Genomic DNA, 50601 nt, shown 5'->3' on the forward strand with positions numbered 1-50601 from the left:
TCGCGGCTGAGGAACTTGTCGCGCAGCGGCGCGAACAGCGCGGGCTGTTTGGCCAGCACCGGCATGGCGGCCTGGGTCATCGTGGCCGGGCACAGGCTGCCCGCTTCCACCTGGCCGTGCAGGTAGCAGCCGGCCGCAAACTGCGCCCAGCGGCCCGGCGTGTCGGTGGCGAATACGTCGGCGACGAGGCCCTGCCGGCGGTACATCGCCAGCAGCCGGTGCCAGGCGGGGTGGAAGTCCACCGCGTCGAGGCGCCGGCCGCGGGCGTCCAGTTGGCGCAGCTGCGGGCCCTGGCGGTTGGCGTCGCGGGCGAGCTGGGCGGTCTCCGCGCTGCCGAGTTCGTCACCGTAGGCGCTCAGCGGTGCGACGGCCTGGGGCGCGGCCGCGTGCAGCGCGGCGAGCAATGCCGGGTCGGTCGTCAGCAGGTTGTGGCCGACCCACTCGTCGACGAGGTTGTCGGCCATGCTCACCGCGCACCCTTCGCGCTGCGCGGGGTCCCGCCAAGCGGGAGTCGAGCCCCTCCGGGCGGCCGAGCGGGGCTCATCAGTCCTGCACGCCGGGCTCGGCCATCAGCTGGCCGCGGCCGGCGCGCTGGGCTTCGTAGAGCGCCGTCTCGGCGCGGCGCTGCAGGTCGGCCACGCTGCGGTCGCCGGGGCGCAGCTTGGCCCAGCCGGCGCTGAAGGACAGCGGCAGCCCCAGCTCGGCCGGCGCGCGTTCGGCCAGCGCGGCGCGCAGCCGCCGGTCGAGAGCCTGCGGGCCTTCGGGCAGGCAGCGGGCCATCAGCACGCCGAACTGCTCGCCGCCCAGCCGGCCGGCCAGGTCGCCCAGCCGCATCTGCGCCTGCACGCAGCTGGCGAACAGCGCCAGCGCGCGGTCGGCGACGTCGGTGCCGCGTTCGTCGCGCAGCGTGGCGACGTCGTCCAGGTCCAGCACCACCAGCGCCAGCGGCTCGTCGAAGCGGCGGGCCATGGAGATCAGCTCGACCGAGCGCTTGGCGAACGCGGTGCGGTCGGCCAGGCCGGTGAGGGTGTCGGTCTGCGTCAGCCGGGCCAGCTCGGCCTCGGTCTGGCCGCGCCAGGCCAGCAGCAGCATGGGCAGCACCAGCAGCAGCGCGAGCTGCCCGGCGACGGCCAGCAGCAGGTCGGGCCAGGGGGCGGTGTCGCCCAGCAGCGTGGCGGTGGCGCGGGCCAGCATGGCGGTCAGCAGCGGCAGCACGGCGGTCAGGCCCAGCAGGCGCCAGCGGCGGCTGTTCAGGCCCTGCAGCACGTTGCCGCGTTCGGGCAGCGTCAGCGCCACGCCCAGCCAGATGAGCTGGGCGGCGAGCACGGTGTCGGCCAGCGTCTGCGCGCGGTCGGGGCGGGTCCACAGCAGCGCATGGCCCACGGCCAGCACGGCGGGCGCCGCGGTCATCGCCCAGCGGCCGGGCCGCGGCGTGAGCCACTGGCAGCAGGCCCACCACAGCGCCGACAGGCCCAGGCTCACCAACCCCACGCCGGCGCTGCGCACCGCGTGCGGCGGCGTGTCGCCCGGCTGCAGCGTGGTGCTGGCCAGCGCCAGGCCCAGCGCCAGCGCCGTCATGCCCACCTGTGCCCAGCGCCCGCCGGGGTTGGCATCGCGCCAGCCGATGAGCGTGATGAGCACCAGCGCCGCGGCCAGCGCCTGTATCGGCATCAGCGCGAACAGGGCGTCAGTGAAGCTCATCTACTTCTTCACCGGGATGGGCGTGTCGCGTGCCACCGGCACGGCCGTCACGCTGTTCTTGGGCGAGCCGTCGATGAGGCGGTCGGAGTAGGTCAGGTAGACCAGCGTGTTGCGCTGCGCGTCCACCATGCGGACGATGCGCAGCTTCTTGAACACCAGCGAGATGCGCTCGTTGAACACCTCTTCCTGGCGCGGCAGCGGCTGGCCGATGGCGATGGGGCCCACCTGCCGGCAGGCGATGGACGCCTCGGCCTTGTCTTCGGCGATGCCGATGGCGCCGCTGATGCCGCCGGTCCTGGCGCGCGACACGTAGCAGGTGACGCCGCTGACCTTGGGGTCGTCATAGGCGTCGACGACGATCTTGTGATCGGGGCCGATGAGCTTGAACGCGGTATCGACCGAGCCGATGGGCTCGGCGCGGGCCAGCGCCGTGACGGCGAGCAGCAGGAGGGCGGCGTGCTTCATGCCGGGCAGTCTACGGCGCGTTGATGCCCGTTCGGGTTCACGCCAACCAGCGCCAGACAGCGCTCCCCAGGCACACCGCCATGGCGAGCACCCAAAACCAATGCGCGCCGCGGAAGTTGCGCTCGCCGCTCTGCAGCAGCTGACGCTTGCGCTCGTTCAGTTCGGCTCTGGGGATGCCGGCGGTGTGGTCCGGTGATTCTCCGGACAGTACTTCGTAGGGCACGTCGCCCGCATCGACCGACAGCTGCCACGCGTCGTGGGCCAAATAGCCGAAGACGGCGGCGAGCGCGATCAGCAGGATGGATTCCATGGCGGGGCGGCGGACGTGGGCGATGTTGATGGCCTGCAGGACTATGCCAACAAGCAGCGTCCATGGGGCGCCCGGTGTCGAGGGACTACAGCGCGCAAGCCCCCGCGGGGCTGGGCACGCCCGTCTGCCGGCCCGTGAAGCGTGGCGACTCGGGGTGGCCGAGGTTGAAGTGGCTGAGCTGGTCGCTGCGCTGGTTGCACACGTACAGGTGCTGGCCCGCGATGCCCGCGCTGCGCGGGAAGCTGCCGTGCACCCAGTGGTGGTCCAGCAACCGCGGGCGGCGCGGCTGGGCCAGCGACAGCACGGCCAGGCTGTCGTGCAGGCGGTTCAGCGCGTACAGGTGGCGGCCGCCGGGGGCCAGCAGCAGGTCGGACGCGAAGCTGGTGCCGGCGAAGCCGGCGGGCAGCACGGAAATCTCGTCCAGCAGCCGCGGGCCGTCGGCGCGCAGCTCGACGGTGGACAACGTGGACGACTCCTCCTGCAGCACGTAGACGAGGGCGGCGTCCTGCGGGTGGCAGACGAAATGGCGCGGCCCGGAGCCGGGGCTCAGCGCCAGCTCGTGCGCCGGCGCACCGGGCGTGGCGTCGGTCAGCGGCCAGACGAGCAGTCGGTCGCGGCCCAGGTCGGTGCCCAGCAGCCAGCGGCCGTCGGCGCTGGCCTGGATCATGTGCGCGTGCGGCGCGTCGTGGCCGCTGTGGGCCTGGCTGCCGGGCGGCGCCTTGGCGGCGCGCGTGGGGCCCGGGCGGCAGTCGGGTCCGGCGCAGCTGGGCCAGCTGTCGGCGGCGCCCAGCCGGCCGTCGGCCTGCAGCGGCAGCGCGGCGAAGCGGGCGTCGCCGTAATGCGCCACCCACACGCGGCCGGCGGCCAGCGACAGCTGGCAGGGCGCCTGCCCGCCGCTGGGTTGGCGCTGCAGCAGCGCAAGCGCGCCGGTGTCGTCCTGCGTATAGACAGCCACGTGGTGGGCGCCTTCCTCGGCGGCATAGACGCGGCCGCCGTGCGCCACCAGCCAGCTGGGGCTGCCGGCGTTGGGCGTGATGGCCAGTGGCTTCAGGCCGCCGTCGGCGGCGATGGCGAAGCTGTAGATCCCCTGGCCCGCCGGCGCGTAGGTGCCGACGTGCAGGAAGCGCGGGGAGGGCGTGGCGGCGAGGGCGGGCATCAGGGGCAGGGCGGGCAGGGTGAGCAGGGTGAGCAGGTGGCGGCGGTGCATGGCGCGTTCTCAGAGTTTGAGCCGCACGCCCAGGCGCAGCAACAGCCGCAGCAGCGCGAGCACGGCCGCCAGCAGCAGCAGGCCGCGCACCACGCCGGCCGCGCCGGCGCCCAGCGCAGCGGGCCAGTGCCAGCCGGCCAGCGCCAGCAGCGCGCCGATGACGTAGGGCAGCAGGTAGGCCAGCAGCGGGTGGCGGGCGGCGTCGCCCAGCAGCGCCATCGCGGCGCGGCCGGGTCGCGCGTCGGCCAGCGGGCGCAGCAGCAGGTAGAGCAGCAGCGTGGCGCCCGCGCACACCAGGCCCCAACTGGGCGTGGCGAGGATCTTGGACAGCGGGAAGTGCGGCCGCAGGCTGAAGCCCACGGCCAGCAGCAGGAAGGCCAGCAGCAGCGCGGCGCGGGTGGCGCGGTCGGGGGCGAGGTGGTGGCTGTCGTCGTGCAGCAGCAGCGACGCGGCCAGGCCGGCCAGCACCAGCGCCGTGTGCGTGGCGTGGCCGCCGCCGCCCAGGTGCGGCGCCGCGAGCGCGAACCAGGCCACGCCAGCCGCGATGCCCGCGAGCGCCAGCGGCAGCCGCGCGGCCGGCCGGGCAGCGATGAACAGCAGCGCGGCCAGCCCGTAGGCCCAGCCGATGAGGCCCAGGATGCCCCACCAGTGAACGGCCATGCCGCCGGGGTAGTAGCCGTTGCACGCGCCCAGCAGCACGAGGCCCGCCAGCCGCCAAGGCCAGGGCAGCGGCGGCCCGCCGCGCACGCTGCCCCACATTAGAAAGATGGCGGCGAAGGCAGCCAGCAGCCAGCCGGCGGCGTTGAAGCCGGCCGGCGCCATCTCGGCGTTGACCATGAACAGCCCCGCCACGACAAGCGCTGCCGTGCGCTCAGCCACGTGCTGCAGCGCACCGCGGCGGCCGGCGGCGTCCAGCCGGGCCTGCAGCGCCAGCGGCAGCGACAGGCCGACGATGACCAGGAAGGCCGGGAACACCATGTCCACGAAGCTCATCGCGTCGGCATCCGCCGGCATGTGCTTCATCCACGCGGGCAGGCCGGCCACGCCAGCCCATTCGTTGACGAGGATCATCACGGCCACGGTGAGGCCGCGCAGCAGGTCGATGCCGGCGAGGCGGGGCGACGGAGGGGCGCTTGCAGTCATGGGGCGCGATTACAAGGCAAAAAAGGGCGACCCCGGGGAGGGCCGCCCAACGTGCGGCGGAAGCAGCCGCCACAACGAGGAACGTTGTCGATCCGCTGTCGCGGGCCGAGCGCCGTGCCCCAGGCGTGCGGCGCCGGCCGCTGCGCGGTCTGCCAGACCGGTCAGGCGCGCCTGCGACCGGCACGGCGAGACGGAGCGACGGGTCAGTAGCTGTACCGCAGCACGGCCTGGTAGCGCTTGCCGGTGCGGTAGATGCCGCGCGTCAGCAGCTCGGTGTTGGCGACGCCGGCCACGTCCGCGTAGTTGCGGTACTCGCTGTCCAGCAGGTTCATCGCGTCCAGGCCCAGGCTGAGCTGGTCCGTCAGCTTCACGTTGGCGCTGGCGGCCAGGTCCTTGCTGCCGTCGGTGACCAGGAAGTTGCCGCGGTCGGCCTGCGTGTAGTACTTGGAGCGGTAGGTGTACGTCACGCGGGCGCTGAAGCGGTCGCTCTCGTAGAACGGGCTCAGGCTGAGCTGGTGCTTGGAGTTGAACGGCAGGTGCGAGCCGGCCTGGCTGGATTTGGCGTCCGAGAAGGTGTAGGTCGTCAGCGCGCCGAAGCCCCAGCCGATGTTGGCCTGGAAGGCCAGGCTGGCGCCCTTGATGGTGGCGCTGCCGGCGTTGTTCGGGCGTGAGACGGCGTAGGTAGTGTTCTGGCGTTCGAACTGGTTGTAGTGCACCTCCGGCTTCGTCGTGACGAGCACGTAGTCGGTGACCTTCTTGTTGAAGATCGTGCCGGCCAGGATGGCGTTCTTGGCGAAGTACCACTCGGCCGAGAAGTCCAGGTTGGTGGACTTGTAGGGCTTGAGGTCGGGGTTGCCGCCGCCGCCGGTCTTGGTCTGGTCACCGATCCACAGGTAGCTGGACATGTCGCCGTAGTTCGGGCGTGACATGACCTTGGCGGCCGAGGCGCGCAGCACCAGGTTGCCGGTCAGCTCGTAGGCGACGTTCAGGTTGGGCAGGATGTTGCGGTAGTGCTTCTGCACGTTGGTCGCCACGTACTTGTCGGCCGGGCAGGCCTGGCCCGTGGACACCGTGCAGGCCCAGCCGCCGCTGTTGGACGTGGTGTCCACGATGCGCACGCCGAAGTTGCCGCGCAGCGCGTCGAGAGCGTAGTCGGCCTGCACGTAGGCGGCGTCCACGACTTCCTTCACCGACCAGGTGTTGGCGACGAAGGACGGGTCGTTGAACGTGGCGGGTTGCGGCATGGTCTGCCACGGGGCGAGCCAATTGCCGCTGGTGATGTAGCCGGCCAGCGCTTCACCGTCGATGGTGTAGCGGTTGCTCAGGTCGCCGACGTTGCCGAAGCCGCTGAGATAGTTCCCCGGCAGCGGCTGCGGCGAGAACTTGCTGGCCTTGGCGTCGCCATAGCCGGTCACCGACGCCAGCGACACGCCGCCCATCGTCTGCGTGGTGTTGTGCTCGCGGTGCTTGGCGCCGAAGCGCAGCTGGTAGATGGGGCCGTCGAACTTCAGGCCGCCGTCCACCTGCATGAACTCTTCCTTGTCCACCGTCGGCTTGAAGACGATGTTGCCGCCCCAGCCGGTGTTCCAGGTTTCCTTCTTAGTGGGGTCGGAGCCCCAGCCGCCGTCGATCTGGAAGGCGTTCGGGTCCTTCAGCGGGTTCACGCCGGTGATGCTCAGCCGGGGCGTTCCGCCGCTGATGTCGTAGCTGTAGTCGGTCCAGTTCAGGAACTCGCCGTAGACCTGCAGCTTGGTGCCGCCGGTGGCCTTGGAGGCGCCGGCGTGGAAGGACGCGAACCAGCGGTCGTCCTTGTAGTTGCCCTTGAGGTCGAAAGCGTTCGTGTCCACCGTCGCCTTGCGGTCGATGAGGTCGTACACCATCAGCGCGTTCTTGAACGTGCCCTTGGTGATGACGCCGCCGTCCACCGCCAGGTCGGTCATCTTCATGAGTCCGTTGTAGGCGTTGCCCTGGAAGGAGAACATCGAGTGGCTGCGGTTGTCGTAGCCGGCCTTCACGTCCAGGATGTTGAGCTCGAAGTCGAGCTTGTCGTTGGCGCGAGCCTGCAGCGACAGCGATAGCGTGTCGCGCTTGCGCGTCTGCTCGAAGTAGTGCGCGCTGATGGAGTTGGGGCCGACGGCGTTCGGGTTGGCCAGCAGCGTGGTGGCGCAGCTGCCGACGCAGGACGCCGGCTTCTTGGGCTGGCTGCCGTCCGGGTTCGCCGGCACGGACCAGTCGGTCGGCAGGTTGTTGATGGAGCCGCCGCCGCCGCTGCCGTTGATGTAGTCGCTGCCCTTGACGGTGCCGTACGACTCCACGCCGTCACGGCGGATGCCTTCCTCCGAACGCTGGGCCGAGAAGATGACGCCGAAGGTCCTGGCGGCGTTGCGCCAGCCTACCAGGCCGGCCACGGTGGGCTTGCCCTTGCCGATGCGGTCGTTGTAGAGGTAGCCCACCGAGCCGGCCAGCGTGAGCGCCTTCTGCTCCAGCGGCTTGCGGGTGGAGATGTTCACCGTGCCGCCGATGGAGCCTTCGTCGAGCCAGGCCTCGGGCGACTTGTAGACCTCCACCTTGTTGATCAGCTGCGGCGCCAGCAGCGAGTAGTTGAAGGTGCGGCCGGGCTGGTCGGCAATGAACCAGTCGGCCGACGCGATGGTCTGGCCGTTGATCAGCGTGCGGTTGAGCGCCGGGTCGGTGCCCAGGATGGACACCTTCTCGCCCTGGCCGAAGGCCTTGTCGATGGTGACGCCGGGGATGGTGGTCAGCGCCTCGGCGACGTTGGTGGCCGGCAGCTTGCCCACGTCTTCGGCGGTGATGACGTCGACGATGGCGTCCGCATTGCGCTTGGTCTGCAGGGACTTCTCCATGCTGGCGCGGATGCCGGTAACGACGACGGCCTCCAGCGTCTCGGTCTTCTTCGGGGCCTCCTGCGCCAGCGCGGGGAGTGCGGTCAGCAGCATGGCGGCGGCTGCGATGGCCGTCGGGCGGGGGCTTGAATGCTTCCTCATGGTTCTCTTTCTCCGGGGTTACAGGGCGAGCAGGGGCAGGGTCAGCACCCGAGCGGGTGCAGCAGGGGCACGCCCAGCAGATCGCTGGCGTGCCTGTAGAAGTCGGCGCGGCGCGCGTTCTTGCGCCGGGCATCGGGGCTGTCGGGCTTGTCGCATTCCAGCGGGCCGTTGATGGCGCGCGTCGTCGCGCCGAAGCCCGCGCCGCTGCGGATGGCGGCGTGCGAGGTCTGCGCAGACTCGCCGGCCTGCGTCATCCAGTACCAGAGCGCCGTGCGCCAGGCCACCGTCGAGTCGCGCGCCACGCGGTCGGGGTCGCGCCACAGGTCCAGCCCCAGGAAGTCGCCCGCGGCCTTGTACTGGTAGTTCCAGCTCAGCTGGATGGGGCCACGGCCGTAGTACTGCTGGCCGGCGGCGCAGCCCAGGCGGGCGTCGTCGCGGCAGTACTTGTCCCAGTTCTCGCGCCTGTACTCGCGCTGCGCGCGCAGCTGGTCGGACTCGTGCGAGATCTGCCCCAGAAAGGCCGCCATCTCCTGGCGCCGCTGCACGTCGTCGCCCCAGTCGGCGAAGCCCGGCGTCTGGCGCACGGCCTCGACGAAACCCTCGTAGCTGTAGAACGCGATGCGCTCCGGGAACAGCGCGTCGAACTGCGCGCGGCTGGGCACGAAGGGGGACGCGGCCGTGGCGGTCAGCGGCAGCAGCAGGAGTGACAGTCGGGCGAGTACACGAAGCATGTGACGGGACGTTTCAGCGTTGGCCGCGACTGTCTGCCGGGGTGCCTATGCGCTGCTTCAATGGCTTGTTAAGGCCGCCTTAACGCACCCGCGGCTAGAGTTCCGGCCATGCGCATCTGCCTCCTCGAAGACGATCTGGAACTGGGCCGCTCCCTGCAGGCCCTGCTGCAGAACGCCGACCACGAGGTCATGTGGCTGCGCCGCATCGCCGATGCGCGGCTGTGGATCGCCGAGGGCGGGTTCGACGCCGTCGTCATGGACCTGGGCCTGCCCGACGGCGACGGCATGGAGCTGCTGCGCACGCTGCGCCGCAACCACCGCAAGCTGCCGCTGCTGGTCATCACCGCGCGCGATGCCATCGAGGACCGGCTGGACGGCCTGGACGGCGGCGCCGACGACTACCTCGTCAAGCCCTTCGCCGGCTCCGAGCTGCTGGCGCGGCTGCGCGCCGTCGCGCGGCGCAGCCAGGCCGAGGGCGCCGAGCCTCAGCAGGCCGAGTGGCAGCTGCGCGACCTCATCCTCGACGAGCCGCGCATGGAGGTGCGTCGCGGCACCGAGCGCGTGCCGCTGTCGCGCACCGAGTTCAGCCTGCTGCTGACGCTGATCAAGCTGCCCGACCGCGTCGTCACGCGGCGCCAGCTGGAAAGCCGCTCGCCCAGCCAGATGGACGGGCGCAGCCTGGACGTGCACATCTCCAACCTGCGCCGCAAGATCGGCGAAGGCTACATCCGCACCGTGCGCGGCGTGGGCTATCTCGTTGAACGGGAAGGATGAGCCCCTCGTCCAAGGCGTACCTTGGCCGGTCCCCCGAGGGGACGGCGATGCTTGCGACATTGAGTCGCAAGCACATCGCCCTCGCGGGCCGGCTTGGGGCGGCCCGGCGCTCGGCCCGCAATGCACCAACGTCATGACTGCTGACCCCAGCGCCGCGCCGCGCTCGCTGTTCCGCCGCAGCCTGGGCGCCGTGTTCGCGGTGCTGTTCCTGTGCTGGCTGTTCCTCGTCGCGCGCGAGCTCATCGACATCCGCGTGCTGCAGGTGAAGAACGGCCAGGCCGAGAACATGCTGTGGGCCGAGCTGGCGCTGGAGCGCGCGCGCGACACCCACGCCGACGCCGCTGCGCTGGCCCAGGCGCTGCAGACGCTGGAGGGCATGCGCGAGCGCGAGTGGCTGCTCAAGGGCCACCGCACGCCGTTCCGGCTGCTGCAGGTGCTGCGGCGCGACGTCGTGCTGGCCGAGCTCAAGCCCGACCTCAGCGGTCGCGACCGCGTGCTGCCGCAGGAGAGCGTGCCGGGGCAGGACGAGCGCTGGCTCTACACCGAGGTCAGCGACGCGCCGCGCGAGCTGGTCGTGCGGCGCTGGCAGGAGCGCCCCGGCGACTGGCACTTCAGCCTCGCCGGCCTGAGCTACTACGCGCGGCCGCTGCTGTACGGCCTGCCGCTGCTGGCGCTGCCGCTGTGGCTGCTGTTCCGCCTGGGCTTCGCGCCGCTGCAGCGCATCGGCGCGCAGATCTCGGCGCGCTCGGCGCAAGACCTCACGCCGCTGCCCGCCACGCGCTACGTGGAGCTGGCGCCGCTGGTCAACGCCGTCAACTCGCTGATGGCGCGGCTGCAGCAGCGGCTGGACCGCGAGCACGAGTTCCTGGCCGACGCGGCCCACGAGCTGAAGACGCCGCTGGCCGTCATCCAGCTCGGCGCCGAGGGGCTGGACCAGGCCGACCCGCGCGCCCGTGACGAGTCGCGCGAGCGGCTGCGCCTGGGCGTGCAGCGCGCCACGCACACGGTGCACCAGCTGCTGGCGCTGGCGCGCTCGGGCGCCGACACGCTGGACCTCAGCAAGGCCCGGCACGACCTCGTGGACCTCGTGCGCGAGCGCATCGCGCTGGCCGGCGGCCTGGCCGTGCGGCGCGGCGTGGAGCTGGCGCTGGAGGCGCCCGAGGAGATCACGATGTGGCTGAACCGCGAGTCGCTGTGCAGCCTCATCGACAACCTCGTCGACAACGCCATCAAGTACTCCCCGGCCGGCGGCCACGTGACCGTCACGCTGATGGAGGACGGCGAGCGGGTCCAGCTGACCTGCAGCGACGAAGGCCCCGGCATCCCGCCCGAACTGCGCGAGCGCGTGTTCGAACGCTTCGTGCGCCTGGCCGCAGACCAGCAATGCCACGGCAGCGGCCTGGGGCTGACCATCGTCGAGCGCGCCGCCGCGCAGCATGGCGCCGGCGTCGAGCTGCTGGACGGCCCGGGCGGGCGGGGGCTGACGGTGAGCGTCAGCTTTCCAGCGGCGCGGGGCTGAGGCCGCCGTCAGTCGGCGGCCGCGGGCTCGCTCTCCGTGTGCCGGTCAGGCTCCGTCGTGCGCAGGATCTCGTTCAGCACCGACGTCGCGTAGTTGCCGGCGGGCAGCGAGAACGTGAGCTCCAGCTGATCGGCCTGCGGCCAGGCCCAGGACATGCCCGCCGGGCTCGCCACCAGCGCGCGGCGCTCCTGGTCCAGCCCGGCGTGCTCCATGCCGTCGCACAAGGTGGCGTGGCGCTCGGCCACGCCCATCTCCAGCGCCTGCGCCGCATCGCCGGTGCTCACGCGGCCGCGGCCCCACAGCGGCCCGGTGGGCCGGCCGGCCTCGTCCATCACGTCGCCGGGCAGCGTCTGGCCCCACAGCCCCTGCTGGATGCGCAGCGCCAGCACCTCGTTGAAGACGAAGGAGCGCACCGCCGACAGGTAGATGCCCTTCTTCTTCGGGTTGCGCACGCGGATCTCGCGCGCCAGCATGGCGCGGCCCAGCTCGACGTTGCCGCCGTCGAAGCCGAAACGCTGGGCGCCGAAGTAGTTGGGCACGCCCTGCGACGCCACTGCCCGCAGGTTGGCCTCGATGGCGTCGCGGTCGCCCGCCACGTCGCGCAGCACGATGCGGAAGGCGTTGCCCTGCAGATCGCCGGGGCGCAGCTTCTTCACGTGGCGGCTCTGGCTCAGCACCTTGAATTCCGGGTGCTGCAGCTGGGTCAGGTCGGGCGTCTCGCCCTTGTCCTTGCCAAGCGGCAGGTAGATGCTGAACCACTGCCGCGTGATGGCGTAGCGGTCCTTCAGGCCCGCATAGCCCACGTCGAAGTCCTGCACGCCGGCGGCCGCGGCCAGCTGCTGCGCGACGAAGGCGGTGTTGGCGCCGTTCTTCTCGACATCCAGCCAGACGTGTTCGCCCGCCCCCGAGGGCAGCTGCAGCGGCAGCTCGGTCACGACGAAATCCTCGTTGAGGCTTTTCAGCGTGGCAGCGGCGCCGCTGGCCGGATAAGCGTTGGGCCAGAGTGGCAGGGTCGTGTAATGGGCGTTGGTCATGAGGGGGCTTGCGGTACCCGCCGTGCCGAGGGAGAGGATCTCCGGCCGGTCGGCGGGGTCGCGGGGCAGCCCGTGATTCTCCCCTGGGTGCGGGCCGGAGAGGTCGTCCGCGCAAGCGACGGTCCGCGCCGCCGGGGGCAGGCCTGACCGTCCATCGCAGCCGAGCCCTGCGGTCATCGGCTGCGCAGGGGGACCGCTGCGCGTCAGGGCGGGTGCGTGTCTCGCGGGCTAGTGGCGGCAGCCCGCTTTCGGCCAGGCGCGGGTACGCGCAGACGGCTGGCACGGGGAGGTCAGTCGCGCTGCCCTCTAGCGCACTGTTTGCCGTGTCCCGAAAGGGCAGCTTCCTCGATTGCGCGTGGTCCGAGCGGCGCGCAACGGCGCGTTTGCCTCGCTGCTTTTCACATCGGGTTGATGGCCGTTTACACCTCACGTACCGGACAAATCTTCCATGGCCGGCAACGTCGTATGGCGAATCATGCGAGTTCGGTTAAGCAGGATGCGGCAGAGTTCTGCAGCAAAGAGTCGCCATAAATCAAAAATTTGGCCACGTAACTAGGCGCCGCCGCTACGAGGTTAGGGTTCTCTATCTTCTGTGTCGGCGCCGAAGGCTACATGTGACACCGAACTAACCGCCTTCGGATTGCAATCCATGCAAAGGTATTTGGCGGACCAATCGTTGTCCCCAACCGCGGGAATCGGTACCCATCGTGGCAGAAGACCATTCACGAAGGCTTCCATCTGTACAGGTGCCCCGAGGAGGTTCTCAATTCGCTCCGCTGCTTCCTGCGCGTTGCTATAGAGCACCCGCTTGGCGACTGTCTGCATGCCGCCTTCGGCAGTTATTGTCGCCAGATCGATCAGTTCGCCGGTGAAGAAGGTCTCGAACACGTGCAGATCAACAATAGCCACGTCGCTGACACTCATTCCTGCGTTTACCGCCGAATTTAGAATAACCGCAGGTACAACCCTGAAGCTATCGGGCACCGACAGGCCGCGGTATCTGAGTTGGTCCCTGAACTCGCTCGCATACTTGGTTGCGGCATCCGCCTTTCTCCTAACCTGAGCCACGGCGTCCAAAATTATCTTCCTGTGCATGGCAAACTGCTTTGCCTCTGTTGGCACGATGGAGCATTTTGCCTCTCCGATCACAATCGCATCGCCCACGCAGAGCACCAAGTCCATCTCCTCGGGACGTGCCCCTATGGGTCGGAATACAAACGCATCCGTGAGACAACCCGAGGAGTCCCGCAACGTTGAATCTTTAACCATTTTCGAGATTTCAAGTCGAACGTGACGCTCAAAGGCGGGGCCTCGGCGTCCCATATCGACCTCTAGCTGTCGCATCCAAACGTCGACTAGTCGCCTCAAATTTGCATGCTCTGCCGCGCCAAACAAAGGGCCTAGTGCCGTCGGACTAAACGGAACGAAAGGTTGAGCCCATAGCTCTTGCCCCGGCCGACCTCGAAACGTGAGGAACTCAACGACCGCGTTGGAGGTTTTGAAACTCAAGCTTGCTCCTGACTTCACGGCATCCACCAGGGTCGCTCTGTCAATGACCGCGGCACACTCGGGCAGCCACCCAATTTGGTCAAGCGTGTCAGGCCGCTCTGCACTTGCCACGCGGCGATGTAGGGCGCGCGAGACACTTGATGCAACGGCCCAACCGCTCAAGAGATCATTCAGGCTGCCCCCGCTCAGGCGAAGCTGCGGCTCGTGTAGTAATCCTTCGTAGTAGGGCTCACTCGCGTACGCTCTCGCCGCGTCAAGGTACTGGATCACGACATCGTGTTCGCCCGTGGCGGCAAATCGCACTATCTGGCGACCACCTTCGCGCCTGACCTCGGAAACATGCTTCAAGCTCGACCGCGGAGTCGCGCCGGCACGCTTTAGTCCTTCGTAGTGCGCACCCCATAGACTAAAGAACTGCATTGCAAGGTTACCAGCGCGGGTCTCGCTCGCCGCCTTCAATTCCTCCCAAAACAGTTCTGTTGGTGCGAAGCGGAGCGCGCGCCCGAACTGCTCGCACTTATAGTCGTTCCAGAGGCAGTCATCCCACAGCCCTTCCAAGAACGCGTAAAAGTTTCCCAGATTGAAATCCACCGCGGCATCACGCCACGAGAAGTTGCGAAACTTCGGCGAGCCGCCCAAGTCAGGAGCTCCCTCGAGAATTACGCGCAGCGGCACTTCGACGCCGTCCACCACCGACTGATTGATTTCGTCGACCGTGTAGCCTGCACCAACCGGCAACTCAATCTTGACTCCCGTCAACTCCGTTATTAACGGCAGGCCAGACCGCCGCGCGACCTCGGTCATTGACTTCTCAGCCTTCGCGCGAACTAGGATCATGTTCTGATTTGCCAGCGCTACCAAAGCACGCGCCTTAGTAGTCGGAGAAATCTCCTTCGACAGGGTGATTCGTAGTTGTCCACGAATTTCCTCTGCCTTGCCAAAAATCAGCTTTCCCAAGTCATACAGGCGCTTATCGTCATCATCACTTCCCAGTTTCGCGAACTTTGCCTTCCACTCACTCAAGCGAAACTGCCGTCGTAGGGGCCCCGGAACAGCCCCGTCTTGCACTACGTTCTTGAACTGGCCCACTATGCTGATCTCCGGTCAAGGCGTAAGTCCTACGATACAGGCTACGCACTTCATGCGTGCCGAGCGCGGCTCAACGTTAATTTTGAACGGCCGCTACGACTGAAAAGTCGGCGTAGTCGAAGTCAGCTCGGGGGCGGTAGCGCCCGCCGGCAAGGCACATCGTGAGTCGCCATGACCGGCGCCGAACCACTGGCCCGCACCGGATGAGTGAACTTCCACCCAGGGCTCAGCCGTCCGTCGTCGTCTCCGGTCCGGACTGCAGCGATCGGCGCTCGCCGATGGACCCGTCACCGCGCGGCGGGCCAGACCGGCGGCCTACTCGCCGCCGCGTAGCCCCTGAACTCGACCCAGCACCCGCCCCGCCCGCGCACCCAGCGTACCGCCGTCCAGCGCGAGCGCCCCGTTGACCCACACGGCCGCGATGCCCGTCGCAGGTTCGCAGGGCTGGCCGTAGTCGGCGCGGTCGGCCAGCGTGCCGGCGTCGAACAGCACGAGGTCGGCCGCTGCGCCCGCGCGCAGCAGGCCACGGTCGCGCAGGCCGAAGCGCTGTGCGGTCAGCCCGGTCATCTTGTGCACGGCCGTCTCCAGCGTCAGCAGCCCGCGCTCGCGGCCGTAGTGGGCCCACACGCGCGGGAAGGCGCCCCACAGCCGCGGGTGCGGGAAGCGGTCGTGCGGCAGGCCGTCGGAGCCGATCATGGCCAGCGGGTGCGTGAGGATGCGGTCCACGTCGGCATCGCACATCTGGAAGTAGCAGGCGCCGCCCGGCTGCAGTCGCGCGACGGCCGCGGGCTCGCTGCAGCCCCAGTCGCGGGCGATGTCGGCCAGCCAGCGGCCGGCCAGTTCGGGGTGAGCCTCGCTCCAGGTCAGGCGGATGGGCGTCGCGCCGTCGGCCAGGTCCTCGCGCAGCACGGTGGAGCCGGCGAGATACGGGTAGACGTCCAGCCCCAGCGCCTGGCGCTGGCTCAGCCGCTCGATCAGCGCCAGCGTCTGCAGGCTGCGGCCCCACTGCGCGCGGCCGGCGCATTTGTGGTGCGAGATCACCAGCGGCAGGCCGGCCGCGTGGGCGCAGTCGGCGGCCTCGGTGATGGCGTCCAGCACGCCGGCCATCTCGTCGCGCAGGTGCACGGCGTAGACGCCGCTGTGCCGCGCGGCGACGCGGGCCAGCGCCAGCAGCTCGTCGTGGTCTGCCGCCGCAGCGGGGGCGTAGAACGTGCCGGAGGACAGCCCGGCCGCGCCATCGCGCATCGCATCGTCCAGCAGCGCGCACATGGCGCCGCGCTCGGTGGGCGTGGCGGGGCGCGACAGGTCGGCCAGGCAGCGCAGCCGCAGCGCCGTGTGGCCCACCAGGCCCACGGCGTTGACGGCGGGCCGGGCGGCGTCCACGGCCGCGCGCCAGGCGGCGAACGACGCGTGGCGGAAATGCTCGCGCGCCAGCAGGTTCAGCGGCGGCGGCGGGTCGGCCGTCACCAGCGGCGCCAGCGAGAGGCCGCAGTTGCCGGTGACGACGGTGGTCACGCCCTGCGTGAGCTTGGGCGTCATCGCGGGCGTGGCCAGCAGCGCGGCGTCGTCGTGGCTGTGCGCGTCGATGAAGCCGGGCGCCAGCACCAGGCCGCGGCAGTCGCGGCGCGGCACGGCCGCGTCGACGTCCAGGCACGGGCCCAGCGCGGCGATGCGCTCGCCGGCCATCAGCAGGTCGCCCGTCCAGCCCGGCGCGCCACTGCCGTCGACGATCAGCGCGCCCTGCAGCAGCATCACGCGAAGTGGGTCGTGATCGCGTCGACGACACGGTCGTCCTCGTCCACGACGGCCAGCCAGGCCCATTTGTCGAAGGTGGTGCAGGGGTGCGACGGGCCCAGCGCGACGCGCTCGCCGACGGCCGGGCCGTCGCATTCGAGCGGGTCCCAGCGCAGGTAGGCGTGCTGGTCGTTCAGCCCGGTGACCTGCCAGCCGGTGGGCGTCGCCGCGCGCCGGCCGTGCTCCACGCGCCACACGGGCAGCGGCCAGCCCTGGTCGAACGACACATCGCGCCGCCCGGCGTTCAGCAGCGCCAGGCCCGGCTCGGGTGTGGACAGCACCTGCGTCCACACCTCCAGCGCGGGCTGCAGGCTGGCGCCGCCCAGGCGCTGGTCGATGACGCCGACATAGCGGCCGTAGTGCGCATGGTCGTGGCACACGTAGCAGCCCGAGCGCAGCAGGCCCAGTCTCGGTGTGGGGCCGGGCCGCCCCTGCAGCACCGGTGCGACGAGGTCGAACAGCGCCGAGCCGCCGCCGCTGAGCCACAGCGGCTGCACGGCTATAAGTCCCTCGGCCTCGATGTCGGCCAGCAGCGCCTCGACGCGCGCCTGCCACTGCTGCATCAGCGCCGTGTCGGGGCCGGTCTCGCCCAGCACCTGCAGGCCCTCGTAGAAGCCGATGCCGCGCAGCCGCAGCGCCGGGTGGTGCTTCAACGCGCGCGCCAGCGCCAGTGCCGGCGCGTGCTCGCGAACGCCGCAGCGCGTGGTGCCCAGCTCGATGAGCACGTCCAGCTTCGTCTCGCCTGCGCCCAGCTCGCGCCAGTGCGCGGCGATCAGGTCCAGCTGCGCCGGCGAGTCGACGAAGAACGCCAGCTCCAGCCCGGCATGCGCGCGGCGCAGCGCCAGCAGCTCGGCCAGGTCGGCGCGGCTGACGAGCTGGTTGGCGATCAGCGCCCGCCGCGCGCCGGCGGCCAGGCCCAGGCGCAGCTGGTGCACGTTGGCAAACGTCAGGCCCCAGGCGCCGGCGTCCAGCTGGCGGCGGAACAGCTGCGGGCTCATCGTCGTCTTGCCGTGCGGCGCGAGCTGCACGCCGCGCGCGGCGGCGAAGTCCTGCATCCAGCGGATGTTGTGTGCCAGCGCGGCCTGGCGCACGACGGCCAGCGGCGTGGGCAACTCGTCCAGCCGCCATCCGCGCTGCGCCACGTCGGCCAGCGGCAGCGGCGCCTGGGTGGCGGGAAAGCCCTTGAGCCAGGGGCCCAGTGTGTCGGCGGGGTTCATCGCGGCATCATCGCGCCGCTGTCTGAAGGTCGTCTAAAGGCGCCGCTTGCGCGCGCCGCTGCGGCGCACCAGACTGCCGCGCCATGACTGCACTGACCTTCCTCGGCGCCGAGCCCACCGCCAGCGACCGCCAGCCCCGCCCGCTCTCGCCCGCCGTGCGCGCAGGCGATTTCGTCTACGTGTCCGGCCAGGTGCCGGTGGACGCACAAGGCCACATCGTCGACGGCGGCATCGAGGCGCAGACGCGCCAGGTGTTCGCCAACCTGGAGGCCGCGCTCGCGCTGGCCGGCGCCACGCTGGCCGACGTCTGCAAGACGAGCGTGTGGCTGGAAGACGCCCGCGACTTCGGCGCCTTCAACCGCGTCTACATGGGCTACTTCCCCGGCGGCAAGCCGGCGCGCTCCACCGTCGAGTCGCGGCTGATGATCCCAGCCAGGGTGGAGATCGACGTGGTGGCGTACCGGCCGGTGGGTTAGCTAGCGGCCGGCGTCGCCGGGCGGGTGGTCCCTGAACCAGTCCGCGATGGCGGGCATGGCCGGCTCGAAAGGGCCGGGCTGCGAGAAGTTCAGCACCCCTGCGCGTGCCGCGCTGCGGTTCTCGAAGTCGTGCGTCACGCCGCCGGGCACGAGCACGAACGACCCCTGGCACGCGTCCACCCAGTGGTCGCGCACGTAGAACGACATCGTGCCTTCGAGCACGTAAAACACGTCGTCCTCCGGATGCGCATGCGCACCGGGGCCTTGCGTGTGGGGTTCCAGCCACCACTCGGAGATGGAATAGCGGTCCGCCGTTTCGCCGCCATCGGCCTTGAACAAGGCGGAGATCCGGCCCATCGGATAGGCGCGACCCTCGCCGGGAGCAAGGATCACGGCGGCTCGGCCATCGGGTTGTGTATCGCTCATGTCGTCTTCCTCGTGCGGCGATCGGATGCCAGCATGCTGGCGCGCTCTTGTAGCGGTGTCGGATTGCGCCAGCAAGACCACGGGCAAACATCACCCTGGCATGGGTGGATCCCGTCGCGCAGCGTCGTGAAGCCGCCCCCTCTTGAGACAACCTTCAGATGGGCTTGAGGTTGCCCCTAGCCGGGCCGGCACAAGATCGCCGCATGCCCACTGCATCGTCGATCACCGCCGCTTTGCTTCCCCAGCCGCAGGCGCTGACCCTGCTGCCCGGCGCCGGCCCGGCCGTCTCCGGCTTGCGCGGTCTGCGCCTTCTTCCTCCCGAGTTGCATGCGCTGCTGCCGGCCGATGACGGTGCCGCTGCCGCGCGGCTGGCGCTGCCCGAACTGGCGCCGCGCCTGCCGCAGCTGGGCGATGACGAGTCGTTCCGGCTGCGTGTGACGGCCGATGTCGTGCGCGTGCAGGCCGCCACGCCCGCCGGCGTGAGCCACGCGCTGCATGCGCTGTCGCAGCTGTGGCACGAGGCCCGCGCGGCCGGCCTGGCCGCGCTGCCGGCGCTGCAGATCGACGACGCGCCGCGCCACCCCTGGCGTGGCCTGCTGGTGGACGTGGCGCGCCGGCCGCTGCCTTTCGACGCGCTGCTGGGCCTGCTCGACGGCATGGCCGCCGCGCGCCTGAACGTGCTGCACTGGCACCTGACGGACGACCAGGCCTGGCGGCTGGAATCGGCCCGCCACCCGCGCCTGCACGAGCGCGCCAGCGGCGGGTTCTTCTACACGCTGGCACAGGCGCGCCGGCTGGTGGATGAGGCCGCCGCGCGCGGCATCCGCGTCGTGCCCGAGCTGGACCTGCCCGGCCACTGCTGGGCGCTGGGCCTGGCCTGCCCCGAGCTGCTGTGCGCACCGGCGCCTACCGCGCCGCAGCCCGCCTTCGGCGTGTTCGGCGTGGCGGTCAACCCGGAGAGCGACGCGCTCTACGCCTTCCTCGACAGCCTGCTGGGCGAGTGGGCCGAGGTCTTCCCCGACCCCTTCGTCCACCTCGGCGGCGACGAACTCGCTCCCGCCGCCTGGGCTCGCCTGGCCGAGCAGCGCGGCACCACGCTGGCCGCACTGCAGTCGGCCTACCTGGCCCGCGTGGGTGCCGTGCTGCGCGGCCACGGCCGGCGGCTGGTGGCGTGGGACGAGATGGGCCAGTCCACCGCGCTGCCGGCGGGCAGCCTGCTGCAGTGCTGGCGTGGCGACGAGGCCTTGCGCCTGGCGCCGCCGGGCCTGGCCGGGCGGCTGCGCAGCGCCGGCTTCTACCTGGACCAGATCCACCCCGCGGCCTACCACTGGCGCCGCCCGATGCGCGTGCCGGCCCGGCCTGCCGCGCCGTCTCCGCAAGCCGAGTGCTGGTCGCTGCGGGCCATGCTCGGCACCTGGCAGGTCGACGGCTGGCTGTGGCTGGATGGCGGCAGCGCGCGGCTGCACCTGCGCAGCACCGGCACGCTGGACGAATGGCTGGCACCGCGCCTGGTGCCCAGCGCGGGCTCGTGGCGGCTGCAGGTCGACAGCGACCTCGGCGAGCTGGAGCTGTGGGGCCCCGACGAGACCGGCCGCGGCTGGCTGCGCGTGAACGTAGGGCGCCAGCGCTGCGACTGGCAGCCGCTGCACGATGACACACCCGCCTGGCCGGCCGACGTTGGCGGCCGGGCCACGCCGCTGCTGGGCGGCGAGGCCGCGCTGTGGGGCGAGCTGGTGGAGGCGCCGCAGCTGCCGCTGCGGCTGTGGCCGCGCGCACTGGCCGTGGCCGAGCGGCTGTGGAGCGACCCTGCCGACGAGCAGGCGCTGACCGTGCGGCTGCAGGCTGCGAAGCACTGGCTGGTGGCCACCGGCCGCATCCCCGCCGACCCCGCCGCGCCGTTGTTCGACGCGCTGTGCCCCGACCCCGTCGCCCGCGCCAACCTGCGAGCGCTGGCGCAGTGGCTGGAGCCCGGCTCAGGCTACGCGCGCCAGCACGCCAAGAAGCTCGCGCAGGCCTACCACCAGGCCGAGCCGCTGGACCGCCTGGCCGATGCGCTGCCGGCCGAGAGCCCGCTGGTGGCGGCGTTGCGGCACGACGCATCCGCATGGCTGATCGCGCTGGCCGTGGCGCAGGAACAGTTGCCCGTCTGGCGCGCGTTGTTGGCAGCGCCCCGGCTCGCGCCCGCGCTGCCGCTGCTGGACACGCTGGCCGACCTGTTCGACCTGGGCCAGGCGCTGTGGGCCGGCTGCACGCCGCCCGACGCGCAGCAGCGCCTGCACGAAGGCGCCGCGCTGGTCGACGAGATGCTGCCCGCACTGGTGCAGCCGCTGCAGCACCGGCTGGACGCCCTGTCATGAACGACCGCCCCTCGTCCTGCCGCGCCCCGCTGAACGCGGGCGCGCCCGGCCGATCCCCCGAGGGGATGGCGATGCGTGCCGGATCGACCGGCTCGCACATCGCCTGCCGGGCCGGCTTGGGAGCGGCCCGGCGCTCGGCCCGAATGCTGCGCTGGCATGCCGTCGCGCTGCTGCTGGCCGGCAGCGCGCATGCCGCCGACCTGGAGCTGCTGCACGGCTGGACCGCCGGCAGCGAGGCCGCCATGGTGGGCGAGCTGAAGGCCGCCGCGCAGCGTGGCGGCGTGGACCTGAAGACGACGGCCGTGGCCGGTGCGTCCAACGCCAACACGCTGCTGAAGGCGCGCTTCCTGTCGGGCCACCCGCCGACCCTCGCGCAGACCGACAAGCCGCTGCGCATCTGGGCCGAGGCCGTGCCGCTGGCCGACCTGGGCGCCGACGTCAGCGCGCAGTTCGCCGCGCTGCCGCATGCGGTGGCCACCGAGCTGCGCGACGCGCGCCACAAGCCGGCCGCCGTGCCGCTGAACGTGCACCGCCTGAACACGCTGTGGAGCAACCAGCGCCTGCTGCGCGCCCACGGCCTGGCGGTGCCGCAGGACTGGGACGCGTTCCACCGCGCCGCCGCGCAGCTGCGCGAGGCCGGCCTGCTGCCGCTGGCCATCGGCAGCTCGGCGGGGCAGAAGCTCAGCCTGTTCGTCGCCGTCGTGCTGGGCCGCGCCGGGCGCGACTTCTTCGAGCGCGCCCTCGTGCAGGCCGACCCGGCACTGCTGGCGGGCGAGCGCATGCGCGCGCTGCTCGCCGAGTTCCGGTCGCTGAAGGCCTACACCGACGCCGGCCAGGTCAGCCGCGACTGGGCCGGCGCCACCGCGCTGCTGCTGCAGGGCCGCGCCGTGTTCCAGTTCACCGGCGACTGGGCCAACGGCGAGTTCCAGAAGGCCGGCTGGACGCCCGGCGTGGACTACGACTGCACGGCCGCGCCCGGCAACGGCGGCCTGCATTACTTCGAGTTCGATCGGCTCGTCTTCTTCGCGCAGCCGGCACGGCTGGGCGCGCAGCAGCGCCTGGCCGGGCTGCTGCTGCAGCCCGAGACGTCGACGAAGCTGGCGCGCCTGAAAGGTGGCATCCCGGTGCGGCGCGACGCCGACCTGGCGGGTTTCAACACCTGCGCGCAGCGGTCGGCGGCGGACTTCCGCGCCGGCGAGGCACGCGGCGAGCTGGTGCTGGCGCTGAGCGCGCGCCAGGGCGAGAGCGCCTATGGCGGCCTGCGCGACGCGCTGTCGGCCTACTGGGCCAGCGAGCGCATGACGGCCCAGCAGGCGCAGACGCGCCTGGCCCAGGCCCTGAGACAGCGAGACTGACCGTGAGCGAAAGACGCACCGCGCTGGCGTGCCTCATCCCCCTGCTGCTCATCGGCGCCGTGTTCTTCTACGGCTTCCTGCTGTGGACGGGCTGGCTGTCGCTGACGCGCTCCAACCTGCTGCCCAGCACCGAGTTCGTCGGCCTCAAGCAGTACGAGCGCCTGCTGCTGGACCCGCGCTGGCAGGCGGCGCTGTGGAACCTGCTGCGCTTCGGCGCCGGCTTCGTGGCGCTGCCGCTGCTGCTGGGCCTGGCACTCGCGCTGCTGCTGGACCAGAAGCTGCGCGGCGAGGGCCTGCTGCGCTGGGTGTGGCTGCACCCGATGGCGCTGTCCATGGTGGTCACCGGCAGCGCGTGGCGCTGGCTGATGGACCCGGAGCAAGGCCTCGCCGAGGCCGTGCGCGGCTGGGGTTGGACGAGCTTTCGCTGGGACTGGCTGGCGCAGGAGGACATGGCCGTCTACGCGCTGGTGGTGGCTGCCGTGTGGCAGATCACCGGCTTCGTCATGGCGCTGTTCCTGGCCGGGCTGCGCGGCATCGACGAGTCCATGCTGCAGGCCGCGCGGCTGGACGGCGCGACGGGCTGGCGGCTGCTGAGGCGCGTCATCCTGCCGCAGCTGGGCCCCAGCCTCGCGTCGGCGCTGCTGGTGCTGCTGCCGGCGGCCATCAAGACCTTCGACCTCGTCGTCGTGCTGACCGAGGGCGGCCCGGGGCAGTCCAGCGAGCTGCCGGCGTTCTACATGTTCCAGATGGCGTTCGAGCGCAGCCGGCTGGGCCTGGGCGCGGCCAGCGCGATGGTGCTGGTGATGATGGTGCTCAGCATTGCGCTGCCGTACGCGGTGGTGCGCTCGCGCCGCAAGGTGGCGGCATGAAGCGGCTGTGCCTGTACCTGCTGGCCGGGCTGGCCGCGGCGGTCATCGCGCTGCCGCTGCTGTTGATGCTGATGAACAGCTTCAAGGGCGTGGCCGAGGCACAGCAGGGCTTCCTCGCGCTGCCCCGCGACCCTGGCCTGGTCGCGTGGCGCGAGGCGTGGGAGAAGCTGTCGGGCAGCTTCGGCATCAGCCTGATGCTGGCCGTGCCGGCGGTGGGGCTGTCGGCGCTGCTGGCGGCGCTGAACGGCTTCGTGCTGTGCAAGGTCCGCTTCCGTGGCGAGCGCTGGGTGGGGCTGCTGCTGGTGCTGGCCTTCTTCCTGCCGATCAAGGTCTACCTGCTGCCGCTGGCCATCACGATGGCGCGGCTGGGGCTGGACCGCTCGCTCGCGCTGCTGATCGCCATCCACGTCATCTACAGCCTGCCGCTGGCGCTGTTCTTCCGCAACCACTTCCTGGCCTTCCCCGACGAGCTGCTGCAGGCCGCGCGGCTGGACGGCGCCGGGTTCTGGCGGCTGCTGTGGCGCGTGGTGCTGCCGCTGTCGCGGCCCATCTTCGTCGTCGTGCTGATCCTGCAGTTCACGACGATCTGGAACGAGTATTTGTTCGGCCTCGTCTTCGGGCCCGAGGACGCGCGGCCCATCACGGCGGCGCTGGCGCAGCTGAGCGCACAGACCGAGACCGGCGCGCGCGCCTACCCGCTGGAGATGGCCGCGGCACTGCTGGCGGCGGCGCCGACGTTGATCGTCTATCTGCTGGCCGGGCGGCATTTCACACGCGGCCTCGTGGCCGGCGCAGTCAAGGGTTGAAGATGAGCGAAGAAGACACGGGCCTGCGCATCACGGGCCTCACGCGCCGCGTGGGCCAGCAGACCATCCTGGACGACATCACGCTGCAGCTGGACGCCGGTGAGATGCTCATCCTCGTGGGCCCGTCGGGCTGCGGCAAGTCGTCGCTGCTGAACGCCATCGCCGGGCTGCAGCCGCACTGCAGCGGCGAGATCGCGCTGGACGGCCGGCGCATCGAGGCCTTGAGCCCGCGCGAGCGCGACATTGCGATGGTGTTCCAGAACTACGCGCTGTACCCGCACATGAGCGTGGCCGAGAACATCGGCTTCGGCCTGGAGATGCAGGGCTGGCCGCGCGCGAAACGCGAGGCCCGCGTGCAGGAGGTGGCGCGCCTGCTGCAGCTGCAGGCACTGCTGGCGCGCCGGCCCGCGCAGCTGTCGGGTGGCCAGCGCCAGCGCGTGGCGATGGGCCGGGCGCTGGCGCGGCAGCCGCGGCTGTTCCTGTTCGACGAGCCGCTGTCCAACCTCGACGCGCAGCTGCGCGCCGAGATGCGCAGCGAGATCAAGCTGCTGCACCAGCGCGTCGGCCGCAGCGCCGTCTACGTGACGCACGACCAGACCGAGGCCATGACGCTGGGCCAGCGCATCGCCGTGCTGAAGGCGGGCCGGCTGCAGCAGCTGGGCACGCCGCAGCAGGTCTACCAGCGGCCTGCCAACCTGTTCGTCGCGCAGTTCCTGGCCAGCCCGCCGATGAACCTGCTGCCCGCACGGCTGGAGCCCGAGGGTGAGTTCACGTTGACGTTGCAGGGCGCTGGCGCGATGAGCTGGCGGCCCGCGGCGCTGCCGCTGCCGCGCGAGCGCCTGCTGGGCCGGCCGCTGCTGCTGGGCTGGCGTGCCGAGTCGGTGCGCGTGGAAGAGGGCGGTGCCGCGCTGGCACTGCAGGCGCCGGTGCTGCTGGTGGAGCCCACCGGCGTCGACAGCCTCGTGCAGCTGCAGCTGGGCGAGCACCGGCTGCACTGGCGCTGCGCGGGCTGGCCGGCGCTGCAGGCGGGTGATGCGGTGACGCTGCGGCTGCCGGAGGCGGCGTTGTTGGTCTTCGACGCGGAGACCGGCGAGCGGCTCTAGCAGCCTTCGTACTTCCAGTTGCGCGACTTGCCTTCCGCGAGCCACGCCACGGCTTGCGCAATGCGCTTGGCGCGCGTGTCCTCGCGCTTGGCTTCCAGCACCCACGCCAGGTAGTCGCGCTGCTTGCCGGGCGGGAAGGTGTCGTAGGTCTGCTGCGCCGCCGGGACCTTGGCCAGCGCGGCGGCGAAGTCGTCGGGCATCGCCAGCTGGGCGCGCGGCGCGCGGTTGGGTTTCTGCGCGCGTGGTGCGCCGGCTTGCAGCAGCGCAGCGGCGGCCTTGATCTGGCGGCGCAGCTCGGCGCGCGGTGGCAGGTCAGCCAGCGTTTCGATGCGGCCGAAGTCGCCCATCGCGCCGCCCTTGCCCTCACCGGCGCCCTCGCGCTCCCAGAAGCCGAACGCGCAATGCGCCTTGAAGGCCGACATGCCGCACAGCAGCTTGCCGTCCAGCAGGAAGTGCGGCCGGCTCCACTTGATCGTCTCCACGACGTCGGGGCAGGCCGCGTGCACGTCCTCGCGCAGCCGCGTCAGGATGGGCAGCGCGAACGCCGGCACGGCGGCGAGGTAGGCGTCGATGCGTGGGTCCGTCGTGGCCATGCGGCCAGTCTAGACTTCCGGCCCTCGCCGTCTCCCTCGGACTGACCCTTGCGCGCCCCGCTGTTGTCCCTGCTGTTTGTCGCCGCTTCGGCCCAAGCCCAGCTGCCCTCGCTGACGCTGGAGCAGCTGCCCCGCCCCACGATGCCGCCCGGCGAGCGCGGCCCCGTCGTGCCGGCGCAGGTGGAGCGCTGGCGCCAGGAGGCCAAGGCGCTGGAGTACGGCGACGGCACGAAGCGCGACGAGGTGGCCGCCGCCAAGCTGTACTGCCGCGCCGCGCGCTACGGCGACGCCGAGGCGCAGTACAGCCTGGGCTGGATGCTGACGAACGCGCGAGGCATCCAGCGCAACGATGCCGAGGCGGCCCACATGTTCGCCGCCGCGGCCGAGCAGGGCATGGAGCAGGCGCAGAACATGCTGGACCGCATGGGCGGCACGCCGCTGGGCGACCCGCCGCCCTGCCTGCGCCCACCCGAGACCGACCCCGCGCCGGTGCTGCCGCCGCCCGTGGCGCAGCGCGGCGCCAAGCCGGTGTCGCTGTGGGCCACGCTGCCGTTGCCCGCGCAGGCGCCGCCGGCCATCGTCAACTACGTGAAGCTGGTGGCGCCGGAGTACCAGCTGTCGCCCGCGCTGGTGCTGGCCGTCATGGCGCAGGAGTCGGGCTTCGACCCGCTGGCCGAGTCGCCCAAGAAGGCGCAAGGCCTGATGCAGCTTATGCCCGACACGGCGGCGCGCTTCAACGTCATCCGGCTGCGCGACCCGTCGCAGAACATCCGCGGCGGCATGGCCTACCTGCGCTGGCTGCTGGCCTACTTCGAAGGCGACGTGATGCTGGCGCTGGCCGGCTACAACGCCGGCGAGCGTGCGGTGGACCGCTACCTCGGCGTGCCGCCCTATGCCGAGACGCGGCTGTACGTGCGCAAGATCATGGCGGCCGTGGGCGGCCAGCGGCTGCACCCGTTCGACGCCAAGGTCACCGGCACGTCGCCCATGCTGCAGCGCGTGAAGGCGCAGATGCAGGTCATCCAGGCGCGTTGACTTTCGGCACGGTGCGGGCCGCCGCCCAGAATCGGCCGCCATGCACAAGCCGCTCGCCGTCACGCTGCTCGCCCTGGCCGCCCACGCGCAGGCCAGCCCCGAACGCCATGCCCAGGCGCTGCTGGAAGCGCTGCGCGACGCCAGCGGTGTGCCGGGCATGTCCGCTGCCGTCTGGCAGGACGGCCGGCTGCGCTGGCAGGGCACCAGCGGCTGGCGCGACGTGGAGCACCAGCTGCCCGTGCAGGCCGACACGCGCTTCCGGCTGGCCAGCGTCTCCAAGCTGTTCGCGGCCACGGCCGCCGCCCAGCTGAAGGCCCAGGGCAAGCTGGACATCGACCAGCCCGTCGGCGCGCTGTTGCCCGAGCTGGACAAGACCTGGGCCGGGGCCACGCCGCGGCTGCTGGCCGCGCACCTGAGCGGCATGCCGCACTACGAATGGCGTGATGCGATGCGCGGCGGTACGCATTACGCAACGGCGCGCGAGTCGCTGGTGCAGCTGAAGGACCGCGAGCCCAAGTCGGCGCCGGGCACGGCCTATCTCTACTCGTCCTGGGGCTACACGCTGCTGGCCGCCGCGGCGGAGGCCGCCGCCGGCCAGTCCTACCTCACGCTGCTGCGCGAGCGTGTGGCGCCGGGGCTGGCCATCGGGCCGGACGAGACGGACCGCTCGGCCGCGATGTCGCGGGCCTACGAATACACCAAGGCCGGCGTGCAGCCCGCACCGGCGCACGACTACAGCTACAGCTGGGGCGGTGCCGGCCTGGCCGCCAGCGCGCCGGCGCTGGCCGAGTGGGGCGGGCGCGTGCTGCAGGGCCGCGTCGTCGACCCGGCCACGCGCGACTGGATGTGGCAGCCTGTGCTCGACAACGCCGGCCAGCCGGTGGGCGAGCGCGGCTTCCGCATGGGCTTTGGCTGGCGGCTGGACAGCGACGCCGACGGCCGGCGCACCGTTCACCACGCCGGCGTCACGCTGGGCGCACGCAGCGTGCTGCTGCTGTGGCCCGAGGCCGCCACCAGCGTCAGCCTGCTGTCCAACGCGATGTGGACCTCCGCCATCGAGCGCAGCGCCGAGTTGATGAGCGCGCCGTTCCGCCCGGCCGTGGCCGGCCTGGCGCCGCTGGCCTGCCCGCTGCAGGCCACGCGGTTCGACGGCGAGCTGAACGGTGCGCCGGTGCAGGGCACGGCGCGCTTTCGTCGCGATGCCGACGGCCGGTGCCGCGGCGAGCTGAGCCTGCCGGCCGCGCTGGCCCCGGTCGTCAACCCCGGGCCGCAGCCGGGCGCCGACAAGCTGGTGGTCGTCGGCCTGCAGGACGACCTGGCCCGCGCCGCGCTGGTGACGCCGATCGGCCTGGCCGACTGGCGTGCGCAGGCTGATGGCGGCGTGCGCGTGGACGTGGCGGGCCGGCGGCTGGTGCTGCGCTTCGCGGCGGACGCACGCGGCAGCTAGCCGAAGCTGGCCGCGAGGGCGCGCTACATGCTGCGCCGGTACTGCCCGCCCACCTCGAACAGCGCGCCGGTGATCTGGCCCAGCGAGCACACGCGCACGGCGTCCATCAGCACCTCGAACACGTTGCGGTTCTCGATGACGGCCTGCTGCAGCCGGGCCAACATGGCCGGTGCCTCGGCGGCGTGGCGGGCGTGGAAGTCGGCCAGGCGCGTCAGCTGCGACTGCTTCTCTTCGTCCGTCGAGCGCGCCAGCTCGATGTGCTCCGGCACCGGCTCGCCCTTGGGGTTGCGGAAGGTGTTGACGCCGATGATGGGGTACTCGCCGGTGTGCTTCAGCATCTCGTAGTGCATCGACTCTTCCTGGATGCGGCCGCGCTGGTAGCCGGTCTCCATCGCGCCCAGCACGCCGCCGCGTTCGCTGATGCGCTCGAATTCGGTCAGCACGGCCTCTTCCACCAGCTCGGTCAGCTCGTCGATGATGAAGGCGCCTTGTGACGGGTTCTCGTTCTTGGCCAGGCCCCACTCGCGGTTGATGATGAGCTGGATGGCCATCGCGCGGCGCACGCTGTCCTCGGTGGGCGTCGTGATCGCCTCGTCGAACGCATTGGTGTGCAGCGAGTTGCAGTTGTCGTAGATCGCGATCAGCGCCTGCAGCGTCGTGCGGATGTCGTTGAACGCGATCTCCTGCGCATGCAGGCTGCGGCCTGACGTCTGCACGTGGTACTTCAGCTTCTGGCTGCGCTCGTTGGCGCCGTAGCGGTCGCGCATGGCCACGGCCCAGATGCGGCGCGCCACGCGGCCCAGCACCGTGTACTCCGGGTCCATGCCGTTGCTGAAGAAGAACGACAGGTTGGGCGCGAAGTCGTCGATGTGCATGCCGCGCGCCAGATACGCCTCCACGAAGGTGAAGCCGTTGGACAGCGTCAGCGCCAGCTGGCTGATCGGGTTGGCCCCGGCCTCGGCGATGTGATAACCCGAGATGCTCACCGAGTAGAAGTTGCGCACGTTGTGGTGCACGAAGAACTCGGCGATGTCGCCCATGACCTTCAGCGAGAACTCGGTCGAGAAGATGCAGGTGTTCTGGCCCTGGTCCTCCTTCAGGATGTCGGCCTGCACGGTGCCCCGCACGTTGGCCAGCACCCAGTCCTTGATCTTGGCGGCTTCGTCCGCCGTGGGCTCGCGGCCGTTGTCGGCGCGGAACCTGGCGAGGTTCTGGTCCACCGCCGTGTTCATGAACATCGCAAGGATGGACGGCGCCGGGCCGTTGATGGTCATTGACACGCTGGTGCTCGGGTTGCACAGGTCGAAGCCGTCGTACAGCACCTTCATGTCGTCCAGCGTCGCGATGCTGACGCCGCTGTTGCCGACCTTGCCGTAGATGTCGGGCCGCGGCGCGGGGTCGGCGCCGTACAGCGTGACCGAGTCGAACGCGGTGGACAGGCGCTTGGCCGGCATGCCTTCGCTGACCAGCTTGAAACGGCGATTGGTGCGGAAGGCGTCGCCCTCGCCGGCGAACATGCGGGTCGGGTCTTCGCCCTCGCGCTTGAAGGCGAACACGCCGGCGGCGTAGGGGAAGCTGCCGGGCACGTTCTCCAGCATCAGCCACTTCAGCAGCTCGCCGTGGCATTCGTAGGTGGGCAGCACGACCTTGCGGATCTTGGTGCCCGACAGGCTTTGCGTGACCAGCGCCGTGCGAATCTCCTTGTCGCGGATCTTCACGACGTACTCGTCGCCGGCGTAGGCCTTGACCATGTCGGGCCATTGCGCCAGCAGCTGGCGGGCGTCGCCGTCGAGCTTCGCGCGGCGCTGCTCCGCCAGATCAGCCAACGCCGAGGTGCTGCCGTCCGCATGGCCGGCGGCCTGCAGCATCGCGCGGCTGGCTTCCAGCTGCTGCACTTCGCGGGCCAGCGCGGCCTGCTTGCGCGCGCGGGTCTTGTAGCTGCGCACGGTGTCGCTGATGTCGGCCAGGTAGCGCACGCGGCCCGGCGGCACGATGGGCGTCTGGTGCGTGCTGTGGCGCGTGCTGACTGCCGGCAGCCGGCCCTCGGTGAGCGGCAGCCCCAGCGCGCCCAGGCGCACCTTGAGCGCCTGGTACAGCGCCGTCACGCCGTCGTCGTTGAAACGGCTGGCCATGGTGCCGAACACGGGCATCGTGTCCGGCATCACCGTGAACGCCTCGCGGTTGCGCTGCACCTGCTTGCTGACGTCGCGCAGCGCGTCCAGCGAGCCCTTGCGGTCGAACTTGTTGATGGCCACGAACTCGGCGAAGTCCAGCATGTCGATCTTCTCGAGCTGGCTGGCCGCGCCGAATTCGGGCGTCATCACGTACATCGGCACGTCCACCAGCGGCACGATGGCCGCGTCGCCCTGGCCGATGCCGGAGGTCTCGACGATGACGAGGTCGAAGCCCGCCACCTTCGCCGCAGCGATGACGTCGGGCAGCGCCGGCGAGATCTCCGAGCCGAAGTCGCGCGTGGCGAGCGAGCGCATGAACACGCGCGAACCGTGGCTCCACGGGCTGATCGCGTTCATGCGGATGCGGTCGCCCAGCAGCGCGCCGCCGCTCTTGCGGCGCGACGGGTCGATGGAGATCAGCGCCACGCGGAGCTGGTCGCCCTGGTCCAGCCGCAGGCGGCGGATGAGTTCGTCCGTCAGGCTGGACTTGCCGGCGCCGCCGGTGCCGGTGATGCCCAGCACGGGCGTCTTGATGTTTTTGGCTTGTGCCCGCAGCGCGTCGACGATGGCACCGTCGGCCTTGCCGTTCTCCAGCGCCGTCAGCAGCTGGGCCAGCGAGCGCCAGGCGGCTTCCGAGTGACCAGTGATCGCATCCAGCGTCTTCGGCGCGTGGACGCTGAAGTCCTGGTCGGCCTTCATGACCATCTCGCCGATCATGCCTTGCAGGCCCATGCGCTGGCCGTCCTCGGGGCTGAAGATGCGCACGCCGTGCTCGGCCAGTTCGCGGATCTCGGCCGGCACGATGACGCCACCGCCGCCGCCGAACACCTGGATGTGCGCGCCACCGCGCTCCCTCAGCAACTGCACCATGTACTTGAAGTACTCGACGTGCCCGCCCTGGTAGGACGAGATGGCGATGCCTTGCGCATCCTCCTGCAGCGCCGCGGTGACGACTTCGTCCACCGAGCGGTTGTGCCCGAGGTGGATGACCTCGGCGCCCATGCCCTGCAGGATGCGCCGCATGATGTTGATGGCGGCGTCATGCCCGTCGAACAGGCTGGCGGCGGTGACGAAACGGACCTTGTGGGTCGGGCGGTACTCGGCCAATGCTTTGTGGTCAGCGGCGAGATCGGTCATGGCTGTCTCCTTGATCGTTGCCGGATTCTAGGCGGCTGATTGACGTTAACGTCAATTGAGCGTCTTCAACACCAGCGCCGATGATGCGGGCCGCGCCACATCCGGCGCGTCCACGGCACACGCATGAGCACCCCATCGCCCACCACGCCCGACCTGGGCACCGAACTGACCTGGCGCGGCATCGTGCTGGGCATCCTCATCACGCTGGTCTTCACGGCCGCGAACGTCTACTTCGGCCTGAAGGCCGGCCTGACGTTCGCGACGTCCATCCCGGCCGCCGTCATCGCGATGGCGCTGCTGCGCCGCGCGGCGGGCAACGCCATCGGCGAGACCAACATCGTGCAGACCATCGCGTCGTCCGCCGGCACGCTGTCGTCCATCATCTTCGTGCTGCCGGGCCTGGTCATGATCGGCTGGTGGACGGGCTTTCCGTACTGGATGTCGGCGTCGCTGTGCGCGTTGGGCGGCGTGCTGGGCGTCATGTACTCCATCCCGCTGCGCCGCGCGCTCGTCACGAACTCGCCGCTGCCCTACCCGGAAGGCGTGGCCTGCGCCGAGGTGCTCAAGGTCGGGCACGCCACCGACGCCGGCGACAGCAACCGCCGCGGCCTGGCGGCCATCGTCATGGGCGGTGTCGTGTCGGCGGGCTTCAGCGTCGTCGTCGCGACGCAGCTGTTCGCGGCCAACCTGGCGCAGTACTTCCGCCTGCCCGGTGAGAAGGGCGGGACCACGGGGTACGACCTGAACTTCAGCTTTGCGCTGCTGGCCGTGGGCCACCTCGTGGGGCTGTGGGTGGGCATCGCCATCCTCGTCGGCGCCTGCATCGCCTGGCTGGGCGGCGTGCCACTGCTGACGCAGGGCGTGGACGGCGCGGCCGAGGCCGTGGCGCTGTTCGCGTGGAGCAAGAAGGTGCGCTTCGTCGGCGCCGGTTGCATCGCCGTCGCGGCGATCTGGACGCTCGTCAAGCTGGCCCGGCCGGTCGTCACCGGCCTGCGCTCCGCCGCCCAGGCCGCACGCGTGCGCAAGGCCGGCCGGGCCGACACGCTGCCGCGCAACGAGCGCGACATCCCCCTGGGCACCGTGGGCCTCGTCACGCTGGCCTGCATGCTGCCCATCGGCGTCATGCTGTCCAGCTTCGCCGGCGCGGCGGGCCTGGGCGAGCAGCTGGGCCTGCTGGTCGTCGGCGGCCTCGTCTACATCCTGCTGATGAGCTTCTTCGTCGCCGCCGTCTGCGGCTACATGGCCGGCCTGATCGGCTCGTCCAACAGCCCGCTGTCGGGCGTGGGCATCCTCGTCGTCATCGGCGTGTCGCTGCTGCTGGCGCTCGTCGTGAAGCCGCTGCTGCCGGCGTCCACCGGCCAGGCGCTGGTGGCCTTCGCGCTGTTCGTCACGGCGGTCGTGTTCGCCGTCGCCACCATCTCCAACGACAACCTGCAGGACCTGAAGACCGGCCAGCTCGTCGACGCCACGCCGTGGCGGCAGCAGCTGGCGCTCATCATCGGCGTCGTCGCCGGTGCCATCGTCATCCCGCCGGTGCTGGACCTGCTGAACCAGGCCTACGGCTTCGCCGGCGCGCCGGGCGTCGACGAGAAGAAGGCGCTGGCCGCCCCGCAGGCCGCGCTGATCTCGGCACTGGCCCGCGGCGTCATCCAGGGCGACCTGGACTGGCAGCTCATCGGCGTCGGCGCAGCCATCGGCAGCGCCTGCATCGTCATCGACGAGTTGCTGAAGCGCGGCAGCGGCGGCAAGGCGCACCTGGCGCCGCTGGCCGTGGGCCTGGGCATCTACCTGCCGCTGAACAGCACGCTGACCATCGTCGTCGGCGCCGTGGCCGGCTGGCTGTTCGAGCGCGCCGCCGAGCGCCGCCGCGACCCCGAGGGGACGAAGCAGCTGGGCGTGCTGATGGCCTCCGGCCTCATCGTCGGCGAGAGCCTGCTGGGCGTGCTGCTCGCGGCCGTCGTCGTGTTCTCCGGCAACGGCGCGCCGCTGGCGCTGGTGGGCGAGGGCTTTGCGACGGCGGGGCAGGTGCTGGGGCTGCTGGCTTTCGCGGGTATCGGCGTGGGTCTGTATCGCTGGTTGCTCGGGCGCTAGCCGAAGTGGTGCCAGGCCATGAAGGCCAGCCATGCCAGAAAGCCGATGATCTGCCAATCTGAGAGCCTGCGTTCCGCAGGTGCTTCGTGCCGCAGAGGCTCGGTGGTCGCCAACTGCGTCTGCAGGGCTTGTGGCCCGCCGAGCCATTGCTCGATATGGGCCATGGGCGTGACGACATGCAGCCAATGTGGGTAGCGCCTGACGAGCATCTTCAGCAGCGGTAATTCGTCGCGCAGCAAGGTGGGTGATGGCGGGCTGGGATTCCGCAGCCGGCGCACGAGGCGGGTCGGGCGGTGACGCAGGTCGGGCGCTTGGCGGCAGAAAGCCTGCTCTTCGATGCAGGCCTCCCGCAGGACTACGCCGGCATCACCCAGCGCGCTCAATCGGCTGCGGTCCTCAGCCCAGCCGAAGGCGTTGCGTGCGGCTTCGAACAGGAATTCATGACCCGGCTGCCACCCACTCGCGAGCAGGTCGGCGACGCCGCGTTCGAACAGCACGCCCGCTTCGAGGCTGATCAGCCCCTGGCGCACGTGCTGCAGCGCGGAGGCGGCATCCGCAACACCGGCAACGCCGTCGTTCAGATGCCTGGTCAGGGTGCCCAACGCCGCGTCGGCCAGCGAGCCACTGTCGACGCGGTCCAGCGCGAGCGCGTCGAACGCTGATGGCGGTGCCGGTTGTGCAGGCGAGTCCGCCTGGCGCGCCGACGGCGTTCGACCTTGTGCGGCGCACAGGCACAGCTCGTAGGCCCGGCGCAGCGTCTGGAACGCATCGATGTCGCTGGCCGGGTCGATCTGCTTCAGCAGTCGCGCGTAGGCCTGCCGAACCGCGAAGGCATCGGCATCTGCCGCCACGCCCAGTTGCGCCGATGCGAGGCTCAGAGCGTCGTCACCCGTCGAAGCATTCAACTCTGCCCGCCCCCCAGTGTTCTGTGGTGGCGGATGCTAAGGCCGGATCTGGCGGACTCTCAGGTGCTCAATCCCAGCAGCGCCAGGCCGGCCTGCCAGCCCAGCATCAGCAGCGCGGCCGACGAGGCCAGCGCGCCGGCGCCCATCGTCAGCGAGGCCAGCATCAGCACGCCGTCGCGCGCGGCCAGCGCCACGCCGGCCAGCATCAGCGACACGGCCGGCAGCAGGTTGCCGAACGGGATGGGCAGGAAGATCAGCAGCGCCATGACCAGCGTCATCGGGCCCAGCCACCAGCGCGCCGACGGGCCCGCCAGCGCGGTGAGCCGCGGGCGCGTGACGCCGTGGACGAGGTCGTAGAAGCGCGCCAGCAGCGCGAGGCCGCGCGAGGCACCTTCGCGCGGTAGGCTCAGACGGCCCAGCCGCGCCGGCAGGTCGGCGTGGGGCGCCTGCCACCACAGCGTCAGGCCCAGCAGCGCCAGGCCGACGCTCAGCAGGCTGCCCACGCCCGGGATGGGCAGCAGGCAGGGCGCCGCCAGCAGCACCAGCAGGCTGGCCTGCCAGGCGCCGCCGTGCGCCTCGGCCAGCGCCGCCAGCGGCACGGGGCCTGGCGGCAGTTGGCCGGCGGTGTCGCGCAGGCGGGAGGCCAGGTCACGGATGTTCATGCCACGAACTCCGGGTCGAGCGCAGGGCCGCTCCCAAGCCGGCCCGTCCGGCGATGTGCACGCGGCTCGATGCCGCGTGCATCGCCGTCCCCACGGGGGACCGGCTGGATTCGCCCGCGTTCAGCAAGGCGAGGCCGGACGAGGGGCATCAGTCGTTCGAGCTGCCGTAGCCGAACAGGCTGAGCAGGCTGGTGAACAGGTTGAAGATCGAGACGAACAGGCTGACCGTGGCCAGCACGTAGTTGCTCTCGCCGCCGTTCACGATCTGCTGGGTCTCGTACAGGATCAGGCCGGCCGACAGCAGGGCGACGACGGCGGAGACCGTCAGCGCCAGCGCGGGGATCTGGAAGAACACCGCGGCCAGGCCGGCCAGCAGCGCGACGATCATGCCGGCGAACAGGAAGCCGCCCATCCACGACAGGTCACGCTTGGTGGTCGTCGCGTAGGCCGACAGCGCCAGGAACACGGCGCCGGTGGCACCGAGCGCCAGCATGACGGCCTGGCCGCCCGACGGCAGCGCCAGCGTGCGCGTCAGCAGCGGGCCCAGCGTCCAGCCCATGAAGCCGGTCAGCGCGAACACCAGGCCCACGGCGGCGCCGCTGTTCTTCAGCTTGTGGATGCCGAACAGCAGGCCGAAATAGACGACCAGTGTCAGGATCAGGCCGGGTGCAGGCAGGCTGAACGCCACGGCGGCGCCGGCCACGGCGGCGCTGAACAGCAGCGTCATGGACAGCAGCGCGTAGGTGTTGCGCAGCACGCGGTGTGCGGTGCCGCGGTCGAGGGCCGTCCCGTAGGGCACGGCAAGGGCGGTGGGGCGGGTTTGCATGGCAGACCTCCAGTGAGAGAAAGACGGCTGCAGGGTAGGCAGGTCAGTCATCAAATAAAAGCAGAGAATGGCGAAGAATTTCTTCTGCATAACTTGATGGGTTGCCGCCAATGAGCATGAGCTTCAACTACCGCCATCTCTACTACTTCTGGGCCGTCGCCAAGGAGGGCGGGCTGACGCGGGCGGCCGAACGGCTGGGGTTGTCGGTGCAGACCGTGTCCACGCAGGTGCGCGAGCTGGAGCAGTCGCTGGGGGCGGCGCTCTTGAAGCCGGCCGGCCGCGGGCTGACGCTGACCGATGCGGGGCAGGCGGCGCTGGAGGTGTCGGAGCAGATCTTCTCGCTGGGCGAGACGCTGCCCGAGCGCGTGCGCGATGCGTCGACGGCGCCGGCGGTGCGGCTGGCGGTCGGCATTTCCGACGGGCTGCCCAAGCTGGTCGTGCAGCGGCTGCTGCAGCCCATCATCGACACGCCGCACCTGCGCCTGCTGTGCCACGAGGACGAGTTCGACGACCTGCTGGGCGACCTGGCGCTGCACCGGCTGGACGTGGTGCTGGCCGACCGCCCGGCGCCGCCCAACCCCAACCTGCGGGTCTACAGCCATGCGCTGGGCAGCTCGCCGATGGCGTGGTTCGCGGCGCCGCGCTGGGCCGAGGCGGCGGCGCGCAACTTCCCCGCGTCGCTGGCCGATGTGCCGCTGCTGCTGCCCACCGACCATGCCGCCGTGCGCGTGCGGCTGGACCACTGGCTGGAGCGCCACGGCGTGCGCGCCAAGGTGGCTGGCGAGTTCGAGGACAGCGCGCTGCTGGCCACGTTCGGTGCCGCGGGCATGGGCGTGTTCCCGGCGGCGGCGGTCATGAGCGACAAGCTGGTGCAGCGCGACGGCCTGGTACGCGTGGGCGACTGCGCCGGCGTGGAGGAGGCCTTCTACGCGGTGGGAACCGACAAGAAGATCGTCCACCCGCTGGTCAGCCGTCTGCTTCCGCAGCCGGCGGACGCGACCGGTTGAGCTGCTTTGCTACAGTTGACGTTAACGTCAATTAAACCGCCCGACGGGCCTGGCACAACCGGGCGCCGGACGGGCAGCACTGGAGACTGACCCATGAATCTGCCCGGCCTGAACTTCCAACTCGGCGAAGACATCGACGCGCTGCGCGACGCGGTGCGCGCGTTTGCCGACGAGGAGATCGCGCCCCGCGCGGCCGAGATCGACCGCAGCGACCAGTTCCCGATGGACCTGTGGCGCAAGATGGGCGACCTGGGCGTGCTGGGCATCACCGTGCCGGAGGAATACGGCGGCGCCAACATGGGCTACCTGGCCCACATGGTGGCGATGGAGGAGATCAGCCGGGCCAGCGCGTCGGTGGGCCTGTCCTACGGCGCGCACAGCAACCTGTGCGTGAACCAGATCAAGCGCAACGGCAACGATGCGCAGCGCGCCAAGTACCTGCCCAAGCTCATCAGCGGCGAGCATGTCGGCGCGCTGGCGATGAGCGAGCCGGGCGCCGGCTCCGACGTCCTCTCCATGAAGCTGCGCGCCGAGGACAAGGGCGGCGTCTACGTGCTCAACGGCAGCAAGATGTGGATCACCAACGGCCCCGATGCCGACACGCTGGTGGTCTACGCCAAGACCGAGCCCGAACTGGGCGCGCGCGGCGTGACGGCCTTCCTCATCGAGAAGGGCATGAAGGGCTTCAGCATCGCGCAGAAGCTCGACAAGCTGGGCATGCGCGGCAGCCACACCGGCGAGCTGGTGTTCCAGAACGTCGAGGTGCCGGCCGAGAACGTGCTGGGCGCCGTGAACGGCGGCGCGAAGGTGCTGATGTCGGGCCTGGATTACGAGCGCGCCGTGCTGACCGGCGGGCCGCTCGGGATCATGCAGAGCGTGATGGACAACGTGATCCCGTACATCCACGACCGCAAGCAGTTCGGCCAGAGCATCGGCGAGTTCCAGCTCATCCAGGGCAAGGTGGCCGACATGTACACCGTGCTGCAGGCCGCGCGCAGCTTTGCCTACACGGTGGCCAAGAACCTCGACATGCTGGGCGCTGAGCACGTGCGCCAGGTGCGCAAGGACTGCGCCAGCGTCATCCTGTGGACGGCCGAGAAGGCCACGTGGATGGCCGGCGAAGGCGTGCAGATCTTCGGCGGCAACGGCTACATCAACGAGTACCCGCTGGGCCGGCTGTGGCGTGACGCGAAGCTCTACGAAATCGGCGCGGGCACGAGCGAGATCCGGCGCATGTTGATTGGCCGCGAGCTGTTTGCGGAGACGATGTAACTCCTGGCTGAGAAAATGCCCGGATGACGAACGCATCCAACCACGAACTCCAGGACCTGCTCGACAACAACAAGCGCTGGGCCGCGGAGACCGAGTCGCGCGAGCCCGGCTTCTTCTCGCGGCTGCTGAAGCAGCAGACGCCGCAGTACCTGTGGATTGGCTGCGCCGACAGCCGCGTGCCGGCCAACGAGCTGGTGGACCTGCTGCCGGGCGAGCTGTTCGTGCACCGCAACGTCGCCAACGTCGTCGTGCACTCCGACCTGAACGCGCTGTCGGTCATGCAGTTCGCGGTGGACCACCTGAAGGTCAAGCACATCATCGTTGTCGGCCACAGCAACTGCGGTGGCGTGAAGGCGGCGCTGTACGACCTGCGCGTGGGCCTGGTGGAAAACTGGATCCGCCACGTGCAGGACGTGCGCCACATGCACAGCGAGTGGCTCTACACGGTGCCCGAGGCGCAGCGCGTGGATGCGCTGTGCGAGCTGAACGTGCTGGAGCAGGCGCGCAACGCCTGCCACACCACCGTCGTGCAGGACGCCTGGGCGCGCGGCCAGGAGGTCGTCGTGCATGGCTGGGTCTACGGCCTGCACAACGGCCTGCTGGAAGACCTGGCGCTGACGGCGGGCCGCGCCGACGACGTCGACCCGGCCTACCGGCGCGCGCTGGCCAACGTCAAGGCGCGCTACGCCACGCCGGCCTGAGTAGAGTCGGGCGCGTGTTCCCCACGCAGCTCACCGACACCCGCGCGTTCGACATCGCCCAGGCGCTGCTGGGCGGGTTCGACCACCACTACCGGCTGTTCCGCGCCACGTCGCGCGAGGCCAAGGCCCGCTTCGAGCGCGGCGACTGGGCCGGCCAGCAGCAGGCGCAGGCGCTGCGCATCGCGTTCTACGACACCCGCGTCGCCGAGACGGTGGCGCTGCTGGCCCAGCGCTTCGCGGCCGCCACGCTGGCGCCGGACGTCTGGCAGCATGTCAAGCTGCACTACATCGGGCTGCTGACCGACCACCACCAGCCCGAGCTGGCCGAGACCTTCTTCAACTCGGTGTGCACGCGGCTGCTGCACCACGCCTACTTCCGCAACGACTTCATCTTCGTGCGGCCGGCCATCTCCACCGAGCACATCGAGAACGACGAGCCCGGCGCGCGGCCCACCTACCGCGCTTACTACCCGACGCCCGACACGTTGAGCGACACCCTGCAGCGCGTCATCACTAACTTCCAGCTGCACGGCGAGTTCGTCGACCTGCTCCGCGACGCCGAGCGCGTGCTGGCGGCCGTGCTGGCGCAGTTGGGCGAGTTCCGCTGGCGGGCCAACTTCCAGCTGCAGGTGCTGTCCAGCCTGTTCTTCCGCAACAAGGGCGCCTACGTCGTCGGCCGGCTCATCAACGGCTTCACCGAAACGCCTTTCGCGCTGCCCATCCTGCGCCGCGACGACGGCCGCTTCTTCATTGACACGGCGCTGTTCGGCGAGGACGACCTGCTGGGCCTGTTCAGCTTCGCGCGCGCCTACTTCCTCGTCGACATGGAGGTGCCCAGCGCCTATGTCGCCTTCCTGCGCGCGCTGATGCCGCGCAAGCCGCGCTCCGAGATCTACGCGGCGCTGGGCCTGCAGAAGCAGGGCAAGGCGCTGTTCTACCGCGACTTCCTCGCCCACCTGCGGCATTCGTCGGACAAGTTCCGCATCGCGCCCGGCATCAAGGGCATGGTGATGCTGGTGTTCGACCTGCCCAGCTATCCCTTCGTCTTCAAGGTCATCAAGGACTTCTTCCCGCCGCCCAAGGACACCACCCGCGAGCAGGTGCAGGCCAAGTACCGCCTCGTGAAGGCGCACGACCGCGTGGGCCGCATGGCCGACACGCTGGAGTACACGCGCGTGGCCTTCCCGCGCCAGCGCTTCGGCGACGAGCTGCTGGCCGAGCTGCGGCACTTCTGCCCCAGCCTGCTGGAGGAGAGCGGCGACGACCTCGTCATCCGCCACGTCTACATCGAGCGCCGCATGGTGCCGCTCAACCTCTACCTGCAGGAGGCCACGCCGGCGCAGGTGGAGCGCGTCGTCGTCGAGTACGGCAACGCGATCAAGGACCTGGTGGCCGCCAACATCTTCCCCGGCGACATGCTGTGGAAGAACTTCGGCGTGACCCGCCACGGCAAGGTCGTGTTCTACGACTACGACGAGATCGAGTACCTCACCGACTGCTGCTTCCGCCGCGTGCCCGCACCGAGGAACGAGGAAGAGGAGATGTCCGGCGAAGTCTGGTGGCCGGTCGCGCCGCGCGATGTGTTCCCCGAGACCTTCGCGCCCTTCCTGCTCGGCAACCCGCAGGTCCGCGACGCCTTCATGCGCCACCACGCCGACCTGCTGGACGCCGGCTACTGGCAGGCGCAGCAGCAGCGCATCCGCGCGGGGCACGTGCATGACGTGTTCCCGTACGACCCGGCGCGGCGCTTCTCGCGAGCGCCGTAAGCGGCGCCGTCCGACACGCGGCCCGCGGGCCGGCCAACAGAATGGCCGCCGAACCGTCAGCTCGGGAGCCGCCATGATCTTCGACGCCATCCGCGAAAGCCACGACCTGCAGCGCGACCTGTGCCGCAAGCTCACCGCGTCGCGCAGCGACATGGCGGCGCGGCAGCTGCTCTTCCTGCAGCTCAAGGTCGAACTGATGGCGCACGCGGCCGCCGAGGAGCGCCACCTCTACGTGCCGCTGCTGATGGAGGACGGCGGGCTGGACGCGTCGCGCCACGCGTTGCACGAGCACCACCAGGTGGACGAACTGCTGGAGGACCTGTCGGTGCCCGACAAGCAGCAGGACGGCTGGATCGCCACGGCCAAGCTGCTGAGCTTCAAGGTGCGCCACCACCTGAAGGAAGAAGAGTCCAAGTTCTTCCACGTCGCCGGCCGGCTGCTGTCCGACGCGAAGAAGACGCAGCTTGCCGGCAAGTACAAGCGCGAGATCGTGCGCATGCGCAAGCACTACGCGGCGGAGTTCCAGACCGTGGCCGTGTCCGAGGCGACCGGCCTGGTGAAGCCGGCTAGGCCGGCGGCTGACAAGCCCGCCACGCGGGGCAACGCCGATGCCGGCGCGCAGCTGCGCGGCAAGAGCAAACCGCGGCGCACGCGCTGAAGGCGCTGAACTTGCGTCCGGGCGCGTGGCCTCAGCGGCTCGCGGCCGATGCCGGTTCGGTGGCCGCGGGCAGCTCGAACGAGAAGGTCTGCTCGAACACATGCTCACCCGGCTCGCAGCGGGCGCTGCGCAGCGACTCGGACACGGCCTGCACGAGCGCGCGTTGCGAGCGCCGGTCGATGCCGGCGGTCAGCGGGCGGACCTCGATGGCCACGACGCGGCCGTCCTGGGCCTTCGCCTTCGCGGCATAGCTGGCCTTGCCGCGCCAGTCGACGGCGGGGATTTGCGGGGCCGGCCCGCTGCACACCGTGCTGGGCGCGGTGGCCGGCGGAAGGTCGGCCGGGGCCCGCTGGGCCAGCGCCGGCGCGGCGGCCAGCAGCAGACCCAGGGGCAGGAGCGCGAGGCGCATCGTCGTCATCGGGCAGTTCCGTGGAAAGGGTGCCGGAATATAACGACACACCTGCACGGCGCCATCAGCCCTGCGTCGGCCGGAACACCCGCACGCGGTGGCCATCGGGGTCGGCCGTCACGGCCGTGTAGCCGAAGTCCATCGTCGTGGGCGCCTGCAGCACGGGCCAGCCGGCCGTCTTCCACGCGGCGCAGGCGGCCTGCACCTCGGTGTCGGTGGCCACGGTGATGCCGATCTCCGCGCCGCCGCCGCGCTGGCCGCTGGCGGGCTGCACGTCGTGCGCGGCCCACAGGCCCAGCATGGTGCGGTCGTTCAGCATGAACATCGCGAAGTTGGGGCTCTGCTCCACGGGCTCGCGGCCCAGCAGCGAGCGGTAGAACAGCACGCTCTCGGCGGGGCTGTGCACGTAGAGGATGAGGCAGTCGGGTTGCATGGCGGTCTCCCTGTGTGGTGGACCGCCATGCTCGGCGCGGGCGCTGACATGGCGTGTCAGCAGCCCGCGCGCGGCCTCAAGGCTTGACGGTCGTGAACTCGCCGAAGCCCTTCAACTGCTCGGCGATCTTGGCCGAGTCGCCCACCACCACCCAGCTCTGCTCGGCCGGGTTGAAGTACTTCCTGCCAACGGCCTGCACCTGCGCCGCCGTCACCTTCTGCAGCGCCGGCACGAAGTTGCCGAGGAACTCGGCGGGCAGGCCCACCAGCCAGTTGCCGGCGAGCTGGCGGCCCACCGAGCCCTGCAGCTGCGTGCTGACGAGGTAGCTGCCGGCCATGTAGCGCTTGTTCATCGCCAGCTCGGCGTCGGGCACCGGCTCGCTGCCCAGGCGCTCGTACTCCTTGACGTACTCCGTCATCGCGGCGGCCGTCACCTCGTTGCGCACGTCGGCGCCGCCGGTGATGGCGCCGCCGGCGCGCCAGGACACGCCGCCCGCGCGGGCGCCGTAGGTGTAGCCCTTCTCCTCGCGCAGGTTCTGGTTCAGGCGGCTGGAGAAGCCGGTGCCGATGACGGTGCTGGCCAGCCGCAGCGCCACCTGCTCGTCGCCGCTGGCGGCGATGCCGGGGCGGCCCAGGCGCAGCGTGGCCTGCACGCTGCCCGGGCGCTCCAGCAGCAGGCGCTGCGCCGGCGCGGTGGCGCGCGGTTGCGGCGGCTCGGGCAGCGCGTCGCCGCTGGCCTGCCAGTCGCCGAAGCTGGCCTGCGCGAGCTTCAGCGCCGCGGCGGCGTCGATGCGGCCGGTGATGACCAGCAGCGCCCGGTCCGGGCGGAAGCGCCGCGCATGCTCGGCACGCAGGCCGTCGGCCGTCACGGCGTTGATCGCGTCGGCGGTCTCCTGCGTGCGGCCGTAGGCGTGGTCGCCGTAGATGGCGCCGTCCAGTGCCTTGGCGGCGCGGAAGCCCGGCTGCGTGCTGGCCGCCTTCAGGCCCTGCAGCGCGTTGGTCTTGGCCAGCTGCACCTCGGCATCGGGGAAGGCCGGCTGGCGGGCCACGTCGGCCAGCAGCTGCAGCATGGCGCCGGCGTGCGAGGCCAGCGCGTTGCCGTAGACGCTGATGCCGTCGTTGGCCGCACCGGCGCCCAGCGAGCCGCCCATGGCCTGCGCGGCCTCGGCGATCTCCTTGGACGACCGCTTCTTCGTGCCTTCGGACAGCAGGCCCGCCAGCAGCTTGGCGCGGCCGGGCGCGTCGGCCGCGTCGGCGCCGAAGCCGGCACCGCGCACGGCCAGCACGTAGTCCACGCGCGGGATGCCGCTGCGCGGCACCACCCACACCTGCAGCCCGTTGGGCAGCGTCTTCTGCGTGATGTTGGGCACGGCCAGCGGCTTGTCCTTGCCGAACGGCGGCAGCTCGGCGGGCAGGGTGACGGTGGCGGCCTGGGCGGCGCTGGCGAGCACGCAGGCGGCGGCGATGAGGGAGAGCTTGTTCATGTCGGCGGCTCCGGGCATCAGGGTTGCGAGGCCGGCTTGGCGGCGGCGGGCGCGGCCAGCATGGCGGCGGGCTTGCGGTCGATGACCGAGCGGTTGGCGCGGGTCAGGTAGGTGGCGGCGACGCGCTGCACGTCGGCCGAGGTCACGGCCTCGATCCAGCCGGGCACCTTGTTGACGACGTTCGCGTCGCCCCACAGCGCCTGCAGCTTGGCCAGCCGGTCGGCACGGCGCAGGAACATCTCCAGGTCGTTGTACCAGTCGGCCAGCAGCGCGGTCTTGAGGTTCTTCAGCGTCGTGTCGTCCACGCCGTCCTTGGCGATGCGCGTCACCTCCTCGTCGATGCCGGCCAGCAGCGCGTCGGCGTCGGTCGTCGGCTTGTAGAGCGCGAACACGGTGAAGAGGCTGGGGCCGTCGTACTCCCACACGCCGGTGAGGCCGTACAGCGAGCTGACGTTCAGCGCCAGCTCGCGGCCCTTGACGAGGCCCTGGTACAGCCGCGACGCGTCGCCGCCGGCCAGCAGCTGGCCCAGCACGGCGAAGGGCGCCTGGTCTTTGCTGCCGCGGTCCGGCAGCTTCCAGGCCGCGGCGATGGCGGGCACCTGGGCCAGCTTGTCGGGCTGGGTCAGGCGGCGTTCCTGGGTGTTCAGGCCCTCGCGGAAGTCGGTGGGCTTGGGCGTTGGGCGGGCCGGGATCTTGCCGAAGTACTTCTCGGCCAGCGCGAAGCCCTGGGCCGGCGTCACGTCGCCGGCGATGGACAGCACGGCGTTGTTGGGGCCGTAGAAGTCGCGGTGGAAGGCGCGCACGTCGTCCAGCGTCGCGTTCTCCAGGTCCACGAAGCTGCCGTAGCCGTCGTGGTTGTTCTCCCACTTGTCGAAGGCGAGGTAGCCGATGTCCAGCCACATGAAGCCGCCGTAGGGCTGGTTCTGCACGTTGACGCGGATCTCCTCCTTCACGACGTCCTGCTGGTTCTTCAGCGTCGTCGGGTTGAAGTCCAGCGTCGTCATGCGGTCGGCCTCCAGCCACAGCATGGTCGCCAGCGCGGAGGACGGCGCCGTCTCGATGTAGTTGGTGAAGTCGGGCCGCGTGGAGCCGTTGTTGTTGCCGCCGCCGGACGTGATGACCTGGTCGAACACGCCCTTGGGCGCCTTGGGCGTGCCCTGGAACATCAGGTGCTCGAACAGGTGCGCGAAGCCGGTGCGGTTCTTCGGCTCCAGCCGCATGCCGACCTTGTAGACGACGCTGACGCCCACGGTGGGGCTGCTCGCGTCGGGCGAGATGACGACGGTCAGGCCGTTGGCCAGCTGCTTCGTGTGGACGGGGATCTGCCAGCGGTCGGCGGCCGGCGCGGCGGCGGCGGGGCTGAGGGCAAGCGCGAGCGTGGCGGCGCTGATGGCGCCCAGCACCGCGCGGCGGGTGGTGGTCAACATGGGATCTCCTGTGAGGAACGGCGCGCAGTGTCCGCCGTTTTTCGCAGGGTGCCGCATGGCACACCGGGTTACCCCGGCATGCCCGCCGCCGCCGGTGGGCGTGCCTACTTGCCGATGACCTTCTCGGCCGGGCAGGCCACGGTCGGGTCGGGGCACTTGGGCTTCTTGGGGCTGATCTGCTGGCCGCTGGTGCTCTTGCTGTCACCCACGCCGCTGTTGGAGCCGCCGGTCTTGGGCGCGCCGCCGGTGTTGCCGGCGCCGCCGGTGGCCGTGGCGCTGGCGGCTGGGGTGGCCTTGGCCGCCGGGGTGGTGGCAGCCTTCGGGGCGGCGTCGCCGGCCTGGGCGGCCAGGCTGGTGCCCAGCAGCACGGCCAGTGCCAGGGAGTTGAAGCAGCGCATGGGAGTCCTTTCAATAGCGCATCAGCGCGAGGAGGGCGGCCCGGGATGGGCGCGCGGAAGCGGACAGGGCCTGCAGCTCGGCGCGCACGCGGGCCGCATCGGCGCGGGTGTCCAGCGCCTGGCTGTAGCGTGCCAGCGCGGCCTGGGCGCGGCGCTGGGCCGCGGGCTCGGCGGCCCACGCGGCCGCGGCGGCCAGCGCCTGCGCACGCAGGCGGTCGGGGTGCGCGGGCGGCAGGCCCAGGTCGGCGGCCGCCTCGGCTTCGGCCAGCTTGCGCCGCGCGTCGTCCAGCCGGCCCAGTTCCAGCAGTGCCAGGCCCTGCAGCGCCAGGCCCTGCCAGTGGTCTGCCGGGTCCGCGCCACCGGCGGCCTCGGCGGCGTCCAGCCTGTCCAGCGCAGGCTGCGCACGGCCGTGGCGCAGCTCGGCCTCACCTTGCAGCAATTGCGCCCGCCAGGCGGACGAGCCACCCGGGTGCGCCGAGAAGTAGGCCCAGGCCGCGCGCAGCGGTGCCTCGGCGGCGGCGGGCTGGCCGCCGCGCAGCGCCAGCCGCGCCAGCGTCAGCGCCAGCAGCGGGGGCGTGTCGGGGTCGGGCGCGGCGTGCGCGTCGGCCAGCGCGCGCCGGGACTGGGCCAGTGCGGCCTCCGTCTCACCGTGGTGGAACAGCGCAGACGCCCACCAGGCGCGGGCATACAGCGTCTGCGTGTGCGTGGCGCCCAGCAGCCGCTGCAGCGCCGCGACGGCGTCGGCCAGCAGCGGTGCGGCCGTGGCGTAGCGGCCCAGCTCCACCTCCAGCGTGGCGGCCGACAGACGGGCGACGGCGGCATCGACGGGCCGGGCCGACGCGGTCGCCGCGGCGACGGCGGCGAACCACTGGCGCGCCTCGTCCCATTTGCCCTCGGCGCGGGCGACGGTGGCCAGCAGGTCGGCCGCCTTCACATAGCTGCGGTGCTGGGCGGAATGCCGCGCCAGCGCTTTCTCGGCGCTCTGCGTCAGCTGCGCGCGGGCCTCGGCGAGCTGGCCGGCCTCCAGCGCCAGCTCGCCGAGGGCGACGCGCGCGAACAGCTCGATGTCGTCGCTGCCCGACGCCGCCAGCCCGCGCAGCAGCGCCTGCGCCTGCAGTGGTTCGCCCAGCCGCTGCAGCACGGTGGCCAGCTCGAAGTCCACCTCGCGCTGCTCGGGCGTGTGGCCGCGGCCGTCGCGCAGCGCCTGGGCGCGGCTGAGCTGCAGCGCGTCGCGCGCCTGCGCCAGGTCGCCGTTCTGCACCAGCAGCAGGCCCAGCGGCCGGGCCACGTCGGCCAGCAGCGCGGGGTCGTCGGCCAGGCGCGCCTTCGCCTCGGCCCAGCTGCGGCGCAGCAGCTCGATCATGGGCACGGTGGCGCTGCCGGACGTGTCGGGGCTCAGCCCCGTCAGCAGCTCGGTCAGCACGCTCTGCACGCGGCGCGTGCGCTCGGCTTCCTGCCGCGCCTGCTGCCACTGCCAGGTGGTGGCGGCCACGCCGGCGACGAGGCTGGCCAGTACCAGGCCCAGCGCCGCCAGTTGCAGCCGGTTGCGGCGCGCGAACCTGGCGCTGCGGTAGGCCAGCGAGTCCGGGCGCGCGGCGATGGGCCGGTGTGCCAGCCAGGCGCGCACGTCGTCGGCCAGCGCACCGGCGCCGGCGTAGCGGTCCTCGGGGCGCTCCTTCAGCGCCCGCGCGGCGATGAGCGCCGCCTCGCCGCGCAGCGCGGGCGTGGGCTGGCGCTGCCCGGTCAGCAGCAGGCACAGCAGCCGGCCCAGCGCGAATACGTCGGTGGCGGTGCTGACGGGCTCGCCGCGCAGCTGCTCGGGCGCCGCGTACTCGGGCGTCAGGCCGGCCGCGGCCTGGCGCGTCAGCTCGGGCCCGGTGTCGTCGTCGGCCAGCAGCTTGGCGACGCCGAAGTCCAGCAGCTTCACGTCGCCGTCGGGCGTCACGAGGATGTTGCCGGGCTTGAGGTCGCGGTGCACCACCAGCCGCGTGTGCGCGTGGGCCACGGCGTCGCACACTTGCAGGAACAGCCGCAGCCGCGCCGCCTCGCCCAGCCCGCGCGCGTCGCACCAGGCGTCGATGCGCTCGCCGTCCACCAGCTCCAGCACCAGGTAGCGCGCCGGCAGGCCGCCCAGCTGCGCCTCGCCGATGTCCAGCAGCCGCGCGATGTGCGGGTGCGCCAGCCGGGCCAGCAGCTCGCCCTCGCGGCGAAAGCGCGCCCGTGCCGCCTCGCCGCGCCACGGGCTGTGCAGCAGCTTGATGGCGGCCTCGCCGGCGTGCGCACCGTCGCTGCGCCGCGCGCGCCACACCTCGCCCATGCCGCCGCTGCCCAGCGGCGCCACCAGCGTCCACGCGCCCAGCACCTGGCCGGCCAGCTCGGGGGCAGCGGGCAGTTGCGCGGGCTCGGCGAGAAAGTCCTGCGCCTCGGCGGCATGGTCGGCGTTGAGCAGGGCCTGCAGCCGCTCGCGCTGGGCGGGTGTCAGCCGCGTCAGCAGCGCCTCGCGCTCGGGCGCCGTCGCGTCGTGCCACGCGTCGAAGGCGGCCAGCGCGCCGGCGTGGTCGGTCGTGTTCATGGGGCAAGTGTTCGATGCGGGCCGGGCGCTGGGCCGCTCCCGAGCCGGCCCGTCGGGCGACGTGCTTGCGGCTCGACGCCGCAGGCGTCGTCATCCCCTCGGGGGATCGGCTGGGCGTGCCTGCGTTCAGCAGGGCGAGACCGGACGAGGGGCCTCATGTCAACGCGTCGAAGAGGAAGGCCCGCGCCTTGCGCCAGTCGCGCTTGACGGTGGGCAGCGAGACGTCCAGTGCCTGCGCGATCTCCTCCATCTCCAGCCCGCCGAAGAAGCGCATCTCCACGACGCGGTGCGCGCGCTCGTCGGCGCGCGCCAGCGTCTGCAGCACGTCGTCGAGCTTCAGCACGTCGGGGGAGCTCAGCTGCTCCAGCGCGGTGGTGGACAGCGTCACCTGCGCGCCGCCGCCGCGCTTGTCGGCGTGGCGCTCGCGCAGGTGGTCCACGATGACGCTGCGCATGACCTTGCTGGCATGCGCGAAGAACTGGCCGCGGTGCTGCGCCGCTTCCTGCCCCGCGCTCTTCAGCCACACCTCGTGGATCAGCGCGGCGGGCTCCAGCGTCATCGGCGCGTGGCCGGCCAGCTGGCTGCGCGCCAGGCGCTTGAGCTCCGGGTACAGCGCCGTGTAGAGGCGGTCGCGCGCGGCGGCGTCGCCGGCCGAGAGCTGGTGCAGCAGCAGCGTGATGTCGGAGGCCATGTCGCAGGCATGCTGGCACCGGGGCGCGGCGCTGTCCCTCCCCAGGATGTGACCGGCAGATGCCGGATGATGGCGCGATGAACCGAGTGCTTTTCTCGCTGGGCCTGGCCCTGCTCGCGCCACTGGCCCACGCGGCCGCCGCCGACCGCTGGGTGCAGGCCACCCGCCTCATGCTGCGCGCCGAGGCGTCGCCCACGGCCGCCATCGTCGGCAGTCTGCAGCAGGGCAGCCGCGTGCGGCTGGTGACACCCGACGTCGGCGGTGGCGACTGGTGCATGGTGGAGGTCAGCAGCGGCCTGGTGTTCGCGGCCTGCCGCTACCTGAGTGAGCAACCGGTGGCGCCGCCGCGCGCCGGCGAGGGCGGTGTGCCGGCCGACCGGCGCTGGGTGGGCGGCAGCAATCTGCTGCTGCGCGCCGAGCCGCGGCCCGACGCGGCCGTGCTGGGCCGGCTGGCGCTGAACACGGCGCTGCGCCTGACGGGCGACAACGCCGGCAACGGCTACTGCGCCGTGCAGAGGGTCGACGGCGACACGACGCCGGGCTACACCGCCTGCCGGTATCTGCAGACGTCGCCGCTGGCCTGGCAGCGCATCAGCGAGCCGGCGCAGGGCGGCGCCGACAACCCCGACTTCGACCCCGCGCGGGCGTTCTGGATTGCGCCGAGCTGGGAGCTGATGGCGCACTACGCGCGCCGGGTTGCGCAGCAGCGCGAGGCGCAGGGCGACGCCGCACCCAAGGGCGCGGACGAGCAGCTGGAGCGCATGAAGGCGACGCTGTCCGGGCAGGTCGTCCCCACCGCGGAGCCGGCGGCGGTCTGGCCCGAGTGGGCGACGGTGCAGCGGGAGGGGGGCGGCATGTCCGGCACGCTGCAGCTGTACGGCTCGCGGTTCGATGGCGATGGCCAGCGGCGCGTGGCGGGCCTGCTGGGCGCGTTGCCGGCGCTGCCGGCGGCGGCGCCGTCGTGGTGGCGCAGCGATGCCGACCTGGCCGGTCCGCAGGAATCCGTGCCCTCGCTGGCGGCCCGCTTCGGCGGCCAGGTGCAGTGGCTGCACGAGTCGCTGCAGCCGGGGTCGCCCAACCGCGGCAGCGTGCTGCCCGGCGGGCGCATCGAGCGGCTGACGCAGCCGCTGCACCGCATCGCCCTGCTGTCCAGCCAGGCGCTGCGCGACGAGACCGTGCGCCCGCAGTTCGCCAACCTGTCGTGGGACCCGACGACCGACGTCATGTGCGAAGGCTGGGTGGGCGGGTTCAGCAGCGGCGAGACCGACGCGGCGACGTACCGCCGCAACGGGCTGACGCGGCCGGCCACGCCCGGGCCGATGACGCTGTTCACGTTCTGGAGTTCGCGCCCGCTGCCGGCCGGCCCGGCGCGCTGGACGCGCCAGGCCTTCAAGCTGGACCGCGACGCCACCGGCTTCGTCTCGGGCGAGTGGCGCACGGTGGACATGGATGGCGACGGCATCGCCGACCTGGCCTGGCTGCAGGCCACCGGCCGCGGCCCGGGCCACCTGGGCGACGAGCCCCAGCACGACGACGCCTGGTACCGCCTGCTGGTGGCCAACGTGGCCGGCCGGTGGCGGCTGCTGGCGGTGGACACGTTCTCGTACGGCTGCGGCTGCTGAGGCCGACAATCACGCTCTTTGACCCGATCCGTTTCCGTCATGTCCGAAGCCACCCGCCCCGAACTGCCCGACCACCTCAGCGTCGACCCGCGCAGCCCCCACCACGTTGCCGCCGTGTTCGAGCACGACATCGGCATCCGCTTCAACGGCAAGGAGCGCAACGACGTCGAGGAATACTGCATCAGCGAAGGCTGGGTCAAGGTGCCGGCCGGCAAGACGCTGGACCGCAAGGGCCGGCCGCTGTGCATCAAGCTCAAGGGCTCTGTCGAAGCGTTCTATCGTTGACCCCTCGCCCAGGCTCGCCCGCGCTGAACGCGCGTGAGCCTGGTCGGTCCCCCGAGGGGACGGCGATGCTCGCGGGGCGTGCCCCGCTCGCACATCGCCAGACGGGCCGGCTTGGGA

The 50601-nt window shown here is 71.3% G+C and carries 43 protein-coding genes (1 of these 43 running past the window's edge); 18 read left to right on the forward strand and 25 right to left on the reverse strand.

The features are described from left to right. The 8 genes from AC1Q7O_RS10235 to AC1Q7O_RS10270 all read right to left on the reverse strand — a co-directional run. Positions 1-464: the 5' end (the start) of an acyl-CoA dehydrogenase family protein gene (locus tag AC1Q7O_RS10235; RefSeq protein ID WP_492661565.1), read on the reverse strand. 1123 nt of this gene lie to the left of the window's left edge; 464 of the gene's 1587 nt are visible here — the first part of the coding sequence; it begins with the start codon at positions 462-464; the stop codon falls past the left edge of the window. Between the two features lie 79 nt (positions 465-543). Continuing rightward, positions 544-1701: a GGDEF domain-containing protein gene (locus AC1Q7O_RS10240; RefSeq protein WP_492661533.1), complete on the reverse strand. Its 1158-nt coding sequence runs from the start codon at positions 1699-1701 to the stop codon at positions 544-546. Further along, the gene (locus tag AC1Q7O_RS10245; protein ID WP_492661532.1) at positions 1702-2166 is read right to left on the reverse strand and encodes a CreA family protein; all 465 of its coding nucleotides are present in this window, start codon (positions 2164-2166) and stop codon (positions 1702-1704) included. It lies immediately after the preceding gene. Positions 2167-2203: 37 nt separating this feature from the next. Next, the gene (locus AC1Q7O_RS10250) at positions 2204-2476 is read right to left on the reverse strand and encodes a hypothetical protein (protein ID WP_492661531.1); all 273 of its coding nucleotides are present in this window, start codon (positions 2474-2476) and stop codon (positions 2204-2206) included. A gap of 85 nt (positions 2477-2561) precedes the next feature. Then, the gene (locus tag AC1Q7O_RS10255; RefSeq protein ID WP_492661530.1) at positions 2562-3683 is read right to left on the reverse strand and encodes a lactonase family protein; all 1122 of its coding nucleotides are present in this window, start codon (positions 3681-3683) and stop codon (positions 2562-2564) included. A 9-nt stretch (positions 3684-3692) separates the two neighbouring features. Next, on the reverse strand, positions 3693-4826 hold the full coding sequence (locus AC1Q7O_RS10260) for a DUF5009 domain-containing protein (RefSeq protein ID WP_492661529.1): 1134 nt from the start codon (positions 4824-4826) through the stop codon (positions 3693-3695). Between the two features lie 203 nt (positions 4827-5029). Beyond that, the gene (locus AC1Q7O_RS10265) at positions 5030-7831 is read right to left on the reverse strand and encodes a TonB-dependent receptor (RefSeq protein ID WP_492661528.1); all 2802 of its coding nucleotides are present in this window, start codon (positions 7829-7831) and stop codon (positions 5030-5032) included. 41 nt (positions 7832-7872) lie between these two features. Next, complete coding sequence (locus AC1Q7O_RS10270) at positions 7873-8562, reverse strand: chitinase (RefSeq protein WP_492661527.1); 690 nt, start codon at positions 8560-8562, stop codon at positions 7873-7875. A gap of 108 nt (positions 8563-8670) precedes the next feature. Between AC1Q7O_RS10270 and AC1Q7O_RS10275 the strand changes: the two genes are divergently transcribed. Further along, positions 8671-9336 (forward strand): response regulator transcription factor, encoded by a 666-nt coding sequence (locus AC1Q7O_RS10275; RefSeq protein ID WP_492661526.1) that lies wholly within the window; start codon positions 8671-8673, stop codon positions 9334-9336. Between the two features lie 133 nt (positions 9337-9469). Beyond that, on the forward strand, positions 9470-10855 hold the full coding sequence (locus tag AC1Q7O_RS10280; protein WP_492661525.1) for a sensor histidine kinase: 1386 nt from the start codon (positions 9470-9472) through the stop codon (positions 10853-10855). Positions 10856-10863: 8 nt separating this feature from the next. On the opposite strand, the gene truD is transcribed toward AC1Q7O_RS10280, so the two are convergent. The 4 genes from truD to AC1Q7O_RS10300 all read right to left on the reverse strand — a co-directional run bounded on the left by truD (position 10864) and on the right by AC1Q7O_RS10300 (position 17498). Further along, a complete protein-coding gene (gene truD, locus AC1Q7O_RS10285; protein ID WP_492661524.1) occupies positions 10864-11889 on the reverse strand; it encodes a tRNA pseudouridine(13) synthase TruD in 1026 nt (341 codons plus the stop codon). 573 nt (positions 11890-12462) lie between these two features. After that, complete coding sequence (locus AC1Q7O_RS10290) at positions 12463-14421, reverse strand: hypothetical protein (RefSeq protein WP_492661523.1); 1959 nt, start codon at positions 14419-14421, stop codon at positions 12463-12465. Positions 14422-14802: 381 nt separating this feature from the next. After that, entirely contained in the window at positions 14803-16239 is a 1437-nt protein-coding gene (locus tag AC1Q7O_RS10295) for an N-acyl-D-amino-acid deacylase family protein (RefSeq protein ID WP_492661522.1), read from the reverse strand. Beyond that, on the reverse strand, positions 16239-17498 hold the full coding sequence (locus tag AC1Q7O_RS10300) for an alanine racemase (protein ID WP_492661521.1): 1260 nt from the start codon (positions 17496-17498) through the stop codon (positions 16239-16241). Before AC1Q7O_RS10300 ends, AC1Q7O_RS10295 begins: the two co-directional genes overlap by 1 nt. A gap of 83 nt (positions 17499-17581) precedes the next feature. Between AC1Q7O_RS10300 and AC1Q7O_RS10305 the strand changes: the two genes are divergently transcribed. Continuing rightward, positions 17582-17974, forward strand: coding sequence for a RidA family protein (locus AC1Q7O_RS10305; RefSeq protein ID WP_492661520.1), 393 nt, complete (start codon positions 17582-17584; stop codon positions 17972-17974). On the opposite strand, the gene AC1Q7O_RS10310 is transcribed toward AC1Q7O_RS10305, so the two are convergent. Then, on the reverse strand, positions 17975-18400 hold the full coding sequence (locus tag AC1Q7O_RS10310) for a cupin domain-containing protein (protein WP_492661519.1): 426 nt from the start codon (positions 18398-18400) through the stop codon (positions 17975-17977). Between the two features lie 203 nt (positions 18401-18603). Between AC1Q7O_RS10310 and AC1Q7O_RS10315 the strand changes: the two genes are divergently transcribed. The 5 genes from AC1Q7O_RS10315 to AC1Q7O_RS10335 are packed head-to-tail and all read left to right on the forward strand — an operon-like array spanning position 18604 to position 24890. Further along, positions 18604-20757, forward strand: coding sequence for a family 20 glycosylhydrolase (locus tag AC1Q7O_RS10315; RefSeq protein WP_492661518.1), 2154 nt, complete (start codon positions 18604-18606; stop codon positions 20755-20757). Further along, the gene (locus AC1Q7O_RS10320; protein WP_492661517.1) at positions 20754-22112 is read left to right on the forward strand and encodes an ABC transporter substrate-binding protein; all 1359 of its coding nucleotides are present in this window, start codon (positions 20754-20756) and stop codon (positions 22110-22112) included. Before AC1Q7O_RS10315 ends, AC1Q7O_RS10320 begins: the two co-directional genes overlap by 4 nt. Before the next feature lie 2 nt (positions 22113-22114). Next, a complete protein-coding gene (locus tag AC1Q7O_RS10325) occupies positions 22115-22981 on the forward strand; it encodes a carbohydrate ABC transporter permease (protein WP_492661516.1) in 867 nt (288 codons plus the stop codon). Continuing rightward, positions 22978-23787: a carbohydrate ABC transporter permease gene (locus tag AC1Q7O_RS10330; RefSeq protein ID WP_492661515.1), complete on the forward strand. Its 810-nt coding sequence runs from the start codon at positions 22978-22980 to the stop codon at positions 23785-23787. Before AC1Q7O_RS10325 ends, AC1Q7O_RS10330 begins: the two co-directional genes overlap by 4 nt. Before the next feature lie 2 nt (positions 23788-23789). Continuing rightward, a complete protein-coding gene (locus AC1Q7O_RS10335) occupies positions 23790-24890 on the forward strand; it encodes an ABC transporter ATP-binding protein (protein ID WP_492661514.1) in 1101 nt (366 codons plus the stop codon). Here the strand turns inward: AC1Q7O_RS10335 and AC1Q7O_RS10340 are convergent. After that, positions 24887-25483, reverse strand: coding sequence for a YdeI/OmpD-associated family protein (locus AC1Q7O_RS10340; RefSeq protein ID WP_492661513.1), 597 nt, complete (start codon positions 25481-25483; stop codon positions 24887-24889). The two genes, AC1Q7O_RS10335 and AC1Q7O_RS10340, sit on opposite strands and share 4 nt — an antisense overlap. A gap of 48 nt (positions 25484-25531) precedes the next feature. On the opposite strand from AC1Q7O_RS10340, the gene AC1Q7O_RS10345 reads away from it, so the two are divergent. Both AC1Q7O_RS10345 and AC1Q7O_RS10350 read left to right on the forward strand, forming a co-directional pair. Beyond that, positions 25532-26518 (forward strand): lytic transglycosylase domain-containing protein, encoded by a 987-nt coding sequence (locus tag AC1Q7O_RS10345; RefSeq protein ID WP_492662692.1) that lies wholly within the window; start codon positions 25532-25534, stop codon positions 26516-26518. Positions 26519-26558: 40 nt separating this feature from the next. Beyond that, positions 26559-27965: a serine hydrolase domain-containing protein gene (locus AC1Q7O_RS10350; protein WP_492661511.1), complete on the forward strand. Its 1407-nt coding sequence runs from the start codon at positions 26559-26561 to the stop codon at positions 27963-27965. A 23-nt stretch (positions 27966-27988) separates the two neighbouring features. On the opposite strand, the gene icmF is transcribed toward AC1Q7O_RS10350, so the two are convergent. Beyond that, entirely contained in the window at positions 27989-31276 is a 3288-nt protein-coding gene (icmF, locus tag AC1Q7O_RS10355) for a fused isobutyryl-CoA mutase/GTPase IcmF (protein ID WP_492661510.1), read from the reverse strand. Positions 31277-31399: 123 nt separating this feature from the next. Between icmF and AC1Q7O_RS10360 the strand changes: the two genes are divergently transcribed. Continuing rightward, positions 31400-33367, forward strand: coding sequence for an OPT family oligopeptide transporter (locus AC1Q7O_RS10360; protein WP_492661509.1), 1968 nt, complete (start codon positions 31400-31402; stop codon positions 33365-33367). On the opposite strand, the gene AC1Q7O_RS10365 is transcribed toward AC1Q7O_RS10360, so the two are convergent. From AC1Q7O_RS10365 to AC1Q7O_RS10375, 3 genes are all read right to left on the reverse strand, one after another. Further along, positions 33364-34272: a hypothetical protein gene (locus AC1Q7O_RS10365; protein WP_492661508.1), complete on the reverse strand. Its 909-nt coding sequence runs from the start codon at positions 34270-34272 to the stop codon at positions 33364-33366. The two genes, AC1Q7O_RS10360 and AC1Q7O_RS10365, sit on opposite strands and share 4 nt — an antisense overlap. Positions 34273-34331: 59 nt before the next feature. Continuing rightward, positions 34332-34934: an exopolysaccharide biosynthesis protein gene (locus AC1Q7O_RS10370; RefSeq protein WP_492661507.1), complete on the reverse strand. Its 603-nt coding sequence runs from the start codon at positions 34932-34934 to the stop codon at positions 34332-34334. Positions 34935-35082: 148 nt separating this feature from the next. Further along, on the reverse strand, positions 35083-35760 hold the full coding sequence (locus AC1Q7O_RS10375; protein WP_492661506.1) for a Bax inhibitor-1/YccA family protein: 678 nt from the start codon (positions 35758-35760) through the stop codon (positions 35083-35085). Between the two features lie 110 nt (positions 35761-35870). Between AC1Q7O_RS10375 and AC1Q7O_RS10380 the strand changes: the two genes are divergently transcribed. From AC1Q7O_RS10380 to AC1Q7O_RS10400, 5 genes are all read left to right on the forward strand, one after another. Next, positions 35871-36767 (forward strand): LysR family transcriptional regulator, encoded by an 897-nt coding sequence (locus AC1Q7O_RS10380; RefSeq protein ID WP_492661505.1) that lies wholly within the window; start codon positions 35871-35873, stop codon positions 36765-36767. Between the two features lie 93 nt (positions 36768-36860). Continuing rightward, positions 36861-38039, forward strand: a complete 1179-nt coding sequence (locus AC1Q7O_RS10385; RefSeq protein ID WP_492661504.1) for an isovaleryl-CoA dehydrogenase — start codon at positions 36861-36863, stop codon at positions 38037-38039. Positions 38040-38062: 23 nt separating this feature from the next. After that, positions 38063-38740: a carbonate dehydratase gene (gene can, locus AC1Q7O_RS10390; protein WP_492661503.1), complete on the forward strand. Its 678-nt coding sequence runs from the start codon at positions 38063-38065 to the stop codon at positions 38738-38740. Positions 38741-38754: 14 nt separating this feature from the next. Continuing rightward, positions 38755-40506 carry a bifunctional isocitrate dehydrogenase kinase/phosphatase gene (gene aceK, locus AC1Q7O_RS10395; RefSeq protein WP_492661502.1) on the forward strand — a complete coding sequence of 584 codons (1752 nt, stop codon included), beginning with the start codon at positions 38755-38757 and terminating at the stop codon, positions 40504-40506. A gap of 73 nt (positions 40507-40579) precedes the next feature. Next, complete coding sequence (locus AC1Q7O_RS10400) at positions 40580-41164, forward strand: hemerythrin domain-containing protein (RefSeq protein ID WP_492661501.1); 585 nt, start codon at positions 40580-40582, stop codon at positions 41162-41164. Positions 41165-41195: 31 nt separating this feature from the next. Here the strand turns inward: AC1Q7O_RS10400 and AC1Q7O_RS10405 are convergent, their stop codons facing one another. From AC1Q7O_RS10405 to AC1Q7O_RS10435, 7 genes are all read right to left on the reverse strand, one after another. Then, on the reverse strand, positions 41196-41573 hold the full coding sequence (locus tag AC1Q7O_RS10405; protein WP_492661500.1) for a hypothetical protein: 378 nt from the start codon (positions 41571-41573) through the stop codon (positions 41196-41198). Between the two features lie 64 nt (positions 41574-41637). Further along, entirely contained in the window at positions 41638-42006 is a 369-nt protein-coding gene (locus AC1Q7O_RS10410) for a VOC family protein (protein WP_492661499.1), read from the reverse strand. Between the two features lie 76 nt (positions 42007-42082). Continuing rightward, positions 42083-43489, reverse strand: a complete 1407-nt coding sequence (locus AC1Q7O_RS10415; RefSeq protein WP_492661498.1) for a M16 family metallopeptidase — start codon at positions 43487-43489, stop codon at positions 42083-42085. 17 nt (positions 43490-43506) lie between these two features. After that, positions 43507-44916, reverse strand: coding sequence for a M16 family metallopeptidase (locus AC1Q7O_RS10420; protein ID WP_492661497.1), 1410 nt, complete (start codon positions 44914-44916; stop codon positions 43507-43509). A 104-nt stretch (positions 44917-45020) separates the two neighbouring features. Continuing rightward, positions 45021-45314, reverse strand: coding sequence for a hypothetical protein (locus AC1Q7O_RS10425; protein WP_492661496.1), 294 nt, complete (start codon positions 45312-45314; stop codon positions 45021-45023). A 10-nt stretch (positions 45315-45324) separates the two neighbouring features. Continuing rightward, the gene (locus AC1Q7O_RS10430) at positions 45325-47886 is read right to left on the reverse strand and encodes a serine/threonine-protein kinase (protein WP_492661495.1); all 2562 of its coding nucleotides are present in this window, start codon (positions 47884-47886) and stop codon (positions 45325-45327) included. 154 nt (positions 47887-48040) lie between these two features. Next, positions 48041-48577, reverse strand: a complete 537-nt coding sequence (locus AC1Q7O_RS10435) for an ECF-type sigma factor (RefSeq protein ID WP_492661494.1) — start codon at positions 48575-48577, stop codon at positions 48041-48043. A 77-nt stretch (positions 48578-48654) separates the two neighbouring features. On the opposite strand from AC1Q7O_RS10435, the gene AC1Q7O_RS10440 reads away from it, so the two are divergent. Both AC1Q7O_RS10440 and AC1Q7O_RS10445 read left to right on the forward strand, forming a co-directional pair. Beyond that, a complete protein-coding gene (locus tag AC1Q7O_RS10440) occupies positions 48655-50199 on the forward strand; it encodes an SH3 domain-containing protein (protein WP_492661493.1) in 1545 nt (514 codons plus the stop codon). 39 nt (positions 50200-50238) lie between these two features. Next, the gene (locus AC1Q7O_RS10445) at positions 50239-50484 is read left to right on the forward strand and encodes a DUF3297 family protein (RefSeq protein WP_492661492.1); all 246 of its coding nucleotides are present in this window, start codon (positions 50239-50241) and stop codon (positions 50482-50484) included. Positions 50485-50601 lie beyond the last annotated feature (117 nt).

The organism is Roseateles sp. GW823-FHT07B05 (assembly GCF_058794515.1).

Bases quoted from the DNA above. Each gene is read 5' to 3' on its own strand.
- AC1Q7O_RS10260 (WP_492661529.1), bottom strand. From the start codon at position 4,826: ATGACTGCAAGCGCCCCTCCGTCGCCCCGCCTCGCCGGCATCGACCTG.
- AC1Q7O_RS10435 (WP_492661494.1), bottom strand. From the start codon at position 48,577: ATGGCCTCCGACATCACGCTGCTGCTGCACCAGCTCTCGGCCGGCGAC.
- AC1Q7O_RS10300 (WP_492661521.1), bottom strand. From the start codon at position 17,498: ATGAACCCCGCCGACACACTGGGCCCCTGGCTCAAGGGCTTTCCCGCC.
- truD (WP_492661524.1), bottom strand. From the start codon at position 11,889: ATGACCAACGCCCATTACACGACCCTGCCACTCTGGCCCAACGCTTAT.
- AC1Q7O_RS10360 (WP_492661509.1), top strand. From the start codon at position 31,400: ATGAGCACCCCATCGCCCACCACGCCCGACCTGGGCACCGAACTGACC.
- AC1Q7O_RS10340 (WP_492661513.1), bottom strand. From the start codon at position 25,483: ATGGCCACGACGGACCCACGCATCGACGCCTACCTCGCCGCCGTGCCG.
- AC1Q7O_RS10245 (WP_492661532.1), bottom strand. From the start codon at position 2,166: ATGAAGCACGCCGCCCTCCTGCTGCTCGCCGTCACGGCGCTGGCCCGC.
- AC1Q7O_RS10335 (WP_492661514.1), top strand. From the start codon at position 23,790: ATGAGCGAAGAAGACACGGGCCTGCGCATCACGGGCCTCACGCGCCGC.
- AC1Q7O_RS10405 (WP_492661500.1), bottom strand. From the start codon at position 41,573: ATGCGCCTCGCGCTCCTGCCCCTGGGTCTGCTGCTGGCCGCCGCGCCG.
- can (WP_492661503.1), top strand. From the start codon at position 38,063: ATGACGAACGCATCCAACCACGAACTCCAGGACCTGCTCGACAACAAC.
- AC1Q7O_RS10445 (WP_492661492.1), top strand. From the start codon at position 50,239: ATGTCCGAAGCCACCCGCCCCGAACTGCCCGACCACCTCAGCGTCGAC.
- AC1Q7O_RS10330 (WP_492661515.1), top strand. From the start codon at position 22,978: ATGAAGCGGCTGTGCCTGTACCTGCTGGCCGGGCTGGCCGCGGCGGTC.
- AC1Q7O_RS10275 (WP_492661526.1), top strand. From the start codon at position 8,671: ATGCGCATCTGCCTCCTCGAAGACGATCTGGAACTGGGCCGCTCCCTG.
- AC1Q7O_RS10430 (WP_492661495.1), bottom strand. From the start codon at position 47,886: ATGAACACGACCGACCACGCCGGCGCGCTGGCCGCCTTCGACGCGTGG.
- AC1Q7O_RS10280 (WP_492661525.1), top strand. From the start codon at position 9,470: ATGACTGCTGACCCCAGCGCCGCGCCGCGCTCGCTGTTCCGCCGCAGC.
- AC1Q7O_RS10270 (WP_492661527.1), bottom strand. From the start codon at position 8,562: ATGCTTCGTGTACTCGCCCGACTGTCACTCCTGCTGCTGCCGCTGACC.
- AC1Q7O_RS10415 (WP_492661498.1), bottom strand. From the start codon at position 43,489: ATGAACAAGCTCTCCCTCATCGCCGCCGCCTGCGTGCTCGCCAGCGCC.
- AC1Q7O_RS10380 (WP_492661505.1), top strand. From the start codon at position 35,871: ATGAGCATGAGCTTCAACTACCGCCATCTCTACTACTTCTGGGCCGTC.
- AC1Q7O_RS10385 (WP_492661504.1), top strand. From the start codon at position 36,861: ATGAATCTGCCCGGCCTGAACTTCCAACTCGGCGAAGACATCGACGCG.
- AC1Q7O_RS10400 (WP_492661501.1), top strand. From the start codon at position 40,580: ATGATCTTCGACGCCATCCGCGAAAGCCACGACCTGCAGCGCGACCTG.
- AC1Q7O_RS10315 (WP_492661518.1), top strand. From the start codon at position 18,604: ATGCCCACTGCATCGTCGATCACCGCCGCTTTGCTTCCCCAGCCGCAG.
- AC1Q7O_RS10320 (WP_492661517.1), top strand. From the start codon at position 20,754: ATGAACGACCGCCCCTCGTCCTGCCGCGCCCCGCTGAACGCGGGCGCG.
- AC1Q7O_RS10240 (WP_492661533.1), bottom strand. From the start codon at position 1,701: ATGAGCTTCACTGACGCCCTGTTCGCGCTGATGCCGATACAGGCGCTG.
- AC1Q7O_RS10265 (WP_492661528.1), bottom strand. From the start codon at position 7,831: ATGAGGAAGCATTCAAGCCCCCGCCCGACGGCCATCGCAGCCGCCGCC.
- AC1Q7O_RS10295 (WP_492661522.1), bottom strand. From the start codon at position 16,239: ATGCTGCTGCAGGGCGCGCTGATCGTCGACGGCAGTGGCGCGCCGGGC.
- AC1Q7O_RS10425 (WP_492661496.1), bottom strand. From the start codon at position 45,314: ATGCGCTGCTTCAACTCCCTGGCACTGGCCGTGCTGCTGGGCACCAGC.
- AC1Q7O_RS10370 (WP_492661507.1), bottom strand. From the start codon at position 34,934: ATGAACATCCGTGACCTGGCCTCCCGCCTGCGCGACACCGCCGGCCAA.
- AC1Q7O_RS10310 (WP_492661519.1), bottom strand. From the start codon at position 18,400: ATGAGCGATACACAACCCGATGGCCGAGCCGCCGTGATCCTTGCTCCC.
- AC1Q7O_RS10350 (WP_492661511.1), top strand. From the start codon at position 26,559: ATGCACAAGCCGCTCGCCGTCACGCTGCTCGCCCTGGCCGCCCACGCG.
- AC1Q7O_RS10440 (WP_492661493.1), top strand. From the start codon at position 48,655: ATGAACCGAGTGCTTTTCTCGCTGGGCCTGGCCCTGCTCGCGCCACTG.
- AC1Q7O_RS10255 (WP_492661530.1), bottom strand. From the start codon at position 3,683: ATGCACCGCCGCCACCTGCTCACCCTGCTCACCCTGCCCGCCCTGCCC.
- icmF (WP_492661510.1), bottom strand. From the start codon at position 31,276: ATGACCGATCTCGCCGCTGACCACAAAGCATTGGCCGAGTACCGCCCG.
- AC1Q7O_RS10375 (WP_492661506.1), bottom strand. From the start codon at position 35,760: ATGCAAACCCGCCCCACCGCCCTTGCCGTGCCCTACGGGACGGCCCTC.
- AC1Q7O_RS10250 (WP_492661531.1), bottom strand. From the start codon at position 2,476: ATGGAATCCATCCTGCTGATCGCGCTCGCCGCCGTCTTCGGCTATTTG.
- AC1Q7O_RS10420 (WP_492661497.1), bottom strand. From the start codon at position 44,916: ATGTTGACCACCACCCGCCGCGCGGTGCTGGGCGCCATCAGCGCCGCC.
- AC1Q7O_RS10305 (WP_492661520.1), top strand. From the start codon at position 17,582: ATGACTGCACTGACCTTCCTCGGCGCCGAGCCCACCGCCAGCGACCGC.
- AC1Q7O_RS10410 (WP_492661499.1), bottom strand. From the start codon at position 42,006: ATGCAACCCGACTGCCTCATCCTCTACGTGCACAGCCCCGCCGAGAGC.